This is a genomic window from Streptomyces triticisoli (assembly GCF_003270085.1).
GTDB classification, from domain to species: Bacteria; Actinomycetota; Actinomycetes; order Streptomycetales; family Streptomycetaceae; genus Streptomyces; species Streptomyces triticisoli.
This window is the reverse complement of the sequence record NZ_QFDQ01000163.1, coordinates 1-40,869: the sequence shown is the minus strand read 5'-3', so window position 1 is coordinate 40,869 and position 40,869 is coordinate 1. Positions and strand designations below refer to the sequence as shown.

Below are 40,869 nucleotides of genomic sequence, written 5' to 3'. Positions count from 1 at the left end.
GGCTGCGGCTGGGGAGGCTGCTGCCGCGGCTGCGCCGCCGGCCGTGGCTGCTGCTGCGGCCGGGCCACCTGCCGCTGGGGGCGCCGGCGCAGCGGGTCCTCGCTCGGGTCCAGGTACTGGACCTGCGTCTGCTCGTTGCGGTCGCGGGCGGCGCGCAGCTGGGACTGCCAGGGATGCGGCTGGTCGGGCTGCGGGCCCTGTCCCTGCGGACCGGCGCCCGGCGGGCCCTCCGGCACCGGCGGCATCACGCGCGTGGGGTCGGCGGCGGCGTGCTGCGGCAGGACGCTGGTCGCGGCGTTCGGGTCGTACGACGCCGCGCCCTGCGGCAGCACCTGGGTGGGGTCGGCGGCACCGGGCACGTCCGGCGCGGGCACGGCCGCGGGTGCCGGATCGGGCGCCAGCAGCGCCGCGACTCCCTCCGCGGCGGCGATCTGCGCGGTGCTCGCGTGCACCCCGACGCCCTCGGCGACGACACGCAGCCCGCGCGCGAGGGTCTCGGCGCTGGGCCTTGCGTCCGGGTTCTTGCTCAGACAGCGCTCGATGACCGTCCACAGCGGGTCGGGCACCGTGGACGGGCGGCGCGGCTCGGCGCTCAGGTGCTGGTGCAGCACCTCCAGTGCCGAGCCGCCCGAGAACGGCGGGCGGCCGGTGACCAGCTCGTACAGCAGGATGCCGGCGCCGTAGATGTCGACGGCGGAGGTCTGCGGGCGGCCCTCGGCGGACTCGGGCGCGACGTACGCGGGCGTGCCGACGAACTCGTGGGTGCGGGTCAGACCGGGTGAGTCGGCGAGGCGCGCGATGCCGAAGTCGGTGAGCAGCGGGTGCATCCTGTCGCCGTCCTGCTTGAGCAGGACGTTGGCCGGCTTCAGGTCGCGGTGGACCACCCCGTCGGCGTGGCTCGCGGCGAGCGCGTCGGCGATCTGGGCGGTGAGCAGCGCGGCGGCCACGGGTGTGAAGGGGCCGCTCTCGCGCAGGTAACGGTGCAGGTCGGGGCCGTCGACGAGGTCCATGACCAGCGCCAGCAGATCGCCCTCGACCACCAGGTCGCGCACCCGCACGATGTTCGGGTGGGTCAGCCGGAGCAGCACGGACCGCTCCCGCAGGAACCGCATCACGACGTCGGGGTCGTTCGCCAGCTCCTCCTTGAGGACCTTGATGGCGACGGTCTCGCCGGGCTGGCCGGGCACGGCCGCCTCGGCACCCGCCGTCTCACGCTGGCGGGCTCGCCAGACGGTCCCGGTGGCACCGCGTCCGAGCGGCTCCTCCAGGAGGTACTTGCTGCCTACCGGCCGCACGTCGCTACCCCAATCATCGCGTTGACCTGCTGTTTCAGCCCTACAGACTTCCGCAGAACCATTGCACATCGCTTATAGGGAAGATAAGTTCCCGGAGGCATGACAGCCGAACGCAGCCTCTTCACCAGGCTCATCCGGTCCTGGGAGCTGTCGCTCCGCTCCAACAACAAGAGCGCTGAGACCATCCGCTCCTACCTCCGATCCGCAAACCTCTTCGCCGACTATCTCACCGATCCCCCGCCGCCCACGAAGGACAGCGAAACACCTCACGTGGCCGCCGTGGACGACGTCCTCGACATCACGCCCGACCACGTCCGCGCCTTCACCGTCCACGAGATCGCCCGGACCTCCGCCAGCTCCGCCCGCTCCCGCTTCCTCGGCGTCCAGCAGTGGCTCAAGTGGCTGGTCGCCGAGGACGAGCTGGACCGCTCCCCCGCCGCCGGCATGTCCGCCCCCCAAGTCGCCGAGCCCGAGGTGCCAGTCCTCACCACCGAGCAGCTCCAGGCCCTCCTCAAGGCCGTCACCGGCCGCGGCTTCCCCGAGCTCCGCGACCGCGCCCTCATCCTGCTGTGGCTCGACTCCGGGCTGCGGCTGTCCGAAGCGGTGAACCGCACCGTGGAAGACGTCGACCTGGACATGCAGGTTCTTCACGTCATGGGCAAGTTCTCCCGCGGCCGCGCAGTCCCGTTCGGGGCGAAGACCGCGCAAGCCCTGGACCGCTACCTGCGCGCGCGAGCGCGGCACCCTGGAGCGAAGGGCCTGGACGCACTGTGGATCGGGCAGAAGACGAAGCAGCCACTGACCACGTCGGGGGCAGGGACGATGCTCACGCGGCGCACGGTGGAGGCCGGGCTGCCGCACATCCATCCGCACCAGTTCCGGCACACGTTCGCGCACATGTGGCTCGCGTCCGGGGGCAACGAGACGGACTTGATGCGGATCACCGGCTGGAAGTCCCGGCAGATGCTGTCCCGGTACGCGGCGTCGGCCGGCGCCGAGCGGGCACGGCAGGCCCACAGATCCCTGTCGCCGGGCGACCGGCTGTAGAGCACATGCGAAGAGGGCCCGGTCGGTGTCGGCCGGGCCCTCTTCGCATTGCTGCGACGCGTCAGACGGTCGCGTACAGCACCTGGAAACCGTCGCGCACCAGCCTGGGCACACGAGTGCACAGCCAGGCCAGCGCGGCAGCCTCCGATATCTGGCGGGGGTCGAAGGCCGCTTTGACCTGGCCCCCCTGGACGATGTGCATGACGGGCACGCCGGCGGTGAGGGTGGCGCTTTCCAGATGCACGGTCACATGACCCCCTGTTCCCGCGTGACCGAATCTGCGCACACCAGACCCGCACACGCGTTCCATCCATGCGAGGCGCGATCACTCTACGTCCGGTAGCCGCGTTTATGCAGTACGTAGGCGGAATGGGCGCAGCCGTGAAGAGAATGTAACGGATCAGTGAACGTTACTGACCAGTTTCCTTGCGCCACTTCTCAGCCACCGCCCGCTCAGGCTCACCCGGCTCCACATCCAGGCGCCGCATCAGCGTGGCCGGCGCACCCCTCTTCAGCTCCGCCGCCTCGTAACCGATGATCTGAAGGTGCGCGGCAGCGGCAGCGATCTCACGGGGAATACCGAGGCCAGCCGCGATTGCGCCGACCAGTTCCGGGGTGACGTTGTAGCTATCCCCGCGCACGATCTTCCCGATCAGCCCGTTGCTGGGGCGGTAGCCGCTGTCAGGGTCGACCGCCCTCTGCACGAAAGCAGCGACGCTCATCTTGTCGGGACCCGTGTGCGTGCCGACATGCTGCTGCACCAGCTCGGTCAGTGCGCTCCTATGCTGAACCGCCGCCACGGGTGCCCCTTCTCTCGCGAGCGTCCCAGGACGCTCACTGTCATGGTCAAGAAAATCGCAGGTCAGTGCGTACAACCATTCGGCCGCCACGCATCATTGTCCATGTATACGGACGTGGATGGTACGCGGCTCACAGCACTTGGCCGAATCTTGGACACCCCCGCTGATGGACAACGCTCAAGCGATGTGCTTTCGTATCCACATCCACGGACGTGGATGGACGAAGGAGACCCGATCGACGTGCGCCTACGCCTGACCGACAGCGACCTACTCCGCAAGCTCATGCAGCGAGCACCCGGAGGACCCCTCTCGGTCCGGCGCCTGGCCCACATCGCCGGCATCTCCAAAACCCGCGTGGACGACCTCCTGCACAACCGGTACCCGACGGTCACCCAGGAGACCGCGACCCTCATCGCGAGGGCCGTCGGCGTCCACCGCGCGGCCCTTTTTCTGCCCGACGCATCCACGTCCGTGGACGTGGATAACGAAGGAGGAGGACCTGTTGGACACGAACGAGCGCTCCATGCGGATGCGCATCGCGTCGTACCAGAGCTGGGCCAAGACGACGGACCGGTCCGCGCGCACCGCGGCCGCCCGGAAGAGGTCGCACCACACCCGGTTCGTCGAGAAGGCCCGCGAGCTGCACCCGGACGGGACCGAGAAGCAGATCGCCGACGCGGCTGAGGCGCTGAAGAAGGCGCATTACCGGGAGCTGGCGCTGAAGTCGGCGCAGTCCCGGCGGATCCGCCGGGAGATCGCCGAGGCGGACAAGAAGCGCCGCGTCAGCCAGCTGCTGAACAAGGCCAGCTGACACCCCCTGAACGCGCCGACGGGCCGCCTGACTTCCCGGCCCGGCGACCCGACGACTCGGCGCCCCTACACAGCAGAGAAAGCAGAGGTCACCGTGACCACGATCATCCCAGACCAGCCGCTGCCGCGCCGCAGCGAGTCCGGCATGGCCACGCGGAAGGTGAACGCCGCTGCCGGTGTCGTCCTCGCCGCGATGAAGGCCGGCCGTCAGACCCCGACCAGCATCGCGATCGCCCTCGACTCCGCCTGCCTGCTCAACTCGCCCGAGCAAGCCGCCGAGTTCGAGCAGCTGCGCGACCGTCTCCCCGCGCTGAAGGCCGAGCTGTTCGCCGAGCAGACGCAGCACCGGACGACGCTGGAGCAGCGCAACGCGCACGCGAACGAGCTGCTGCATCTGCGCGCCCGCGTCGCCGAGCTGGAGGCCCGGCTCGCCGAGGACGAGCGGCCGACGGACGAGGACCCCATCGCCTACACCCTCACCGACAAGGCCGAGACCCTCGAGGACGACGTGACCCCGCAGGTGCGGAAGCTGCGCGCCCTCCTCGCCGAACAGCGCGACGCCGCCGAGGCCGACGGCATCACCCAGCGGATCGCCCCCGTGCAGGCCCTGCGCCTGGAGCAGGGGGCCGACGGATGACCACCACGCTCCTCATCGCCGCCGCGCTCGCGCTGTACCTCCTCGGCGGCTGGGCCGTCGTCAAGGGATGTGAGCGCTGATGTTCGGACTCACCACCACCCGCCGCCTCCGCCGCGAACTGCTCGTCGCCGCCGCCCTCACCGCCCGGCTGCGCGACGAGCGCGACCAGGCGCGCGACGAGCGGGACGCGTTCAAGACGGCCGCCCGCACAGCCGCCCGCATGGTCGCCGACGCCACCCAGCCGCGGCAGTCCGTGGCCGGGCGGCGTCTGAAGGTGTCGCTGCTGAAGACGCCCGCCCGGCTCATCGAGGGCGGCCACAGCAACACCACGCTGTCGCCGCTGACCGTGGCCGCGCAGGCCAACGCGCGGGCCCGCGCCCTCGAGGAACGCCTCGCCACCCTGCAGACCGCGAACATGCGCTGCACCTGCAGCCGTGACATCACCCCGCACACGCCGCGCATCTGCGAGTGCGGCCACGGCCACCACGCCCACACGGTCCCGACCCCGCACAGCTGCTTCGCCTTCGGACAGACCTGCCCCTGCAAGGCGTACCGGCAGCTCCCGCACGACAAGGCCGTGGCCCAGCTCGAGCGCAACCGCCAGGCCGCCGCCGAGCGGGAGTGGGAGAACGGAGGCGCGGCGTGAACGAGCGCATCACCATCGGCGCCGCCGCCCTCCAGGCCTCCCTCATCCTCGCCACGTTCCTCGCCCGCCACTACGCCCGGCCGCCCCGCCCCCGCGGCCGGCACCGCAGGAGGGCGTCGTGAACCTCGCCCGTGGCAGCGACCACTACATCACCACCGGCCGCGAGAACACCCGCGAGGAACGCGTCGCCGCCTCCCGCGTGGTGCTCCGCGCGGCCCGCAACCGCGAGGACCTCCGGCTCCTCCTCGACGCCCTTGGCCTCAACAACAAGCCCCGTGAAGGAACCACATGAGCATCCACACCCTGCCCCACGACCCGTACATCGACGCCATCGCCACCGCGCTCGAGGAAGCCGGGCTGGAGCCCGAGCAGGCCGACGCACGCGACAGCGAAACCTGCGGCACCCACCTCATGCTCGACGCCGTCATCACGCTGACGCCCGAGGAGTCCGGCATCCCGGACCGCTTCAAGCACGGCCTGATCCTCGTCTGGGAGTACCACGACGGCCACGAGGACGGATGCCTCAACGAAGGCGCCGCGTGGCAGTGGGCCCGCCTCAACGAAGACGGCTCCAACCGGGAGCTGGAGCCGCTGCCGGTGCCCGGCTTCGTCGCCCCGGCCATGCTCGCCGCCACCATCACCACGCTCGCCCACACCGGCAAGCCCACCCCGATGACCAGCGGCTGGCACGACCACCTGCGCGCGCCCGTCCAGGCCGCCATCGAAGCCTGGACCGACGGCAAGCCCTGACCCCCCGACCGGCCGGGCCCGCCAACTCCCCCGGCGGGCCCGGCCCCCAGCCCCACCACACCACCTTCAGGAAGGCCCACGCCGTGGCACGCACCAGCGGCTCCGACCAAGTCGGCGAGATGCTCGCCGAGCGCATCGCCGCGCTCATCGTCGACACCGCCAACAACGCCCCGCGCTCCCTGCAGAAGCGGATCGGGCCGTCCGAGGTCGGCGACCCCTGCGAGCGGCGCCTCTCCTACAAGGAACTCGACTGGCCGCGCGCGGCCGCCGAGAGCGACCCGGCCGCGTCGATCATCGGCACCGGCTTCCACACCTGGATGGAAGAAGCCTTCGAGCGGCGCCAGTCGACGCTCCCGGACGGCCGGGCCCGCTACAAGATCGAAGAGCGGGTCACCGTCTACGACAGCCCCATCGAGGCCACAGCCGTCGTCGGCTCCTCCGACCTATACGACCGTCTCACCGGCACCGTGTGGGACTGGAAGCTCGTCGGACACACCAGCCTCGACAACTACCGGCGCAAGGGCCCCGGCCCCCAGTACCGCACCCAGGCACACCTGTACGGCCTCGGGCAAGAGAACGCGGGCGAGACGCCGAAGCGGGTCGCGATCTGCTTCGTCGGCCGCTACCACGAACTCCGCGTCCACGTCTGGACCGAGCCCTACAACCGGCAGGTCGCCGAGGAAGGCCTGGCCCGCCTCGGCCGCATCCGCGCCCGCCTCATCGGGCCCGAGGCCACGGCCTCCAACTACGACCACACCTGGTGGTCCCAGATCCCCACCAACGAACTGGCGAAGTGCCGGTTCTGCGAGTGGTTCCGCCCCGGCAGCCAGGACCTGACGGCCGGCTGCCCGGGCAACGCACAGCCTGCCGACCGGCACGGCTTCGAATCCCTCATCGCATAGGAGCACACAATCATGAGCACCCCGCAGCAGCCGGTGCCGTCCGCCGACGACTTCCTCATGGGCGGCAGCATCCCGTCCGCGAAGTTCCCCACCATCGGCACCACCATCGGTGGCCAGATCACCACCCAGCCGACCGTCGAGCAGCAGCGCGACTACACCACTGGCGAGCCCAAGTTCTGGGACGACGGCAAGCCGCAGATGCAGATGGTCGTCACCCTCGCCACCAGCGACCGCGACCCCGCCGTCCAGGACGACGACGGCACCCGCCGCCTGTACGTCAAGGGCCAGCTGAAGAACGCCATCGCCCAGGCCGTCCGCGCGGCCGGCGCCCGCGGCCTCGAGGTCGGCGGCCGCCTGGCGGTCACCTACGTCCGAGACGGAGAGCGGAAGAACCCCCGCTTCAACGCGCCGAAGGAGTTCACGGCGCAGTACGTCCCGGCCGCGAACGTCGCGCTGCACACCCCCGACCCGGCCCCCGCCGCCCAGGCCGCGCCGCAGTACCAGGCCCCGCCGCCCGCCCCGGCGGCCGCGGCCCCGGCCGGCGTCAACCCCGTCACCGGCGAGATCAGCCCCGGCTACGCCCCGCAGCAGGGCACCGAACCCCCCTTCTAGTCCCCGCCCCGCCAGCACCGCCCCCCGCCGCCGCTGACCCTCGCGGCGGCGGGGCGGCCCAACCAGCCCCGTGAGGAACCACATGCCCACCGCACCCGGCATCAGCAGCGAAACCGCCCGCCACGTCCTCTGGCACTACGGCCGGCCCGGCGGCTTCCGGCCCGGCCGCTTCACCGAACTGCTCATGCAGACCATCGACGCCGCCGACGTCGTGCACACCGCGCGCCTCCGCGCCGCCTACCCCGACCTGGTCGACGCCATGACGGCCGCCGCCAACGACGCCGACGGCATCGCCCACCTCACCACCATCGCCAACGGCCAGCAGAACGGACAGACCCCGTGACCACGACCCCGTACACCGACGAGGACTTGCGCGTCGAAGCCGCCTGCCAGCACGCCACGCTCACCGAGGACCCCGACTTCATGGGCGTCGGCGAGCAGATGGACGACGACATCGTCGCCTCCACCGAGAACGAGGACGGCGGCAAGACCTGGAGCGAGCTGCTCCCGTTCGAGACCGACAGCGGCAAGGCGTACAACGCCGTCCAGCGGAAGATCCACGCCCTCATCAACGGCGCGGCCGACCTCTCGAAGTGGGCCGTCGACCTCGGCGCCGACGGCCTCGAGCCCGAGAACCACACGCTCACCGTCGACGGCGACGGCAAGCCCCTCGTCCGCCTGCACTGCGCCTTCAGCCCGGACCTCGACGACCGGGCCCGCATCGCCTTCATGTCCGGCCTGGCCAGAGTCATGTCCAACGGCCTCTGAGCACTGCCCCGAACCGGCCCGCCCGCCGTCCTTCCCCCGCCCGCGGCGGGCGGGCCCCGCACCACCACCCCGAGGAGCACACCCTTGAGCACCGCCACGGTCCGCGACACGCCACTCGACGGCGCCCTGTGGCTCACCCGCCACGGCTTCGCCGTCTTCCCCGTGGACCACCCGGGGCTTGACCAGTGCGTCGGCATCGGCCAGGGCCACGACCCCGCCACCTGCACCCACCGCGGCAAACACCCCACCGTCGCATTCACCCGCACCCACGCCAGCGACGAGCACCAGGTGCACGCCCTGTTCCGCGGCCAGCTGCGCAACGTCGGCGTCGCCGTCGGCGCCTGCACCGGACCCGACGGCGCGCAACTGCTCGTCGTCGACTCCGACCGGCCCGGCGCCCTCGAAGACGCCGCCGCCAACCTGGGCCACCAGCACACCCCGACCATGCGGGTGCACACCGCGCAGGGCCACCACGACTACTACTGGGCCCCGGCTGATCTGAAGCTCGGCAACAGCCTCGGCACGCTGAAGGACCGCTTCGACGGCGACGTCCGCGCCGGGAACGCCTACGTCATCGGCCCCGGCAGCGTCCACGCCACCGGCGTCATCTACGAACTCGAGGACCCCGAGCAGCCCCCGGTCGCCGCACCCGACTGGCTGCTCACCGCACTCACCACCAAGCCCGCCCCCGCCCCGGCGCCCGCCGGGCCGGCCGCCCCGATACAGCTGGACACCAGGCAGCTGGACGCCTACACCCGCAAGGCCGTGCAGGCCGAATGCGACGCCATCGCCAACGCCGCCGACAAGACACAGAACAACACCATCAACACGGCCGCCTTCAACCTCGGCACCCTCGTCGGCGCCGGAGCCCTCACCGAAACCGAAGCCCGGCAAGCCCTCCTCGCCGCCGCCCGCGCAGGCAACCACCCCGACGGCCGCGCCATACCCACCATCAACTCAGGGCTCACCGCCGGCATCGCCCACCCTCGCACCCCCTGGCCGCCCGTCACCCGGGGCCGCAACGACTTCGCCGTGCTCCTCCCCCCGCAGTCCGCCCCCGCCCCGGCCGCGAGCAGCTGGACCGCGCCCACCGAGCCGCCCGTCGCCCTGCCCTCGCCGATACCCGCCCGCGAATGGGACGACCTCGGCAACGCCGAACGCGTCATCGACCGGCACGGCCACGAGATCCGGTGGCTCGCCGACATCGAACGCTGGGCCTACTACGACCGCGGCCGCTGGAACCTCAAGGCCGCCAACACCGGCGTCTGGACCCGCGTCGTCAACACCATCAACCAGCTCGAGGACGAAGCCCCCAACTACAGCAGCGAGCCCGTCACCGACGCCCAGGGCAAGGAAACCGCCAGCCAGCGCGACCAGTTCCTCGCCTGGGCCCGCAAGCAGCGCATGCGGCCCAAGCTCGCCGCCGCCCGCGAAGTCCTCCAGGCCTACCCCGCCGTACACACCACCATGGACGCCTTCGACCAGCCGGAGAAGCTCCTCAACGTCGCCAACGGCATCGTCGACCTCACCACCGGCCAGCTGCGCGCCCACGACCGCGGCCTGTACCTGATGCAGCAGTCCCCGATCTGCTACGACCCGAACGCCACCTGCCCCACGTGGGACAAGTTCCTCACCGGCGTCATGCCCGACCTTGAGCGCCGCGCCTACCTCGCCCGGGTCGTCGGCTACAGCCTCACCGCCTGCACCGGCGAGCAGGTCATGTTCATCCACCACGGCGAGGGCCAGAACGGCAAGGGCGTGTTCATGCGCGTCGTCATGGGCCTCCTCGGCGAGTACGCACAAGCCGTGCCCGCCTCCACCCTCATGGCCAAGCACGGCGACGGCGGCATCCCCAACGACATCGCCCGCATGGTCGGCAAGCGGCTGCTGTCGACGTCCGAGACCGGCCGCAACGCCGAAGGCCGCGGCAAGCCCCTCGACGAGGAACTCGTCAAGCGCCTCACCGGCGAAGACCCCGTCAGCGCGCGGTTCCTGAACGCCGAGTTCTTCGAGTTCAAGCCCGTCGGCAAAATCCACCTGGCGACCAACCACCTGCCCGACGTGTCCGGCAGCCACAGCATGGCCCGCCGCCTCCAGTCCATCGGCTGGGACGTCATCGTCCCCCCCGCCAAGCGGATCCAGGGACTGGCCGAACAGATCCTCGCCCGCGAAGCGGCCGGTGTCCTCAACTGGGCCATCCGCGGCTGCCTCGACTGGCAGGCCCGCGGCCTGGCCGTGCCCGACTCCGTCACCGCGAAGACCCGCGAACACATCGCCCAGTCCAACCCGCTCGCCACCTGGCTGGAAGAGGAGACCGACGAGGTCCCGGACGCGGTCACCGAGAACGGCCAGCTGTACGGCAGCTACAAGACGTGGGCCGAACGCGCGGGCGTGCGACGCCCCATGTCGATGAAGGCCTTCACCATCCGCCTGCAGGAGCAGGGGTTCATCCAGGACAAGGACTCCCGCACCCGCCGGGCCGTCACCCGAGGCCTCGCACTCGCCCTCCTCGGCGGTGCCCAATGACCGGCCGTGCGAAGGCATCTGCGAAGGGATGCGAAGGGGTTGCGAAGGGGTTTGCGAAGGGGTCTGCGAAGGCTTTGACCTGCAAGTCGAAGGGGTCGAAGGGGTTTTTCTACGCCCGCACATACAAGGAGAAGGAAAACCAGGAAGCCCCTTATGCAACAGCAGGTGCGCGGAACCCCTTCGATCCCTTCGAACCGCAGGTCAACCCCTTCGACAACCCCTTCGCGCATCCCTTCGCAACCCCTTCGCACCCCTTCGGGGGCAACCCATGAGGGGGCTGCCCGCGCATCTCGTCGCCGCCCGCGCCGAGGCCTCCGCCCAACGCCCCCGCCACCAGCCGTGCCCCCGCTGCCGGGCCGACACCCTCGTCGCCCGCACCGCCGACCGGGTCGCCGCCGTAGACGTCCGCGCCGACCCCGCCCCCGTCGACCCGAACCATCCGCCGGCCGGACGCCTCCTGTGGTGCCTCGTCCAGCACGAGCACACCGGCGCCCGCATCCGCTGGCGCGACCAATGGCACGCCAAGGCGTGCACCCACACCGTCCTCGCCGACCACCACTGCCCGCCCCAACCCGTCCAGGAGACCCTGCTGTGAGCCGATCGAAAGCCAAGGGCACCGCCGCCGAAACCGCCGTCGTCCGCTTCCTCCAGGCCGCCGGCTTCGCCCAGGCCGAACGCCGCACCCTCAACGGCACCCAGGACCGCGGCGACATCGCCGGTATCCCCGGCGTCGTCATCGAGGTGAAGAACTGCGCCCGGCAGGAACTCCCCGCCTGGGTCGCCGAGGCCGAGCTCGCGCGCGACAACGACCGCGCGACCCTCGGCGTGGTCTGGCACAAGCGCCGCGGCAAGTCCAGCCCGGGCGACTGGTTCGTCACCATGTCCGGCGCCCAGTTCGCCGCGCTGCTGCGCGAGCAGCAGGGCCTGCCCGACCCGGCCGCCGAGGAGCGGCAGGACGGGGCACAGCGATGACCGCCTACCCGATCGGTGTCGAGGTCTCCTGCGACGGCCCCGACGAGCACACCGACTGCCCGCAGAGCGCCGCGATCAGCGCCCGCTTCTCCTCGAGGACTGCCCGACAGGTGCGCGCTGACGGCCGGGCCGACGGCTGGACCACCCGGCGGATCCCCGGCCGCCTTCGTGACGTGTGCCCCGACTGCACCGGGGCGCGGAAGGGCGGTGCCGCGTGACGCTCACCTTGCCCCCGCGGGTCCCGAACGGGTTCACGATCCTCGACGTCTGCTGCAAGGCCGGCGGCGCCAGCTACGGCTACTACCTCGCCGGGTTCAACGTGGTCGGCGTCGACCGAGAACCGCAGCCCCGCTACCCGTTCCCGTTCATCCGCGCCGACCTCCGCGACCTCGACGCCGAATGGATCGCCGAGAACTTCGACGCCTCGGCGTGGAGCCCGCCCTGCTGGGAGCACTCCGACCTGAAGCACCGCACGGGCAAGACCTACGAGGACTTCATCCCCGAGGCCCGCGCCCTCGCCGAAGCATCCGGCCTGCCCTACGTCATGGAGAACGTGGAAGGTGCCCCGCTCCGGGACCCGCTGGTGCTGTGCGGCACCCAGTTCGACGGGCTTCGCGTCACCCGGCACCGCCTGTTCGAGTCGAACCTGCTGCTGTACCCGCCCCGCCCCCACCCGAAGGGCCGCGAACCGCTGCACTTCACGCACGACAAGCGGAAGAACCATTACGGCCGGCTCGACGAGTGGACCGCGTTCGTCACGGTCACCGGTGGCGGGAACTCCTCAAAGGCGGCGGCCGAGGACGCGATGGGCATCCCGGCCGGGTGGATGACGAAGGACGAGCTGAACCAGGCGATCCCCCCGGCGTACACGCAGTGGATCGGCTGGCAGGTCGCCGACCACCTCGCCCGGCTGGAGGTCGCGTGAGCGAGCAGCCCGCCGTCGTCTCCGGCATCCCCGCCGGCCTCACCCTGCGCGGCCTGGACCGCGACCAGACCCCGGTCGCCGACTGGCTGTGCGGCTGCGGCCACCACCAGCGCGCCACCGGCCACCGCGACGTCCAGCAGCTGGCCGCCCGGGTCACCGTCGGCCACTGCCCACACCAGGGGGTGAGCGCCGCGTGAGCACCCGCTACCGCATCGACTGCACCAACTGTGGCTGGCACGGATACCGGCGGCCCCACCCGCTCAACGAATGCGCCTGCTACGACGAGTACGCCTGGTACTGCAGGCCCAACTCGCCCGGCCCCGGCTGCCCGAACGGCGCCAACCTCTTCGCCGTCTGCCCCCGCTGCCGGAACCTGCGCATCGAGATCTGGAACAACGCTCCGATCGCGCACCACGACAAGGGCAAGATCCTCGTCCGCCAGGCCTGGAGCCGCCAGCACGTGGCCGAGATCCTCCGCGGCCGCGCCAAGCTGCGCAGGCAGGAGGTCGCCGCGTGATCCCCGACGCCGTGCGCGCCGTCATCGCCTCCGTCATGACCGAACACCCCAACGCCACACCCGACCTCCTGTCCCGCCTCGTCGTCGCCGAACTCCGGCACCTCGGCTGGCACATCACCGCAGCACGCCCCCGCACCACCCGTCAGGAGACGACGTGACCTACCTCCTCACCGCCCTCCTCGCCCTCGCCGCCGGCTGGTGCTGGGGCCACGCCACCGCCCGCATCCGCCACGTCCCCATCGGCGCGGCCGAGGCCGACGACCAGGCCGCGCTCGACGCCCAGGAGCTGAAGCAGGCCCCAGCCTCCGACGAGGACGCGCAGCGCACCGCTCGCCGCCGCTCCACCGCCGTCCTGCTGGCCCGCATGCAGCACGGCGTCCTCACCGACGACGAAGCCACGCTCCTGCGCCAGCACGCCGAGGCCGAGATGCGCGAGGCCGACACCGCGCGCGCCGTCGCCCGCGGGAACCTGCTGCACGTCCAGCTACTCATCCCCGACCTGGAGCGAGCCGAGGCCGCCATCGAGCGCGTGTGCGCGCTGCTGCCCGACCACCCGGTCGACGACTTCCTCGCGGCAGGCATCCGCCCCGCAGCCCTCCGCAGCGCCGTCGACGGCACCGAGCAGCCCAAGGAGCAGAGCACCCCGTGAACGACTGTGGACTGTGCGAGCGGCAGCTGGAGCACGGCTACCTGTGCGGCGGCTGCACCCGCGCCACCACCCAGCGCCTGGACCGCATGCCGAAGCTGTGGACTGCCCTGGCCGCCTTCCTCGCCCCCGGCGCTGGCGGCAGCCCCCAGTACGGGCGCACCCGCCCCGCTGAGGCGCCGCTGCCCGCCCGCGAAGACGTGCTCAGCCTCCGCGCGGCCGGCGGCATCGCCGGGGTCCTCGAGGACTGGCGCGCGGCAATGCAGGCAGATCGCGGCTGGGGCGTCCCGGTCGTGCCCGCCGACGTCGGCCGCCGCGTGGCCGTCGCCGCCCGCGCCCTCGCCATCAACATGGACTGGATCGCCGCCGAGTGGCCGGAGGCTGGCCGGTTCGCCCTGGAGGTGCGCGCCCTCGAGGGCGACGTCCTGTCCATCGTCGACCCCGAAGACCCCGACGACCGCCGGCACCGGCGCGGCACCCGCATCGGCCACTGCGTCGCCGAGCTCCCCGAAGGCGACGTGTGCGGCGCCGTCCTCCGCTCCTACCCGGGCGAGGCAACGCTGACCTGCCGGTGGTGCGCCACCGAGTACCAGCCGAAGGACTACCTGCTGCTGAAGCAGCTCCAGCCCGCGGCGCCCGCGTAGCCGTGGACATCGCTCACACGATGTGCTTTGCTATCCACATCCATGTACGTGGATGCACAACCGCATAACGAAGGGCCGGGCAGCAGCTCGGGGGTTGCAGCCCCCGGCGCGCGCACCGCCCGGCCCTCCAACCGAACACCTGATCAGAGCAGGAGTCGGCATGACCGATCATTCCCCGCGCCCCGGCGGGGCCGCAAGTTCCAAGACCCGCATCCTCACCCGCGGTCAGTCCGTCGTCCTTGGCGCGGCCGCCGCCGTCATGGTCGCCGTCGGTATCGCTGGCGCGGTCGGCACCTTCTCCAACGTCCTCGCCGAGTTCGGCCGCAAAGCCGCCGCCGTCGGCGTCGTCGCCGCTGGCGAAGGCCTCACCCTCATCCTGGCGTTGACGCTGCTGGGCCTGACCCTGCTCGGGCAGTCGTCCCCGGCCTGGGTCCGTGTCGGCCTGTGGCTCGCCCCGCTGGCCGCCTGCGGCATCGGCTTGTCCCTCGCAGACAACCTGACCGAGGCCGCCGTCTACGGGGCCACCCCGCTGGGCATGAGCGGCGCCGCCGAAGGCCTCGGCCTGATCGCCCGCCGCATCGTCGTCTACACCACCGGTGTGGACGCCGAGGCGCAGCGCCGCAACGCGGACGCCGCCCGGCAGCTCGCCTTTCAGCGCGCCGTCGCCGACGGCCACCCCGGCAAGTGGAAGCGCCAGATCGCCGTCCGCCGCTACTGGCGGCTCGCGAAGTACGTCGGCGTCGGCGACACCGAGCTCGGTGCCGGCCTGGTCGACGTCCAGCGCACCCGCGTGAAGGCCGGAGCTGATGCGGCCCTCGCATCCATGTACGGCGCGCCCGCCGCGACCGCCACCGAGGAGCCGCCCGCGCGACCCCGTCCGGCGTCCGCCACCGAGGTACTCCGCGAACGCTTCGCCGAGATGGACCCGGTCGATGCGATCCGCCTCGCCCACGATGCGCGACCTGATGCGCCCCCCGCCGAGCTCGCTTCCATGCTCACCCACTACGGAGTGCCCGTTGACCCCGTCGCGGTTGCCCTGGTCCTCGACCAGCGACCCCCGGAGTACGACGTGCAACGCGGTGATGCGCCCGCGCATCAGCAGGTCAGCGCCCCTGTCAGCGCCCTGGAGCCGGTCACCATGGAGGCCGCGGTCGTCGAGGCCGCATCCACTCTCGGACCGGATGCGAAGGCCAAGGAGATCGCCGACCAGGTGGCCCGGCACCGGCGCCTGGTCGTCACCGAGAACTACGTGCGCACCGTCCGGTCCCGGGCCGCGAAGAGGGCCCAGGAGCAGGCTGATGCGCCCGTGATGCGCGACCCCGGGAACGGGGGATACGCGTGATGCGCTGGCCCCTGCTCGCCATGTTCTTCGCGCTCGCCGCCGTCGCCGCCCTCGCCGGCCTGGCCCTCATCGACTGGCGCACCGTCCCGCCCGTGACCGGCACGTGCGCGCTCATCCTCACCATCGCCGCGCTCGCCGTGGCCGTCCTCCACTGAAGGACTCTTCATGCCGTACATGGCCATCAACTTGGGCGGCGTCGCCCTCGGCGTCGCCATCGTCCTCGTCCGCCTCATCCGCTGGGTCCTCGCCGAGAAGCGGCGGCCCGCTGCCCTCGTCCCGTTCGTCCTCGCCCACCTGTACGGCATGCTCGCCGCCCTCGCCGCGCTCGGCTCCGTCTCCGCCCTCGGCATCGCCACCTGGGCCACCGTCTGGGCCGCCAACGTCGCCGGATACACCGGCCTCGTCTGGGGCGTCGGCGGCACCGCACCCGACGTCACCCGCGCGCAGCAGCTCGCCCTCACCCCCGGCGGCTACGTGATCGTGTTCCTGCTGACCGCCGTCTTGTTCGCCCTGTGGAAGTGGGCGCCGCGCGTCCCCAACGGCGAGCTGATGCAAGGCTCGTTCTCCGGGGTCTCCGTCGCCCTCTCCGGGACCGTGGCCGGTATCGCCGCCGTCCCGCTGGGGTCGTCGGCGAACCTGCTCGGCTCATGGTTCACCGGAGCGTTCGCATGAGCAGCGCCGAGCCGGAGGAGACCGAGCTGGACGAGCCGGGCGGGATGAGCGAGCGCACCGCCCACCTGATCCTCGCCGCCGTGCTGCTGCTCGCCATGTGGGGCATCGTCGCCGCCGTCCCCGAGACCGCGTACGTAGTCGTCGGCGTGCTGCTGTGCCTCGCCTGGCAGCGCGTCGCCGGATGGCTGGCCGCCCGCCGCCAGGACGACGAGGACGAGCCCGCGGCCGAGGAGACACCGGACGTCGCCGAGGCGCTGCGGACGCTGTCCAACGGCGGCCAGCACGTGCTCCTCACCCAGCTGCAGAAGACGCTCGCCGTGCCCGACACGAAGACCGTGCGCGCGCTGCTGAAGACCGCCGGCATCCGCGTCCGCGCGGGCGTCCGCACACCGGCGGGGAACGGGCCCGGGGTTCACCGGGACGACATACCGGCCCCTTCCCTGACCGAGAGCGGCCCCCACTCGGAGGGTTGTTGTTGCAGGTCAGGCAACAACGCCAACGCCAACAACGCCCCGACCGGCCCCACTGAAGAGGGGTTGCGTGTAGAGCCCATCGGCCTCGCGGGGGCGGTCGTACGCGACCCCGCCGACGCCGTCCGCCACCACCAGGTCGGCGGCAAGTAGACCCCGGGGCGGCCCTGTGCCTGCCAGCTACCGGCCGCCCCGGTCCCATCCCAACGAAGAGACGGAGAGCCCATCATGGCACTCGGATTCAAGAAGCCCATCAAGCCCGACGACCCCCGGCTGAAGGGGCACGAGACGGACTACCAGGCGTCGCGCGGCGGCTGGGTGAAGACGAAGCAGAAGCCTGTCCCGGGCACGCCGAAGAAGCCCCAGACGAGCTGACCGCCTGCCACACTGGTGGCTGCGCGCCGGGTAGCGCCCGGCAACCCGAGGCCCCGCCGCACCCCCCGTTGCGGCGGGGCCTCGATGCATCATGAACCCCATGGACAGCCTGTACGCTCCGCCCGGCCGCCTCACCACTTCCCAGGTCGCCCAAGTCCTCGGCACCACTCCCGGCGGTGTCCGCAACCTCGTCTACCGCGGCCGCCTCAAGCGCGCCGGCGGAACCCCACGCCGCCCCTGGTTCTGCGCCGACCACGTCGCCGCCCTCGACGCCGAACGCCGCGCACGCAGATCAGCTTGACCGCAGGTCAGATGCTGTGTGACGATCGCGGTGCACAACTGTGCCCACAGACACACGATGAAGCCCCGGCCAGGATCCCCCGGCCGGGGCTTCGTCGTGTCCGTCCGCCGCCCGGCGCCTGGGGCTGGAGGCGGCCCCGAGCGGGGATCACGGGCACCCGCGGGATGCGGGGCGCCAGGGCGGCGGACACCAACGTCACAACACGGCCACACAACCCCCCACACAGCCCCCACGCGGCGCATGATGCCCCCAGCATCCGAACACCCTGGGGGAACCGTGAGCGACTACAGAGACATCCAGACCGCCGTACGCGTGGAGAAGCTCCGCATCTGGTTCGCCTGGATCTGCGGCAACATCATCCTGCTGATCATCGCCAACGGCACCAAGGACATCGCGATCGTCAGCGTCATCACGCAGGTGCTGCTCGTCGCTGGCTTCCTCGCACTGACCGTCGCCCTGTTCCGCATGACTGGCGCCCTCAACCGCAAGGCCGCCGCGGCCCGCCGCGAGGTCCTCGGCGACGACATGTGACCTGAAGGAGGCGCCCGTGGCCAAGCGATGGGACGGGCGCCCCTACCGTCGACTCACCGCCGAGATCCGCCGGCGCGGTGACCCGTGCTGGCTGTGCGGCCACGACATCGACCTCACCCTCGACCCACGCTCGCCCTGGTCGTTCACCGTTGACCACCTCATCCCGCTCTCCCGCGGCGGTGACCTCCTCGACCCCGCCAACGCCCGGCCCGCGCACCGCCGATGCAACTCGAGCAAGGGCAACCGCGTCGCACCCCGCACCGTCGGCCCGGCCTCACGCAGGTGGTGACATGCTGTACGTCATCTGCGGGCCGCCGGCTGCGGGCAAGTCCAGCTGGATTGCTGCCCGTGCCAGGCCGACCGACATCGTCATCGACCTGGACCGCATTGCGCTCGCTCTCGCCGGACCCGACGCCCCACCCTGGCAGCACGACGAGACCCTGCTGAAGGTCGCCCACCGGGCCCGCTTCGCTGCCCTTGACGAAGCCGTCAAGCACCGCGACCAGGTCGACGTCTACCTCATCCACACCATGCCCAGCGCCAAGGCCTTGGCCCGCTACCACAGGCTCGACGCGAAGATCGTCACCGTTGATCCCGGCGAGCAGATCGTTCGGCAGCGCGTCAGGGACATGCGAGCACCAGGCATGGACCAGGTGGTCACCCGCTGGTACCGGCAACGCAAGCGGCTCGGACCACAGACAGTGAGCAGGCAGGCATCACGGGAGTGGTGACCACACCCAGTCACCCCACCAAGGGCAACACGGCGCACGACCACCGGCCCACCCGGCCTACCCAGCCACCGCTCACCGAACGTCAACGACCAGCGCGCTGAACTGCGCTGACCTGCCGCCCGAACCCGAGGGGAGGGGGGCACCAACCCCACGGGAAACCCGCAGGTGAGCGACCCACAAGCCCTTCGTGGTCGGTTTTGCGCGCGGCTCGATCGAGCCGCTAATCACCCTGAACTCAACTCGACTCCATTAGGGGCCGTCACCCTGCGTGACCGCCTTAATGGTCACGCTATGTAGCCAATTCTTGATAACTGTCAGTAGCCCTCACCGCTGATCACGGTGGGTAGGAAGGCCCGCGTCTCCCAGCGCGGGCCTTCCGCGTGTCTGGGAGACCTTCATGACCAAGACCTGCGAAGGATGCGGGAACCCCTACCAGCAGCGACGTCGTGATCAGCGGTGGTGCTCCAGGTCCTGTAAGGACAGGGCCTATGGGGCTGCCCGTCGTTCTGCGGGGCTCCCGCAGAACCTCTCTCCCGAGGCGCGGGAGCGGCAGCGTCTGTACTGGCAGGCGAAGTGTCGACGGCGGCGCGCGGCAAAGCGGGGCGGCGCCTCTGAGCCGTACACGACGCCGGAGATAGCCGAGCGTGATCGGTTCCGCTGCCAGCTCTGCGGCAAGCGTGTGGCGATGAAGCAGGTGGTGCCGCATCCGAAGGCTCCGACGGTCGACCACGTCGTGCCGGTGTCGGAGGGCGGGGACGACACGAGGGCGAACGTGCAGTTGGCGCACTTCCTCTGCAACTCCGTCAAGGGCCCTCGTGGCTCGCAGCAGTTGGCGCTGCTCGGCTGAGGGGAGGGCCCGATGGGCTTCGTCGCTGAGGCGATCGCCGCCGAGATCCAGCAGCTCGCCGTCGGCGACCGCGCGCCCGGCCTGTCCGAGCTGGCTGAGTCGCTGGCCCGGTCCGTCGACGATGCGGTCGACAACCCGTCGGCGAAGGCCGCGGCGGCGCGGGAGCTGCGGGCGGTGATGAAGGAGCTGCGGGCGCTGGCCCCGGTGAAGAGCGAGGGGGGTGCGCTTGATGACCTTGCTGCCAAGCGTGCGCAGCGGCGGAGAGCTTGAGCCCGCTGTCCCTGATGCCCGGGGCGCTCAACGTCCACGCGTCGTCACTGTCCCGCCGTTCGTGTCCTCGGCTGGGCAGGAGGCGGTGGAACTCGCGGCCGTCGCGGGGCTGGTGCTGGACGACTGGCAGCAGTTCGTACTGCACGTCGGCCTGGGAGAGCGGGAGGACGGCTCCTGGTCGGCGTTCGAGACGTGCGTGAACGTGCCGAGGCAGAACGGTAAGGGCGGCATCATCGAGGCCCGGGAGCTGTGGGGGCTGTTCCTCGGCGGTGAGCGGCTGATCCTCCACAGCGCGCACGAGTTCAAGACGAGCATTGAGGCGTTCCGGCGTATCGAGGCGCTCGTCATGAACTGCGATGAGCTGCGGAAACGCGTCGCGCGGGTGCGGCGGACGACCGGCGAGGAAGCGATTGAGCTGCTGAGCGGGCAGCGGCTGCGCTTCCTCGCCCGGTCGGGCGGCTCTGGCCGTGGCTTCACCGGCGACTGCAACATTTTGGATGAGGCGATGATCCTCGGTGACGACGCCATGGGTGCGCTGATGCCGACGATGGCGGCCGTGAAGGATCCGCAGCTGTGGTACCTGGGCAGTGCGGGCATCGGCGCACCGTCGATGCAGCTGGGGCGGCTGCGGCGGCGGGCGCTGGCGGCGATCGAGTCGGGGGTGCCGGACCCGTCGCTGGCGTACCTGGAGTGGAGCATCAGCCCGCATGCGCGGGAGTGCCCGACCGGATGCACGGACCACGACGACCTGGAGTCGCCGGTGTCGGCGGCGCGGGCGAATCCTGCGCTCGGCTACCGGCTGACGCTGGAGCACACGGAGCGGGAGCGCCTGAGCATGGGGCCGGAGGTGTTCGCGCGGGAGCGGCTCGGTGTGGGCGAGTATCCGTCGGACGGGGCGGACGCGTGGCAGGTCATCGGTGAGGACGCGTGGCGGGCTCTGGCTGACGCTGCGAGCCGCCCGGCGGACCCGGTGGCGTTCGCCATCGACGTCACCCCCGAACGCAGCCACGCGAGCATCGGCGTGGCCGGCCTGTCCGGCGAGGTGGTGCATGTGGAGGTCGTCGACAACCGGCCCGGCGTGGGCTGGCTTGTCGAACGGGCGAAGGAACTGCATGAGCGGTGGGGGCCGCGCTGCTGGGTCGTGGACGGCGGCTCGGCTGCGGCCTCCCTCATTCCCGACTTGGAGGCCGCGCTCGGCTGTGAGGTCGTCAAGCCGAAGGCGCGGGATGTGGCGGCGGCGGTCGGCCAGTTCTACGACGCGGTCATCGAGGGCCGTCTCGTGCACCTGGACCAGGCGCCGCTTGCCGTCGCGTTGGCGGGCGCCCGGAAGCGGGACCTGGGGGATGCGTGGGCGTGGGCGCGGCGTGGTGTCGACGTGGACATCAGTCCGCTGGTGGCGGTGACGCTGGCCCGCTGGGGTCTGACCAGTGATGTGGCGGAGCCGGAGCCGGAGGTGGAGCCGTGGGTCGCCTACGGGTGACGAGGTGGACGCGGGCCGCCCGGGCCCGGCTGGGCTACTGGTCGGGCTGCGGGGTCCTCGCCGTCGGTGCCGGGCTCGAGTTCGGGGCGGGTGCCGGCCTCATGTCGGCGGGGGTCCTGCTGGCTGGGTCGTGCCTGCTGCTGGTGGAGACCGACGAGGACGACGACGGGAGGATGCGGTGACGAGCCTGTGGCAGCGCGCACGGCGCTCTGTGGTGTCTTCCCGGCTGGATGAATCGTGGCAGGTCGGCGGGAACCTGTACTACGGGTCGGCGCGGGTGTCGGACGGCCGGGAACGACCCGGCCCTTACGACTTCGAGGCCGCGGTCCAGCGGATCTACAAAGCGAACGGGCCCGTATTCGCGCTGATGATGGTCCGGCAAATGGTGTTCTCCGAGGCGCGGTTCCAGTTCCGGCAGCTCCGGAACGGCCGGCCGGGGGATCTGTTTGGCACAGCCGCGCTGGCGCCGCTGGAAAGGCCCTGGCCGGGTGGCAGTACGGGAGATCTACTGTCACGGATGATCCAGGACGCGGACCTGAACGGGAACGCGTTCGTGACGCGTCTGGACGATGGCAGGCTGCGGCGGCTGCGGCCGGACTGGGTGACGATCGTGACCGGGTCCCTCGAGGAGCCGTCCGCGCCCGGTGACGCGCTCGACTCCGAGCTGGTCGGCTACGTGTACACGCCGCCGACGGCGGATGCGCAATGGCTGCTGCCGGAGCAGGTGGCGCACTTCGCGCCGATCCCCGACCCGGAGTTCTCGTTTCGCGGCATGTCGTGGCTGACGCCGGTGATGCGGGAGATCAGCGCGGACCTGGCGACGACCCGGCACAAGCTGAAGTTCTTCGAGAACGGGGCCACCCCGCAGCTCGTCGTCAGCCTGGACGCGTCGGTGACGGCCGAGAACTTCGCGAAATTCAAGGCCGCCATGGACGCGAGCCACCAGGGCGTCGACAACGCCTACAAGACGCTGTATCTGGGTGGTGGCGCAGACGTCACCGTTGCGGGTAAGGATCTGCACCAACTGGACTTCAAAGCCACGCAGGGCGCCGGTGAGACGCGGCTGGCGGCCGCGGCCGGTGTGCCCTCGGTCATCGTCGGCTTCTCCGAGGGCCTGGCCGGGTCGTCGCTGAACGCGGGCAACTACGCCTCCTCGAGGCGCCGGTTCGCCGACGGGACGATGCGGCCGCTGTGGCGGAACGCGGCCGGGTCCCTGGCCGAAATCATCGACGTGCCTGACCGGTCGGAGCTCTGGTACGACGACCGGGACATCGCGTTCCTGCGGGAGGACCGGCGGGATGCTGCCGAGATCCAGGGCATTCAGTCCCGCACGATCCGCGCGCTCGTCGACGCCGGCTACGAGCCGGAGACCGTGGTCGCCGCGGTCCAGGCCGAGGACTACAGCCTGCTGCAGCATTCCGGTCTGTACAGCGTGCAGCTGCAGAGGCCGAGCAGTGGCCAGCCCGCCAGTCCCAACGACTCGATGACGGAAGTGTTCTGATGGACGCGTTCATGCGGTCCTTCCCGCTGGAGGACATCCGTGTCCGTGCCGGTGGGGACGGGCGGACCGTGGAGGCCTACGCGGCGGTGTTCGATACGCCGACGGAGATTACCGACCAGGACGGGCACTACCTGGAGGTCATCGACCGTCGGGCGTTCGATCGGACGCTGCAGCAGCTCGCCCCGGCCGGCTCCCGTAGTACGTGGCGGGTCGGGGTGTTCTACAACCACGGCCGCACTCTGTGGGGCACTCCCAGCGAGCGGGGCAGCATGCCGATCGGGACGCCGGTGGAGGTCCGGGCCGACTCCCGGGGCTTGCTCACGGTGACCCGCTACAACAAGACGGAGCTGGCCGACGAGGTCCTGGAGAACATCCGCGAGGGTGCGATCACCGGCCAGAGCTTCACGGGCCGGTTCACGCGCTCCGACCCGGGCCGCACACCGCGTGCGGGCTGGCGCGCGGACAGCTCCGGGAAGCTGAAGACCGTCAAGCGGCAGGAGATCGCCCTGAAGGAGTACGGGCCGACTCCGTTCCCCGCCTACCCGGACGCCGCTGTGATCGGTGTCCGTGCCGAGCAACTCGTACAGCTCCTGGGTCAGATGCCCGACGAGGAGCGCGAGCGGCTCGCCCTGATGCTTCGGACCGGCACTCCGCTGGACTCGCCCGCCGAGGGCGGTCCGGAGGGCCCGCCGGCCGCTGGCGACCCCGCAGATGCGGGCCCCGCCGCCGAGGACCCGCCCGCAGGGCACTCCGTTCGGCAGAAGATCGCGTGGGCGAAGGTCCGCGCTGAGATCAAGGCCAGGAGGGCCCTGTGACCACGAAGCGGAAGAAGAAGAGCGACAAGCTCAAGGAGCAGCTGGAGGCGATCCGCTCCGAGCTCCTGGAGCTGGACGAGGTGGAGGAGCCCACCGAGGAGCAGGCCAGCCGCGCGCAGGAACTGCTCGGGGAGTTCGACACCACGCAGGAGGCATACACCGAGCAGGTGGAGCACGAGAAGCGTGTGGAGGCCGTCCGCGCAGCTTCCCTGGTGGAGGGCGGTCAGGAGCGGTCATCCGGCCCGGACGTGCTGTTCAAGTCGCGCACCAACCCCTACGAGGGGCTGGAGGGCGTGCGGGGCGCGAACCTGCACGACCGCAGCGTGGTCGGGGACCTGCGCTCGCGTGCGCTGACCGCGATCGACGACGCGGGCGAGGAGATCAGCGCCGAGCAGCAGGAGCGGGCTGAGCGCCTGGTCCGCGGCGACCGGCGCGGCCGCATCGCCCAGCACATCCTGCTGACCGGCTCCCCCGAGTACGCGCGCGCGTTCGAGAGCCTCCTCGCGAACTCGGGTAACCCGGCGCTCCTCGACGGGGATGAGCTGGACGCGTACAAGCTGGCCGAGGCGCACCGGCGGGCGATGACCCTCACCGACGCGGCTGGCGGGTTCCTGGTGCCGTTCACGCTGGACCCGACGATCATCCTGACGAACGCGGGCAGTGCGAACCCGTTCCGTCAGATCGCCAGCGTGCGGACCATCACCACGGACACGTGGAACGGTGTCTCCTCGGCTGGTGTCACTGCCGGGTGGCTCGCCGAGGCTGGCGAGGTCACCGACAACTCGCCGTCGTTCGGGCAGCCCACGATCACCCCGCACAAGGCCGCGGCCTGGGTGCAGGGGTCGTTCGAGGTTCTCGCCGACTCCGGGTTCGCCGCCGAGGTCGGGCCGCTCCTGTCGGACGCCAAGGACAACCTCGAGGCGACCGCGTTCGCGACCGGCTCGGGTACCGGCCAGCCGAAGGGTGTCGTCACCGCCGTGGGCGCCGTGCCCGGCTCGGTGGTGGCGTCTGCGGCTGCACTGTCGTACACGGTCGACGACGTGTACGCGCTGGACGCGGCGCTGCCGCCCCGGCACCGGAACACGGCGAACCCGTCGTGGGTGGCGTCGAAGGCGACCATCAACGCGACCCGCCAGTTCGACGAGTCCGGTGGCTCCAGCTTCTGGGCGAACCTCGGTATGGGGCAGCCGGAGCAGCTGCTGGGTGCGCCGATCTACGAGTCGTCGTCCATGTCGTCCGCGCTGACCACGGCGGCGGCGAAGCCGCTGCTGGTCGGCGACTTCCGGCAGTTCTACATCGTCGACCGTGTCGGCATGACGATGGTGTACGAGCCGCTGGTGAAGGGCTCCAACGGTCGGCCGACCGGCGAGGCCGGCTGGTTCTGCTACTGGCGGGTCGGCTCGGACGTCGTCAACCCGGACGCGTTCCGTCTGCTGAACATCAAGGCGTCCTGACCCTGACAGCTGAGAGGCCCGGACCGTGGGGTCCGGGCCTCCTGTCTGCCTGGAAGGAGGCAGTCATGCAGCGTGCGAAGAAGATCTTCTTCGCGCCGGGGCGTCGGGTCGCGAAGGGTGAGCTGTTCGCCGACGACGACCCGATCCTCAAGGGCCGCGAGATGCTGTTCGAGCAGGTCGACGTGCCGACGGCGCCGGAGCCCGCGAAGCCCGTGGCGAAGAAGGCCGCGCAGAAGTCTGCGGCGAAGAAGCCTGCGGGGTGACCCGTGGCGTTGCTGACGCTGGATGAAGCGAAGGCCCAGCTCAACATCACCAGCGACGTCAACGATGTCGAGCTGGGCGCGTACATCGAGGCGGTCGGCCCGGTCATCGAACGGTTCGTCGGCCCGGTGGAACCACAGCAGATTGTGGAGACCCATGACGTGCCGCGTGATGGTGGTCGCGTCATGGTCCTGCGCCGTCTGCCCGTCATGTCGCTCACCTCGGTGGTGCCGCTCCTGACAGGCGGCACCACCTACGACGTCAGCACGCTGGTCCTGGACAGTGACACGGGCGTCGTGCAGCGCGCCGATGGCGGTTGGCTGCGGGGTCCGCTGCGGGTCACCTACCAGGCCGGGCGGCCGGAGGTTCCGGCGACGATCAATCTGGCGGCGCGGATGCTGGTACAGCACTTGTGGCGGACGCAGAACGCGGGCCGTGGCGGTGTCCTCGCGGGCGGCGACGACTTCTCTGTCTCCGAGCCGGTCCCCGGGTTCGGGTATGCGGTGCCCAATCGGGTGCTGCAACTGCTGGAGCCATACCGACTTCCCCCGGGAGTGGCGTAGATGGGATCACGAGTACCTGAGGTCATCGACGCCCTGGTGGCGCTCGGCGCCGCCGACCCCGAGCTGGACGAGGTGCAGGTGTCGGACGGGCCCGAGGTCACCGACACCAGCGCACTGGACTGGCTGATCGTTGGCTTCGACGGCGACCCCAACGGCGACTTCCAGGCGGCGCAGACCGTCGGCGGCTGGACGGACTTCGGTACCGGCCGTGAGGAGCAGTTCCAGGTGATGGTCGCGGCGGTCGCGCAGCGCGGCGACACCGACGTGCGCGCGGCCCGGATGCGGGCGTATGAGATCGGCGCCCGCGTCGAGGCGTGGCTGCGCGCCGACCCGAGCATCGGTCTCGGGCCCGGCCAGGTCGAGGCTGCGATCGAGGCGTCGCAGCTGACGCAGGACCAGACCCAACAGGGTGCGCAGGCTGTGCTGCTGCTGACGGTGGCCGGCCGCGCTCTCACGTAGAGAGGAGCCGCGCGGTGGGTGTGCGGATGAGGCACGAGGGTGTCGAGCAGGAGATCGAGGTCTCGGAGATCTCGGTGAAGCAGTACGAGCGATCGGGTTGGAAGGTCGTTGACGGCCAGCCCGGCAGCAACGTTGCCGCGGCGAAGGGCCGCCGGCGGACTGAAGGAGAGAACTGATGGCGACTCCGATCCAGGCGTCGACGCGGTACTACCGCCGCGGCGTCACGAGGGTGCTGTGGGTACCGACGATCGCGAACAAGAACAGCCCCGCGCGTGCGGAGCTGGACGCGGGTACGGCGCTGGAGGCCGAGACCGGCGCGATGTCCGGGTGGCAGACCACCTCGGGCACCGTTCCCACCCCCGCCCTCGGCTCGCGGTTCACGCCGGTGGTGGGCGGCGAGATCACGGCCGCGGAATCGTCGCTGACGTTCTGGGCGAGCAAGGACGGCGACGACGTGCGCACGCTCCTGGTGCGCGAGGCGACCGGGTTCATCGTGTGGATGGACGAGGGCGACACAGAGTCGGGGACGATGGATGTCTACCCCGTGACGGTCACCTCGCAGGCCAAGGTCCGCGAGCTCGACCAGGCGGCGCAGATCATGTGCCAGTTCGCCATCACCGGCGAGCCGAGCGAGAACGTCGCAATCCCGGCGGCTGCGGGCGGCTGACCGATGGCGGGCTCGGTACGGATTCTGGGCACCGGCCAACTGGTGGATCTGTCGAGGCGTATGCGTACGGCGGGCGGGCCGCGGCTGCGGCGGAACATGGCCCGCCGGATCCGCCGGGCAGCTGAGCCGCTGCAGAAGGACTTGCAGCGGGAGATCCGCACGGTGCAGCTGCCCGGCTCGGGCCGCCGGGGGCGCGGCGGCCCGTCGCCCACCACCCGGCCGCTGCGCGCCACGCTGGCGGGCGCCGTGCGGATCAGCGTCCGCCAGGGCGCCAACCCCGGTGCTCGCGTGTGGGTGGACCGCTCCCGCCTGCCGGCGGACATCAAGAACATGCCGTGGGTCATCGAGGAAGGCCGCGTCCGTCACCCCGTGTTCGGCAACCGCCGCCGGTGGGCGACCCAGTGGGCCCGGCCCACCGGCTGGTGGTCGCGCACCGTCCAGGCCGGAACCCCGCGGATGCGGGCCGAAGTCGAACGCGTCCTCGGCGACGTCCGCCGGGACCTTCAGTAAGGACAACCATGATCATCACGCATGTGCAGGACGACGGCACCGAGCGGCGCGTGGACACCGACGACCTGTCCGCGCTCGAGGCCGCCGCCATCGAGGAGGCCACGGGCGAGCCGTGGCGGCAGATCGAGGCACAGCTGCAGGCGCAGGACCCCACCGCCATGCGGGCCGTGCTGTGGGCTTTCCTCCGGCGGACCGAACCCGACCTCGACTTCGAAAAGTTCGACGTCCCCGGGTGGCGGCGGCGCCTGCGGGCGCGTGTCACGCGCGCCGAGATCGACGAGGCCCTCACCAACGTCATGCGGCAGGCCCTCGCCAAGAGCGAGGACTCCACGATCGACATGCTCGCCCCCCACCTGCGCAAGCTCGCCGACGACCCGGACGACGTCGACGCCGCGCTCGACGGGCTGGGAAAAGGCCACTTGGCGCGCCACCGGACGGACTCCGGGGACTGATCGCCGAGTACCGGTGGCTGCTCGCTCACTACCTGCACATCCGCCCATGGGAGATCCGCCACCTGTCCGCCGGCGACCTCGAGTCGGCGATCGCTTGGATCAACCAGCACATCAGCCGGTGAGGAGGTGACCGGTCGATGGCCGAGCGTCTGACCTTCACACTGACCGGCCGCGACGAACTGTCCCGCGTCCTGAATGGGACGGCGGACAGTGCGGACCGGCTGCGGCTGCGGCTGTCTGGGATCTCAGCCGACGCCGACGGTCAACTGCGCGACTTGCGCGGGCGTTTCCTGTCCGCCGACGAGGCGGCCCGCCGCCTGGGCGATTCCACCCACGGCACCCGGGACTCGCTTGCCAACCTGCGTGACGAGGCTGGCAAGCTCGGCGAGAGCCTGAAGGCGAACTTGATCTCGCTGGCGCCGGCGGCGATCCCGATCGCGGCCGGCCTGGCGGGAAGCGCGGCCGCGGTCGCCGCCCAGTTCGGCGCCGTGGCTGTGGCGGCGGGCGCGTACGGGCTCGCGCTGGCCCCGCAGATCGGCGCCATCGGCGAGGCCATCGAGGCTCATGACCGGTACGAGGACGCGGTGGAGTCCTCGGGCAAGGGTTCCCGGGAGGCGGCCAAGGCCGCGGCCGATTACCAGCAGAAGCTGGAGAGCCTGCCTCCCGCGACGCGGGAGGCCGCGGTCGCGGTGGGCCTGCTGCGGGACGCCTACCAGGACTGGTCCGACGACCTGTCCGACGACGTGATGGCACCGGTCATCAAGGGTGTGGCCGTCGCCAACTCGTTGCTGCCCAAGACGACTGGGCTGGTCCGGGCCGCTTCTGGCCAGTTCGACCGGCTGATTACCCTGGTCGGCGGCGCAATCAGCACGCCCGGGTTTGACGCGCTCAACGATCGGTTCACCGCCTTCACCGAGCGGACCCTGACCCGCGGTATCGACAAGCTGACGATCTTCCTGGCCCGGGCGCAGGCCGGGGAGCTCGACAACTCCCGCCTCAACCGGTGGATGGACTACGCCCGCGAGGTCGGACCCGAGGTCTGGGACACGCTGGAGAACATCGGCGACGCTCTGATCAACGTCCTCGAAGCAGGCTCCGACATCGGGGTCGGCGCGCTCGATGTGGTCAACTTCCTGACCGGTGTGGTCTCGGCGGTGCCGCCCGAGGCCATCGCCACGCTGCTGCAGCTGGCCATCGCCATCAAGGCCGTGCGCCTGGCCGCGGCCGGGGCCGGCGCTGCCAAGGCAGCCATGCTTGCGCTGGGCACCCAGATCATGGCGATGCGTACGGCAGCCGCCGGGGCGCCCGGCGCGCTCGCCGGGGTGGGCGCGGCGGTCTCCGGTCTGTCCCGGACAGCCAAGCTGGCCATGGCCGGCACCGGTATCGGCCTGCTGCTGATCGGCCTGGACGCCATCGCGTCGAAGAGCGAGAAGCCCAAGCCCGATGTCGACAAGCTGTCGACATCCCTCGTCGAACTCGCCCGGTCGGGCAAGGTGTCCGGGGAGGTGCTGCGCGCCTACGGCCAGGACCTCAGCGGCCTCGGCGAGGCCTTCCAGCTCGCGATCGACCCCAAGGGGATCGATCAGTTCCAGCAGTCCCTCGTCAGCGTCATCGGCATGGACTCCACTCCGGTGAAGAACGCCAAGGAGGACATCGGCGCGCTCGACGACGCGCTGGCCGGCCTGGTGTCGTCCGGGAAGGCGGACCTGGCGGCCGCCGTCCTCGACAGGGTCATCGCCAACCTGGAGAAGCAGGGCTTCACCTCGGACCAGGTGCGCGGACAGCTCGACGACTACAAGGCCGCACTGGCAGGGCAGGCCCTCGAAGCGGAGCTGGCCGCCGAGTCGATGGGTCTGTTCGGCGACCAGGCGATCGCGGTGCAGGAGAAACTCAATGCGCAGAAGGCCAGCGCGGACGGGCTGCGCCAGAGCATCATTGCCCTCAATGAGGTCAACCGCAGCGCTCTGGACGCTCAGGCGGCGTTCGAGGGGTCCCTCGACAACGCGGCCAAATCCGCCCGTGAGTACGGCAACGTGTGGAAGGCCAACGGCGGCAAGCTCGACCTGACCACGGAGAAGGGCAGGAACGCCTACCGGGCACTGTCCGATCTGGCGGGCAAGACGAACGAGGCGACTGCCGCTGCCCGAGAGGCGAAGGCGCCCTGGTCTGAGGTGTCCAGCACCTTCGATCGCGGCCGCCGAGAGCTGATCAAAAACGCCGAGCAGATGGGCCTCACCACCACCGAGGCCAAGCGGCTCGCGGACCAGATCCTCGACATCCCCGACGACAAGACCACCCAGCTCAAGGGCAACATCGAGGATCTTCAGGAGAAACTCGGCAAGGCCAAGGGCGAGCTGAAGCGGGTACCGGACTCACGGAAGGCGAAGGTCCGGGCGGAGATCGACGACCTGAAGCGGAAGATCAAGCAAGCTGAGTACGAGCTGTCCCGGCTGCAGGACAAGACGGTCACGGTCACCACTCGGTTTGTGGTGGTGGGTGACGGCAGCGCCGCGCGGCGGGCCGGGTCTCACGGCTCCCAGCTGCGGAACGCGCAGGGCGGGCCAATCGGCCGCTTCGCCGGCGGCGGCGACGTGCAGCTCATCCCGTTCGGCGGTCCGGTCTGGGGCCCGGGCACGTCGATGTCGGACTCTGTTCCGGCGTGGCTGTCCAACGGTGAGTACGTCATCCGCGCGTCCGCGGTCGAGCGGTATGGGATCAGCCTGTTCGACGCGCTCAACTCGGAGAGGTTCGCGGGCGGTGGGTTCGCGGGCGGTGGGTTCACGTACACGCCGTCGCAGTCGGCGGCGGCGCGGATCTCCACCTCGACCGTGTCCTCCTGGTACGACCAGGACATGCAGCGTCTGAGAGACGCGTGGGCCAAGCTCAACGAAGCGCTGCGCGCCCAGGCCAAGCACTCCACCTCGGCGACCCGGAAGGCGGTGGCCGACGCGCGGAAGGCGGTGAACGAGGCGGACCGGGCGCTGGGCCTCAAGCCCGGCACGAAACCGTCCGGGTTCAGCCTGACCGGCTACGGCCAGAACCTGAAGGAGGCCGTCCGAGCGTCAGATGCGTGGGAGAAGAACCTGAGCCGGATCGGCAAGCGGGCCGGCGCCGACATCGAGGAAACGCTGAGGGGCATGGGCGAGTCGGGGCGTGCCCTGGTCGCCTCGCTGGCGAAGGCGAGCAACAAACAGTTCGCTGAGATCGTCAAGAACCTGCGGAAGCTCGCGCCGACGGCGGCCGCGACGTTGGCCGACTACACCAAGCAGCTGACCGCCACGACGGCTGGCAGCAAGAAGTTCCAGGACAACCTCCTGAAGCTGGCGGCCTCCGGGTATGGGGACCTGGCGATGCAGCTGGCGGGGCAGGGCGACGCGGACGCGATGGCGATCGCCGCCGCGGCGGTCAAGTCCCCGGCGGCGGCGAAGAAGGCCAACACGGCGCTCCAGGCCCACGAGAAGCTGCTGTCGGCGGACGAGCTGGCGGCGGCCGCGCAGATGATGGGGGCGCTGTCCAAGAAGGGCGCGACCGTCGAGGACGTGGTGAAGGCCGGCGTGAGCTGGCCGATGCTCGCTCACCTCGCCCCCCGCTACGCCAAGGAGATCAAGGCGCTCGCCGGGGGCCCCTCCTTCGTGAAGGGGATGAAGGAGCGCGGGATCGCGCTGGCGCAGGGCGGGCTGCTGCTCGGGCCGGGCACGGCGACATCGGACAGCATCCCGCTGTGGGGCTCCAACGGCGAATACATGGTCAAGGCCGCCGCGGTCGCCAAGTACGGCATCAAGTTCATGGACGCCCTCAACGACGGCAAGCTGCCGGTGGGCCGGGCGGCGCGGCCTGGGCTGCCGGCGGCGCCGGTGGCGGCCGCGCCAGCGGCAGGCAGTGACCGGCCGCCGGTGAACTACTACGTGTACCCGCGCAAGTCGGTCATCGATGTGGAGGACCTGCGGCTGCTGCAGCGGCAGGAGGAAGCGCGGCAGCGCGTGGGGAGGCCCGGATAAATGCCCCTGGTCACAGCGCCAGTTGTCACGCCCCCAAAGCCGCCGGTCGTCGTCCCGCCGCCGATCCAGATCCCGGAGATCGGGTACGCGTCGATCACCTACATCGACCCGACGGGGACCAGGTGGCCGATGACCGACCTGTCCGCGGACTGGTACGCGCTCGCTGAGGGCGTGTCCGGTCTGGGGGCAGCGTCGTACGCGATCACGTCGGACCCGCTCCCCCGGGGTGGTGCGCGGCTGCGGCACGCTCAGCCGCAGCCGCGCACGATCATCTGGCCGCTCCTCGTCAAGGGCGCCGATCACCTCGTCTTCACGGCGAACTGGCGGGATCTGGGTAGGGCCTTCACCCGCACTCTGCGCCGGGGGCCGGGCGGGCGGCGGCCGCCGGGCACGCTGGAGGTGGCCCGCCCGGACGGCACCGTGCGGCGGATCGCGGTCCACTACTGGGACGGCTGGGACGGGCGGGGGCAGACCGCGACCGGCATCACCTGGGACAGCGCGGTCCTCACCCTGTGGTGCGAAGACCCGTACTGGCAGGACGCCGTGCCGGTCACCGTGCACCGCGAGACCGGCACCCTGGACGACTACCTGGTGCCGTACCCGACGGTGTCCAGCTCCCAGGTGCTGGGCGCCACCACCCTGAACAACCCTGGCGACATCGAGGTGTGGCCGGTGTGGAAGGTGACTGGTCCCGCGTCGAAGATCACGTTCACGCGGGAGGACCCCGTCGACGACGGTGACGACACCGCCGCCGCGTTCTCCCTCGACCTGGCCAAGGCCGGGCGCGGCCCGCTCCTCACAGGCCAGACCGTGACCATCTCCACCGACCCGCCCCGCGTCCGCTCCGGCACCGGCGAGAACTTGATCGGCGGGCTCAACTGGCCCGAGGCCGAGCTGTGGAGCATCCCGCCCGGGCAGACGCCGGTCACCTTCCAGGTCGACGGCGCCGGGCCCGGCAGCGCCGTCGACCTCGTCTTCTACCCGAGGTACGAGACCGCGTAAGGAGGTGAGCGGTGGCAGTCCAGCTGCTGGTCACCGACCGCAACCTCAACGTGGTCGGCGACCCACTGAGCGGGTGGACCAGGCTGGCCGTCGACCTGAACTACAACGCTCCCGCGTCCGGCAGCGTCACCCTGCCGGCGTGGCCGGAGGTCATGGAACTGCTACAGCCCGGCCACCGCCTGGTCGTCGTCCGTGACAAGGCCGTGTGGTGTGCGGGGCCGATGGAGGAACCGCAGGACTACCGATGGGACCTGGAACAGAACCCCGACCCGGGCACGGTCACCGTCCGCTTCAGCGACGACCTGGCGCGCATCGCCGGCTACCTCACCTACCCAGAGCCCACCAAGGCCTTCACCGCCCAGGACACGATCACCGACCGGCTGCGGACCTTCACCGCCACGAACGCAGAGACGATCATCCGCACCCTGGTGAACGAGAACTGCGGGCCCGGCGCCCTGCCCGTCCGGCGGATCGAGCGCCTGGTCCTCGACGACATCGCCGGCGTCGGCGGCAACCGATCCCTCAGCACCCGGTTCGAGCCGCTGCTCGACGCCTGCCGGACAGCGGCCGCCACCGACAGACTCGGCTTCCGCACCAGGCAGGTCGGCAACGAGATCAGGTTCGGGGTCTACAAGCCTGTCGACCGCACCAGCACGGCCCGGTTCTCCCAGGGGCTGGGCAACCTGCGCTCACTGTCCTTCACGATGGGCGCCCCCCTGGCCACGTCCGAACTGGTGCAGGGAGGCGGCGACCCCGACGACCAGGCCACCCCGCCCAACATCCGCGTCTACGCCGAAGTGACCTCCGGCGCGGCAGCGGACTGGTACCGAGTCGAGAAGCTCGTCGACAAGACCGGCACCCTCGACGACTCCGGCGGGGAGCTCACCCAGGCCGGGACGCTCGCCCTCGGCGACGACAACCCCCAGGCCTCCCTCGCCACCGTCACGGTGGATACCGAAGACCTGCGCGCGGGGCGCGACTTCTTCCTCGGCGACAAGGTCACCGTCGCCCTGCCCACCGGGCTTGAGGTCGCCGACATCGTGCAGACCATCCGGCTCGAGGACACCCCCGACGAAGGCGAAGTCGTCACCTCCGTCGTCGGCAACTCCGACAAGACCACCACCACGGCCACGGTGCGCGCCGTGCGAGACCTAGCCCGCCGGCTGGGGCGACTGGAAGCGAGGTAGCAGTGGCGCAGCAATCCTGGCCGTCCCCGGGCCACAACAACCGAGCCGTCACCGACCTGGAGTACGAGCGCATGGCCGCCCGGTTCTCCGACGACGGCGTGTACGGCAGCCCGCTCGATGCGGCGGTGGTGTCCGCCGGGGCTGGCCTGCAGGTGGCCATCCGCGCGAACGTGGAAGCGTCGGTGCGGGGGCACGCCTGGACGTCCGGCATCAGCGGCGACACCCACCCCATCGCGGCCAACGCATCCGGACAGACCCGCATCGACCGGGTGGTGCTCCGGCTGACCCGCTCCACCTGGCAGGTCCGCACCGCGGTGAAGCAAGGCAGTCCCGGCGGTGGTGCCCCGGCGCTGACACAGCAGACCGGCGACACCGGCGTCTTCGAAATCCCCCTCGCCCGGGCGACCGTCCTCAACGGGGCGAACGCGGTCTCCGTCGCCCGCGAGGAGCTGTACGTCGGCGCGCGCGTGAGGACGTGCACCTCGTCGACCCGCAACCCTGCCCCGGTGCGCGGTGAGATGTGTTTCGAGACCGACACCGGCGATGTGCGGATCTGGACCGGCTCCACATGGCGGGTTGTGTCAGGGGACAGCGGTCAAGTGGTCGTCACCGCCAGCGTGTCGGGCTGGTCGGTGATCTCGGACAGCGTCCTAGAGATGCGCAGCGGCGTCGTGCACCTGCGGGCCGGCACTTTCAAGCGGGCGGGCGGCACCCTTGCCGCGGGTGTCGACACGCGCCTGCCGATCCTGATCCCGGCCGCGTACCGGCACCGCACCCGGGACCAGTACGTCCTGGCTTACACCTCGGGTGGGGGGATCGGCCGATTCCTGATCTACGCCAGCAATACGGACAGGGCGGGGCAGGCGTGGATGCTGGAGCACCCGCAGATCAACACGGGGGACAACGTCATCCCGCAGAGCGGCATGAGCTGGGTGGTGGACTAAGTGGCACGGCAGACATTCGGCGCGGGCATTGCCGACTTCGTGGTGCGTCCCTCGGACGGCCTGTGGGGCGTCGGGGCCAACGCTGAGATCACATTCTGGGACGCGGCCACCGACGGCACCCAGTACACCGACCTCCTCGACTCCAGCGGCCACACGATCACGTCGGTGGTCACCGACGAATACGGCGCGCTGCCCCGCATCCAGGGCCCGGATGGTGTGACCGGGATGTGGGCGGACGCCGGCGGCGGATCCCGCGCGTACATGGAGGCGCACAGCATTGACTGGGTGAGCCTGGGCAGTGCGTGGCGACGCCGCGACCTGCCCGACCTGGTGCTGGCCGAGACGCTGGCCTCGGACACGCCGACGATCAAGGTGAACGGGCCGCAGGCCACCTCGAGCATCCCGTCCGCGCAGGCGAGACTGGCCCCGGATACGGGCCCGTTCCTGTACCTCGGCGCCGGCGCATTCCAGTACGGCACCGCGTTCCCGGACACCGAGCTGTACCTGCCGACCTCCCGCTACCCCAACACGTACTCCAGCGGCCAGGCGCACTGGGCTCTGGAGTTCATGACGGACGCGGCCACGTTCGGCATCCAGTTCAAGTACATCTCGTCGGCGTCCAGGTACCGGCTGACCGTCGACGATCGCATCGTGACCGACCTGCCGCAGCTCACCGGTGCCTCGTCTGCGGGCAGCCGATACGAGCTGCAGCTGACGTTCCCCACGGCCAAGCCGAGGCGTATCAGGTGCGACTTCACCACGATGCCGTTCGGCGGGCTCTTCCTTCCGCCCGGAGCCACCGCGTGGCGGCCGACCGCCCGCGGCGGACGGCTCGGTGTCCTTGGCGACAGCATCAGCGACGGCTCCGGCCAGAACACCGGCGCCGGCATTGGCACCTGGACCTACCGGGCCGCCCGCCTGCTGGGCTGCACTGACGTGTGGGACCAGGCCCGCGGCGGCACCGGCTACATCACCCCCGGCAGCTTCGCCACCCTCGGCAACCGCGTCGCCAACGACATCGCCCCCTACTCGTTCGACAGATTGCTGGTGTGGGCCGGGTACAACGACAACCTGGGGGACCAAAACACCATCGGATCGGCCGCTGACAGCCTGTACGCGAACCTGAAAACAGCGTGCGCGCCGGGCGCGGACATCTACGTCATCGGCTGCTGGGACCCCACCGGCAGCCCCGCGGGCAGCGTCCAGGCCACCACCAACACGCTGAAGGCCGCGGCGCAGCGCGCCCGGCTGCCGTTCATCGACAACCTGACCGGCGAGGTCTTTGACGGGATGGGCAACCTGGTCGCCTCGCAAGGGCCTTGGATGACACCGCAGATCAAGGCCAGCTACGTCGGCGCCGACAACGTGCACCCGACCGATGCCGGCCACGCATACCTCGCCCGTCGCGTCGTCGAGGCGATCAAGGCCCTGATGCCCGCCTGACCCTGCCGCCCACCACCAGCCCCGCGCCGACCGGCCGGGGCTCTTCTTGTGCCCTGGAGGCACCGATGAAGCTTGTCACCCGCGCGCAGTGGGGGGCCCGGGACTACCGGCGGCCCAACGGCGCCACCCTCTACAGCGGCAAGCGCCGCGGGGTGAAGCTGCACTACCTCGGCACCGCCTACAGCGACCGGCCGCACACACAGTGCGCCGCCTACGTCCGCCAGCTCCAGGCGCAGCACATGGACGGCAACGGCTGGTCAGACATCGGCTACTCCTTCGTCGTCTGCACGCACGGCTACGTGTACGAGGGCCGCGGCCTCAAGCGCCGCAACAGCGCGAACGGCAACACCACGCTGAACGACCAGGCCTACGCGGTTCTGCTGATGGTCGGCTCGTCCGGTCTGGTCAAGCCGACCGACGACCAGCTGCACGGCGCCCGCGACGCCATCGACCACTGCCGCGAGGAAGGCCCGGCCGGGACGTGGCTCGGCGGGCACCGCGACGGCTACGCCACCGCCTGCCCCGGCGACCCCATCTACAAGTGGGCCAAGGACGGGGCTCCCCGGCCCAAGACACAGGAGGACGACATGCCCGCACCTGCCGACGTTTGGAAAGCCGACGTCATCCCGGCCGCAGCCCCGCCCTACAACAACACCGACTGGGCCAAGGGCAACAAGACGTGGACTGCCAGCTACGCGCTCGGCTCCGCAGTGCTCACCGGCCGGAAGATCGAGAAGAAGGTCGACGCGCTCACCGTCCAGGTCGCCGCCCAGTCCGCGGCGATCAGCAAGCTCGCCCAGCTCGTCGGCTCCGGCGTCTCCACCGAGCAGGTCGTGGCCGCCGTCGAGCGGGCCATCGCGGACGCCGTCGTCAAGGTCAGCGTCGACGTCACCGGCACTGCCGTGAAGGAGTCCTGACCATGCGAATCTCCAGCATCGCCAAGGCGATCGTCGCCGGTATCGCCGCAGGCGCCACCGCGGCGGTCACCGCCGTGCAGGACGGCGTACTCGACACCGGCGATGGCGTCACCATCGTGCTCGCCATCCTCGGCGCCTGGGGCATCACGTGGGCTGTGCCGAACCGTCAGCCGGACGAGATCAGATGACGGGGCCCGACCCGGCAGGCGTGTTCATCAGCAGCGCCCAGATGTACCAGGAGGTGAGGGACCTGGCTCAGACGGTCGGCCGCATCGAGTCCAAGGTGGACAGCTTCCTTGATGAGGCGAAGGACATCCGCTCGGACGTCCAGGACCACGAGCTCAGGATCCGCACCCTCGAACGCGCGCGTTGGCCACTGCCCACCATCGGTGTCCTCGCCGGAGTCGCCGGCGCCGCCACCGGTGCCGTCGCGCTCTTCGTCCGCTGAACACAACTGCGGCCCCGTCCTCCCCCTGGTGGGAGGGCGGGGCCGCTTCGTCATGCCCGGGGCCTGGCTACTGTTTGCCGAGCCACTTCCGGACGGTCATGCGGTCGACACCGGCCTGCCGGGCGAACCCGGCCTCGGTGGCGTCGCCCCGACCGATGAGGGTGGTGGCGGCCTGGCGGAGGCCGGCCAGCGCGTTGGCCTCGGCGACGCTGGCCGCGACGCGCCGCTCGGCGAGCTCGGCGACAACAGTGTCGGGCTCCTCGATCATGAGGCGGTAGGCGGTGACGAGCTCCTCGCGCATCTCGTCCTGGTCGCCGTCGCAGCGCTCTTCGATCTCGTCCGCCTGGGCGAGGAGCTCGCTGATCTGGTCGTCGTTCAGGCCGTGGTCGTCGCCGAGCCAGGCTTCGAGTTCGTACTGCTGCATGGTGGCCCCCTCCTGGAACGCCCTCCGCTCCATCTGTAGATCACACTACAGGCAAGCTGTAGAGTTGTCTACAGGGGGCGCTCAGTCATCGGTGGGCGGCCGGTCGGCGACAAAAGTTCCGATCCCGGTTTCACCGCGCAGCCAGCCCTCCCGGCGCAAATGCGCGAGCGCCTTGCCGCTGGTGGACGATGCGATGCCCAGCTCGGTGGCCAGCTCCAGCGTGGACGGGACGCGGGTCCCGGGCGGGTAGGTGCCGTCCTTGATGCGGCCGATGACGATCTGTGCGGCCTGCCGCCATACCGCCCGCGTCCGGTCAAGATCAGCGCTCATGCTCGTGACCGTAGGTTCCCGCACTATGCCGCGCGACCGCGGGAACCCTCGGCAACCCTCGGTAAGGCGCGGTATGGTCTGGGTCACAAAGACCCCCGCGGCCTGGCAGGGCCCGGGGGCGTGGCCACCGCTACAGAGGAGCGACGACCCATGGATCGTAGAACACCGGCCCCCGCCCCGGCAGTGCCCGGGTGTGCCGAATGCCGCCGCCTCCAGGGCGAACAGGACCAGGCGGAGCGCGACCGTGACCACTCGCGGGCGAGCGACTGCCGGGTATTGCTCCGCCGGCATCACGCCGCCGCGCACCGGGGTGAGCAGTGAGCGCCGGGCAGGCCGCCACCGGCGGCGAGGACACGCCTGTACACCTGATGACGATGCGAGTCACCCGCTTCCGTGACGGCCGCGTGATCGAGCAGCGCAAAGAGGTGCGCATCACGGCCGACACCCCGCTCAGCCCGTACGAGCTGACCTCGGCGTGGCCGCCGTGCCAGTGCCCAAGGCACCGCGGCAAGTAGGCCAGCGGTCGACCGCGACGCCGGCCGTGGTCGAACGCGAAGCAGGGCCTCCGCCCCCGCCCCCCGTCGGGGACGGGGGCCCGTTCATCGGCGCACCAGGTCCTCGAGTTCGACGCCCATGGCGTCAGCGATACGGATCAGCGTGTCCACCTTGGGCGAGGAGTGCCCTTGCTCGATGCGGCTGTAGGTGGCGATGTCGATGCCGCTCCGGCCGCACACGTCCGTCTGGGTCAAGTTCAGGCGCTCGCGCACACGTCGGATCCGTTCCCCCACCTGGCGGCGGCGGGCGAGGACCCGGTCGTCGGGCGAGGTGGGACGGGACACCCGTCCACGCTCCCGAGGGCATGATCAAATGTGATTAGGGCCGACCCTAATTTGTGTGATCTTGGAGCGGGACGGGAAGGCCAACCGGACCACCCCCCTCCGCAAGCGGGGGCGAGATAGGCAGCACCTGCGAGGCCTGCCGCTCCGTCCGGATGACGGAGCCTCGTCCTCTGAGCCGCCCCTCAGCCGCCAGGCTGGGGAGGCGGCGCCATACGCACTGTGGAAACCCCACAAACTCAGCCCGGTGCAGGCCGGTCGCCGGGCATGAAAAAAGCCCCTGAGATGGGGCAGATAACTTCACTGAACACGCTCAACGCCCAGCAGGTCAAAGGCACCTATGCACATCGCTCGCAGTGTGATACTTGCTGCCTACCGGCCGCACGTCATGCGCTCCCTGTTGCTTGCTTGCCTGGTTCCCGCGCCCCTGGGGGCGCCTCGCGGGTGTTTCGACCCAACTCTAGGGCCTCCCCGCGCGATGCCGGGCGGTCGTGCCGCCGCGGCCGGCGATGCCTCCCCGGGCCGTGCCCTCTCCTTCCGGCTCCTTCCGACTCCTTCCGAGGCGACTTACGCACGGGGTGCCGTCCATGTTCGACGGAGTCTGACGCAGTCCGACACAGTTCGACGGAGTTCGACGGAGTTCGATGGAAAGACGCTCGGCTCGGTCGGTTGGTTGCCGTATGCGGACGTGACCGATCTCAAGCGGGCGCCAAGCGGACATTCGCAGGGCACTGGTCAGGCACTTTTGGGGGCAGAGCCGACCAATCAAGATCACTTGCCGGTGGGCGGCGGGCGCGCTGTCAGTGGCAGGTGCGAGGATGCCCTCCAGAACTGGCCGACGTGCTCGTGCGGTGGGGGGATTCCGCGGTGGGGGACCGCGGGGCGACTTCGTCCCCCGCCGGTCGCGGGCGTCCGTGCAGAAGGGACCGCTGACGGCGATGCAGATCCGGCTGACCGTCGTAGATCCGCTGGGCCCGCCAACGGCCCGGGGCCGCGCCGCGAGTCACGACGTGCTGGTCACGGCTCCCGCGGGTACGGCGCTGGCCGCGGTGGCGTCGGCGCTGGCCGCGGCGGCCGCCGGTGAGGGGGGCCCGGGAACCGAGCGGGGCGGCCGGGAGCGGGGCGCGTCGGGCGGCCGGGAC

Annotated in this window: 60 protein-coding genes; 54 read left to right on the top strand and 6 right to left on the bottom strand. The window is 70.9% G+C overall.

Annotation, left to right across the window (positions count from 1 at the left end; genetic code table 11):
* The coding region (locus DEP02_RS22180) for a serine/threonine-protein kinase (protein ID WP_112469446.1) at positions 1 to 1,295 on the bottom strand (1,295 nt) is incomplete at its 3' end.
* 99 nt (positions 1,296 to 1,394) lie between these two features.
* On the opposite strand from DEP02_RS22180, the gene DEP02_RS22175 reads away from it, so the two are divergent.
* A complete protein-coding gene (locus DEP02_RS22175; protein WP_112469445.1) occupies positions 1,395 to 2,342 on the top strand; it encodes a tyrosine-type recombinase/integrase in 948 nt (315 codons plus the stop codon).
* Between the two features lie 61 nt (positions 2,343 to 2,403).
* Here the strand turns inward: DEP02_RS22175 and DEP02_RS22170 are convergent, their stop codons facing one another.
* Positions 2,404 to 2,592 carry a hypothetical protein gene (locus tag DEP02_RS22170; protein ID WP_112469444.1) on the bottom strand — a complete coding sequence of 63 codons (189 nt, stop codon included), beginning with the start codon at positions 2,590 to 2,592 and terminating at the stop codon, positions 2,404 to 2,406.
* 160 nt (positions 2,593 to 2,752) lie between these two features.
* Positions 2,753 to 3,232 (bottom strand): hypothetical protein, encoded by a 480-nt coding sequence (locus DEP02_RS22165; RefSeq protein ID WP_232839229.1) that lies wholly within the window; start codon positions 3,230 to 3,232, stop codon positions 2,753 to 2,755.
* Positions 3,233 to 3,644: 412 nt separating this feature from the next.
* Between DEP02_RS22165 and DEP02_RS22160 the strand changes: the two genes are divergently transcribed.
* The 51 genes from DEP02_RS22160 (at position 3,645) to DEP02_RS21945 (ending at position 38,137) form a co-directional block, all read left to right on the top strand.
* Entirely contained in the window at positions 3,645 to 3,953 is a 309-nt protein-coding gene (locus DEP02_RS22160; RefSeq protein ID WP_198668533.1) for a hypothetical protein, read from the top strand.
* A 93-nt stretch (positions 3,954 to 4,046) separates the two neighbouring features.
* Entirely contained in the window at positions 4,047 to 4,589 is a 543-nt protein-coding gene (locus DEP02_RS22155; protein WP_112469443.1) for a hypothetical protein, read from the top strand.
* Positions 4,590 to 4,668: 79 nt separating this feature from the next.
* Entirely contained in the window at positions 4,669 to 5,235 is a 567-nt protein-coding gene (locus tag DEP02_RS22150; RefSeq protein WP_112469442.1) for a hypothetical protein, read from the top strand.
* Positions 5,232 to 5,357, top strand: coding sequence for a hypothetical protein (locus DEP02_RS35360; RefSeq protein ID WP_269809372.1), 126 nt, complete (start codon positions 5,232 to 5,234; stop codon positions 5,355 to 5,357). Before DEP02_RS22150 ends, DEP02_RS35360 begins: the two co-directional genes overlap by 4 nt.
* The gene (locus DEP02_RS33615; protein ID WP_157977509.1) at positions 5,354 to 5,527 is read left to right on the top strand and encodes a hypothetical protein; all 174 of its coding nucleotides are present in this window, start codon (positions 5,354 to 5,356) and stop codon (positions 5,525 to 5,527) included. Before DEP02_RS35360 ends, DEP02_RS33615 begins: the two co-directional genes overlap by 4 nt.
* Complete coding sequence (locus DEP02_RS22145; RefSeq protein WP_112469441.1) at positions 5,524 to 5,985, top strand: hypothetical protein; 462 nt, start codon at positions 5,524 to 5,526, stop codon at positions 5,983 to 5,985. Before DEP02_RS33615 ends, DEP02_RS22145 begins: the two co-directional genes overlap by 4 nt.
* An 83-nt stretch (positions 5,986 to 6,068) precedes the next feature.
* Positions 6,069 to 6,887 carry a hypothetical protein gene (locus DEP02_RS22140; protein WP_232839228.1) on the top strand — a complete coding sequence of 273 codons (819 nt, stop codon included), beginning with the start codon at positions 6,069 to 6,071 and terminating at the stop codon, positions 6,885 to 6,887.
* Positions 6,888 to 6,899: 12 nt separating this feature from the next.
* Positions 6,900 to 7,499, top strand: coding sequence for a hypothetical protein (locus DEP02_RS22135; RefSeq protein WP_112469440.1), 600 nt, complete (start codon positions 6,900 to 6,902; stop codon positions 7,497 to 7,499).
* Positions 7,500 to 7,581: 82 nt separating this feature from the next.
* Positions 7,582 to 7,842: a hypothetical protein gene (locus tag DEP02_RS22130; RefSeq protein ID WP_112469439.1), complete on the top strand. Its 261-nt coding sequence runs from the start codon at positions 7,582 to 7,584 to the stop codon at positions 7,840 to 7,842.
* Complete coding sequence (locus DEP02_RS22125) at positions 7,839 to 8,267, top strand: hypothetical protein (protein ID WP_112469438.1); 429 nt, start codon at positions 7,839 to 7,841, stop codon at positions 8,265 to 8,267. Before DEP02_RS22130 ends, DEP02_RS22125 begins: the two co-directional genes overlap by 4 nt.
* 84 nt (positions 8,268 to 8,351) lie before the next feature.
* A complete protein-coding gene (locus DEP02_RS22120; protein ID WP_112469437.1) occupies positions 8,352 to 10,793 on the top strand; it encodes a phage/plasmid primase, P4 family in 2,442 nt (813 codons plus the stop codon).
* A gap of 268 nt (positions 10,794 to 11,061) precedes the next feature.
* On the top strand, positions 11,062 to 11,388 hold the full coding sequence (locus DEP02_RS22115) for a hypothetical protein (protein ID WP_112469436.1): 327 nt from the start codon (positions 11,062 to 11,064) through the stop codon (positions 11,386 to 11,388).
* A complete protein-coding gene (locus DEP02_RS22110; RefSeq protein ID WP_112469435.1) occupies positions 11,385 to 11,765 on the top strand; it encodes a hypothetical protein in 381 nt (126 codons plus the stop codon). Before DEP02_RS22115 ends, DEP02_RS22110 begins: the two co-directional genes overlap by 4 nt.
* Entirely contained in the window at positions 11,762 to 11,983 is a 222-nt protein-coding gene (locus tag DEP02_RS22105; protein WP_112469434.1) for a hypothetical protein, read from the top strand. The genes DEP02_RS22110 and DEP02_RS22105 overlap by 4 nt, the downstream gene beginning before the upstream one ends.
* Complete coding sequence (locus DEP02_RS22100; RefSeq protein WP_198668532.1) at positions 11,980 to 12,690, top strand: DNA cytosine methyltransferase; 711 nt, start codon at positions 11,980 to 11,982, stop codon at positions 12,688 to 12,690. The genes DEP02_RS22105 and DEP02_RS22100 overlap by 4 nt, the downstream gene beginning before the upstream one ends.
* On the top strand, positions 12,687 to 12,887 hold the full coding sequence (locus tag DEP02_RS22095; protein WP_232839227.1) for a hypothetical protein: 201 nt from the start codon (positions 12,687 to 12,689) through the stop codon (positions 12,885 to 12,887). The genes DEP02_RS22100 and DEP02_RS22095 overlap by 4 nt, the downstream gene beginning before the upstream one ends.
* Positions 12,884 to 13,207 carry a hypothetical protein gene (locus DEP02_RS22090; RefSeq protein WP_112469433.1) on the top strand — a complete coding sequence of 108 codons (324 nt, stop codon included), beginning with the start codon at positions 12,884 to 12,886 and terminating at the stop codon, positions 13,205 to 13,207. Before DEP02_RS22095 ends, DEP02_RS22090 begins: the two co-directional genes overlap by 4 nt.
* The gene (locus DEP02_RS33610) at positions 13,204 to 13,365 is read left to right on the top strand and encodes a hypothetical protein (RefSeq protein WP_157977508.1); all 162 of its coding nucleotides are present in this window, start codon (positions 13,204 to 13,206) and stop codon (positions 13,363 to 13,365) included. Before DEP02_RS22090 ends, DEP02_RS33610 begins: the two co-directional genes overlap by 4 nt.
* Positions 13,362 to 13,856 (top strand): hypothetical protein, encoded by a 495-nt coding sequence (locus DEP02_RS22085; RefSeq protein ID WP_112469432.1) that lies wholly within the window; start codon positions 13,362 to 13,364, stop codon positions 13,854 to 13,856. The genes DEP02_RS33610 and DEP02_RS22085 overlap by 4 nt, the downstream gene beginning before the upstream one ends.
* Entirely contained in the window at positions 13,853 to 14,497 is a 645-nt protein-coding gene (locus tag DEP02_RS22080) for a hypothetical protein (RefSeq protein WP_112469431.1), read from the top strand. The genes DEP02_RS22085 and DEP02_RS22080 overlap by 4 nt, the downstream gene beginning before the upstream one ends.
* A 160-nt stretch (positions 14,498 to 14,657) precedes the next feature.
* Complete coding sequence (locus DEP02_RS22075; RefSeq protein ID WP_112469430.1) at positions 14,658 to 15,839, top strand: hypothetical protein; 1,182 nt, start codon at positions 14,658 to 14,660, stop codon at positions 15,837 to 15,839.
* Positions 15,839 to 15,994 (top strand): hypothetical protein, encoded by a 156-nt coding sequence (locus tag DEP02_RS33605; protein WP_157977507.1) that lies wholly within the window; start codon positions 15,839 to 15,841, stop codon positions 15,992 to 15,994. Before DEP02_RS22075 ends, DEP02_RS33605 begins: the two co-directional genes overlap by 1 nt.
* 19 nt (positions 15,995 to 16,013) lie before the next feature.
* Entirely contained in the window at positions 16,014 to 16,511 is a 498-nt protein-coding gene (locus DEP02_RS22070; RefSeq protein WP_157977506.1) for a hypothetical protein, read from the top strand.
* Positions 16,508 to 17,134, top strand: a complete 627-nt coding sequence (locus tag DEP02_RS22065) for a hypothetical protein (RefSeq protein ID WP_112469428.1) — start codon at positions 16,508 to 16,510, stop codon at positions 17,132 to 17,134. Before DEP02_RS22070 ends, DEP02_RS22065 begins: the two co-directional genes overlap by 4 nt.
* 75 nt (positions 17,135 to 17,209) lie before the next feature.
* Positions 17,210 to 17,356, top strand: a complete 147-nt coding sequence (locus DEP02_RS33600; RefSeq protein WP_157977505.1) for a hypothetical protein — start codon at positions 17,210 to 17,212, stop codon at positions 17,354 to 17,356.
* A 100-nt stretch (positions 17,357 to 17,456) separates the two neighbouring features.
* Positions 17,457 to 17,657 carry a helix-turn-helix domain-containing protein gene (locus tag DEP02_RS22060; RefSeq protein WP_112469427.1) on the top strand — a complete coding sequence of 67 codons (201 nt, stop codon included), beginning with the start codon at positions 17,457 to 17,459 and terminating at the stop codon, positions 17,655 to 17,657.
* Between the two features lie 276 nt (positions 17,658 to 17,933).
* Positions 17,934 to 18,188: a hypothetical protein gene (locus DEP02_RS22055; protein WP_112469426.1), complete on the top strand. Its 255-nt coding sequence runs from the start codon at positions 17,934 to 17,936 to the stop codon at positions 18,186 to 18,188.
* A 16-nt stretch (positions 18,189 to 18,204) separates the two neighbouring features.
* Positions 18,205 to 18,477 carry an HNH endonuclease gene (locus DEP02_RS22050; protein ID WP_198668531.1) on the top strand — a complete coding sequence of 91 codons (273 nt, stop codon included), beginning with the start codon at positions 18,205 to 18,207 and terminating at the stop codon, positions 18,475 to 18,477.
* Position 18,478: 1 nt separating this feature from the next.
* Positions 18,479 to 18,919 (top strand): AAA family ATPase, encoded by a 441-nt coding sequence (locus DEP02_RS22045; protein WP_112469425.1) that lies wholly within the window; start codon positions 18,479 to 18,481, stop codon positions 18,917 to 18,919.
* A 397-nt stretch (positions 18,920 to 19,316) separates the two neighbouring features.
* Positions 19,317 to 19,766, top strand: a complete 450-nt coding sequence (locus tag DEP02_RS35355; protein WP_112469424.1) for an HNH endonuclease — start codon at positions 19,317 to 19,319, stop codon at positions 19,764 to 19,766.
* A gap of 12 nt (positions 19,767 to 19,778) precedes the next feature.
* Positions 19,779 to 20,036, top strand: a complete 258-nt coding sequence (locus DEP02_RS22035) for a hypothetical protein (protein ID WP_112469423.1) — start codon at positions 19,779 to 19,781, stop codon at positions 20,034 to 20,036.
* 61 nt (positions 20,037 to 20,097) lie between these two features.
* Positions 20,098 to 21,516, top strand: a complete 1,419-nt coding sequence (locus DEP02_RS22030) for a terminase large subunit domain-containing protein (RefSeq protein ID WP_112469422.1) — start codon at positions 20,098 to 20,100, stop codon at positions 21,514 to 21,516.
* Positions 21,513 to 21,698 carry a hypothetical protein gene (locus DEP02_RS34115; protein WP_198668530.1) on the top strand — a complete coding sequence of 62 codons (186 nt, stop codon included), beginning with the start codon at positions 21,513 to 21,515 and terminating at the stop codon, positions 21,696 to 21,698. Before DEP02_RS22030 ends, DEP02_RS34115 begins: the two co-directional genes overlap by 4 nt.
* Positions 21,695 to 23,017, top strand: a complete 1,323-nt coding sequence (locus DEP02_RS22025; RefSeq protein WP_198668529.1) for a phage portal protein — start codon at positions 21,695 to 21,697, stop codon at positions 23,015 to 23,017. The genes DEP02_RS34115 and DEP02_RS22025 overlap by 4 nt, the downstream gene beginning before the upstream one ends.
* Positions 23,017 to 23,832 carry an HK97 family phage prohead protease gene (locus DEP02_RS22020; RefSeq protein WP_112469421.1) on the top strand — a complete coding sequence of 272 codons (816 nt, stop codon included), beginning with the start codon at positions 23,017 to 23,019 and terminating at the stop codon, positions 23,830 to 23,832. The genes DEP02_RS22025 and DEP02_RS22020 overlap by 1 nt, the downstream gene beginning before the upstream one ends.
* Positions 23,829 to 25,286 (top strand): phage major capsid protein, encoded by a 1,458-nt coding sequence (locus tag DEP02_RS22015; protein WP_112469420.1) that lies wholly within the window; start codon positions 23,829 to 23,831, stop codon positions 25,284 to 25,286. Before DEP02_RS22020 ends, DEP02_RS22015 begins: the two co-directional genes overlap by 4 nt.
* A 65-nt stretch (positions 25,287 to 25,351) precedes the next feature.
* Complete coding sequence (locus DEP02_RS22010; RefSeq protein ID WP_112469419.1) at positions 25,352 to 25,549, top strand: hypothetical protein; 198 nt, start codon at positions 25,352 to 25,354, stop codon at positions 25,547 to 25,549.
* A gap of 3 nt (positions 25,550 to 25,552) precedes the next feature.
* Entirely contained in the window at positions 25,553 to 26,110 is a 558-nt protein-coding gene (locus DEP02_RS22005) for a head-tail connector protein (protein WP_112469418.1), read from the top strand.
* Positions 26,111 to 26,569, top strand: a complete 459-nt coding sequence (locus tag DEP02_RS22000; protein ID WP_112469417.1) for a hypothetical protein — start codon at positions 26,111 to 26,113, stop codon at positions 26,567 to 26,569.
* Positions 26,570 to 26,583: 14 nt separating this feature from the next.
* Complete coding sequence (locus tag DEP02_RS33590) at positions 26,584 to 26,745, top strand: hypothetical protein (protein WP_157977503.1); 162 nt, start codon at positions 26,584 to 26,586, stop codon at positions 26,743 to 26,745.
* Positions 26,745 to 27,236 carry a phage tail tube protein gene (locus tag DEP02_RS21995; protein WP_112469416.1) on the top strand — a complete coding sequence of 164 codons (492 nt, stop codon included), beginning with the start codon at positions 26,745 to 26,747 and terminating at the stop codon, positions 27,234 to 27,236. The genes DEP02_RS33590 and DEP02_RS21995 overlap by 1 nt, the downstream gene beginning before the upstream one ends.
* A 3-nt stretch (positions 27,237 to 27,239) precedes the next feature.
* A complete protein-coding gene (locus DEP02_RS21990; protein WP_112469415.1) occupies positions 27,240 to 27,746 on the top strand; it encodes a hypothetical protein in 507 nt (168 codons plus the stop codon).
* 8 nt (positions 27,747 to 27,754) lie between these two features.
* Positions 27,755 to 28,198: a hypothetical protein gene (locus DEP02_RS21985; RefSeq protein WP_112469414.1), complete on the top strand. Its 444-nt coding sequence runs from the start codon at positions 27,755 to 27,757 to the stop codon at positions 28,196 to 28,198.
* A 137-nt stretch (positions 28,199 to 28,335) separates the two neighbouring features.
* Positions 28,336 to 32,196: a hypothetical protein gene (locus DEP02_RS21980; protein WP_112469413.1), complete on the top strand. Its 3,861-nt coding sequence runs from the start codon at positions 28,336 to 28,338 to the stop codon at positions 32,194 to 32,196.
* Positions 32,197 to 33,198 (top strand): phage tail family protein, encoded by a 1,002-nt coding sequence (locus DEP02_RS21975; RefSeq protein ID WP_112469412.1) that lies wholly within the window; start codon positions 32,197 to 32,199, stop codon positions 33,196 to 33,198.
* A gap of 11 nt (positions 33,199 to 33,209) precedes the next feature.
* Positions 33,210 to 34,385, top strand: coding sequence for a siphovirus ReqiPepy6 Gp37-like family protein (locus DEP02_RS21970; protein WP_112469411.1), 1,176 nt, complete (start codon positions 33,210 to 33,212; stop codon positions 34,383 to 34,385).
* Between the two features lie 2 nt (positions 34,386 to 34,387).
* On the top strand, positions 34,388 to 35,329 hold the full coding sequence (locus DEP02_RS21965; RefSeq protein WP_112469410.1) for a hypothetical protein: 942 nt from the start codon (positions 34,388 to 34,390) through the stop codon (positions 35,327 to 35,329).
* Complete coding sequence (locus DEP02_RS21960; protein WP_112469409.1) at positions 35,330 to 36,772, top strand: SGNH/GDSL hydrolase family protein; 1,443 nt, start codon at positions 35,330 to 35,332, stop codon at positions 36,770 to 36,772.
* A 65-nt stretch (positions 36,773 to 36,837) separates the two neighbouring features.
* Positions 36,838 to 37,689: a peptidoglycan recognition protein family protein gene (locus tag DEP02_RS21955; RefSeq protein ID WP_112469408.1), complete on the top strand. Its 852-nt coding sequence runs from the start codon at positions 36,838 to 36,840 to the stop codon at positions 37,687 to 37,689.
* 2 nt (positions 37,690 to 37,691) lie between these two features.
* Positions 37,692 to 37,877, top strand: coding sequence for a hypothetical protein (locus tag DEP02_RS21950; RefSeq protein ID WP_112469407.1), 186 nt, complete (start codon positions 37,692 to 37,694; stop codon positions 37,875 to 37,877).
* Entirely contained in the window at positions 37,874 to 38,137 is a 264-nt protein-coding gene (locus tag DEP02_RS21945; protein ID WP_112469406.1) for a hypothetical protein, read from the top strand. The genes DEP02_RS21950 and DEP02_RS21945 overlap by 4 nt, the downstream gene beginning before the upstream one ends.
* 67 nt (positions 38,138 to 38,204) lie before the next feature.
* Here the strand turns inward: DEP02_RS21945 and DEP02_RS21940 are convergent, their stop codons facing one another.
* Positions 38,205 to 38,561, bottom strand: coding sequence for a hypothetical protein (locus tag DEP02_RS21940; protein WP_112469405.1), 357 nt, complete (start codon positions 38,559 to 38,561; stop codon positions 38,205 to 38,207).
* Positions 38,562 to 38,642: 81 nt separating this feature from the next.
* Positions 38,643 to 38,891: a GntR family transcriptional regulator gene (locus DEP02_RS21935; RefSeq protein WP_112469404.1), complete on the bottom strand. Its 249-nt coding sequence runs from the start codon at positions 38,889 to 38,891 to the stop codon at positions 38,643 to 38,645.
* Between the two features lie 317 nt (positions 38,892 to 39,208).
* Between DEP02_RS21935 and DEP02_RS21930 the strand changes: the two genes are divergently transcribed.
* Entirely contained in the window at positions 39,209 to 39,406 is a 198-nt protein-coding gene (locus DEP02_RS21930) for a hypothetical protein (protein WP_112469403.1), read from the top strand.
* An 84-nt stretch (positions 39,407 to 39,490) separates the two neighbouring features.
* Here the strand turns inward: DEP02_RS21930 and DEP02_RS21925 are convergent, their stop codons facing one another.
* Positions 39,491 to 39,730: a helix-turn-helix domain-containing protein gene (locus tag DEP02_RS21925; RefSeq protein WP_112469402.1), complete on the bottom strand. Its 240-nt coding sequence runs from the start codon at positions 39,728 to 39,730 to the stop codon at positions 39,491 to 39,493.
* Between the two features lie 935 nt (positions 39,731 to 40,665).
* Between DEP02_RS21925 and DEP02_RS34945 the strand changes: the two genes are divergently transcribed.
* The coding region (locus tag DEP02_RS34945; RefSeq protein ID WP_232839230.1) for a hypothetical protein at positions 40,666 to 40,869 on the top strand (204 nt) is incomplete at its 3' end.

What these genes read in the sequence shown, in the direction of transcription:
- DEP02_RS22175 (WP_112469445.1), top strand. Translation starts at nt 1,395, where the DNA reads ATGACAGCCGAACGCAGCCTCTTCACCAGGCTCATCCGGTCCTGGGAG.
- DEP02_RS22150 (WP_112469442.1), top strand. Translation starts at nt 4,669, where the DNA reads ATGTTCGGACTCACCACCACCCGCCGCCTCCGCCGCGAACTGCTCGTC.
- DEP02_RS22145 (WP_112469441.1), top strand. Translation starts at nt 5,524, where the DNA reads ATGAGCATCCACACCCTGCCCCACGACCCGTACATCGACGCCATCGCC.
- DEP02_RS22135 (WP_112469440.1), top strand. Translation starts at nt 6,900, where the DNA reads ATGAGCACCCCGCAGCAGCCGGTGCCGTCCGCCGACGACTTCCTCATG.
- DEP02_RS22130 (WP_112469439.1), top strand. Translation starts at nt 7,582, where the DNA reads ATGCCCACCGCACCCGGCATCAGCAGCGAAACCGCCCGCCACGTCCTC.
- DEP02_RS22115 (WP_112469436.1), top strand. Translation starts at nt 11,062, where the DNA reads ATGAGGGGGCTGCCCGCGCATCTCGTCGCCGCCCGCGCCGAGGCCTCC.
- DEP02_RS22105 (WP_112469434.1), top strand. Translation starts at nt 11,762, where the DNA reads ATGACCGCCTACCCGATCGGTGTCGAGGTCTCCTGCGACGGCCCCGAC.
- DEP02_RS22075 (WP_112469430.1), top strand. Translation starts at nt 14,658, where the DNA reads ATGACCGATCATTCCCCGCGCCCCGGCGGGGCCGCAAGTTCCAAGACC.
- DEP02_RS33605 (WP_157977507.1), top strand. Translation starts at nt 15,839, where the DNA reads ATGCGCTGGCCCCTGCTCGCCATGTTCTTCGCGCTCGCCGCCGTCGCC.
- DEP02_RS22070 (WP_157977506.1), top strand. Translation starts at nt 16,014, where the DNA reads ATGGCCATCAACTTGGGCGGCGTCGCCCTCGGCGTCGCCATCGTCCTC.
- DEP02_RS22065 (WP_112469428.1), top strand. Translation starts at nt 16,508, where the DNA reads ATGAGCAGCGCCGAGCCGGAGGAGACCGAGCTGGACGAGCCGGGCGGG.
- DEP02_RS33600 (WP_157977505.1), top strand. Translation starts at nt 17,210, where the DNA reads ATGGCACTCGGATTCAAGAAGCCCATCAAGCCCGACGACCCCCGGCTG.
- DEP02_RS22060 (WP_112469427.1), top strand. Translation starts at nt 17,457, where the DNA reads ATGGACAGCCTGTACGCTCCGCCCGGCCGCCTCACCACTTCCCAGGTC.
- DEP02_RS22045 (WP_112469425.1), top strand. Translation starts at nt 18,479, where the DNA reads ATGCTGTACGTCATCTGCGGGCCGCCGGCTGCGGGCAAGTCCAGCTGG.
- DEP02_RS35355 (WP_112469424.1), top strand. Translation starts at nt 19,317, where the DNA reads ATGACCAAGACCTGCGAAGGATGCGGGAACCCCTACCAGCAGCGACGT.
- DEP02_RS22035 (WP_112469423.1), top strand. Translation starts at nt 19,779, where the DNA reads ATGGGCTTCGTCGCTGAGGCGATCGCCGCCGAGATCCAGCAGCTCGCC.
- DEP02_RS22020 (WP_112469421.1), top strand. Translation starts at nt 23,017, where the DNA reads ATGGACGCGTTCATGCGGTCCTTCCCGCTGGAGGACATCCGTGTCCGT.
- DEP02_RS22010 (WP_112469419.1), top strand. Translation starts at nt 25,352, where the DNA reads ATGCAGCGTGCGAAGAAGATCTTCTTCGCGCCGGGGCGTCGGGTCGCG.
- DEP02_RS22000 (WP_112469417.1), top strand. Translation starts at nt 26,111, where the DNA reads ATGGGATCACGAGTACCTGAGGTCATCGACGCCCTGGTGGCGCTCGGC.
- DEP02_RS21995 (WP_112469416.1), top strand. Translation starts at nt 26,745, where the DNA reads ATGGCGACTCCGATCCAGGCGTCGACGCGGTACTACCGCCGCGGCGTC.
- DEP02_RS21990 (WP_112469415.1), top strand. Translation starts at nt 27,240, where the DNA reads ATGGCGGGCTCGGTACGGATTCTGGGCACCGGCCAACTGGTGGATCTG.
- DEP02_RS21985 (WP_112469414.1), top strand. Translation starts at nt 27,755, where the DNA reads ATGATCATCACGCATGTGCAGGACGACGGCACCGAGCGGCGCGTGGAC.
- DEP02_RS21980 (WP_112469413.1), top strand. Translation starts at nt 28,336, where the DNA reads ATGGCCGAGCGTCTGACCTTCACACTGACCGGCCGCGACGAACTGTCC.
- DEP02_RS21975 (WP_112469412.1), top strand. Translation starts at nt 32,197, where the DNA reads ATGCCCCTGGTCACAGCGCCAGTTGTCACGCCCCCAAAGCCGCCGGTC.
- DEP02_RS21955 (WP_112469408.1), top strand. Translation starts at nt 36,838, where the DNA reads ATGAAGCTTGTCACCCGCGCGCAGTGGGGGGCCCGGGACTACCGGCGG.
- DEP02_RS21950 (WP_112469407.1), top strand. Translation starts at nt 37,692, where the DNA reads ATGCGAATCTCCAGCATCGCCAAGGCGATCGTCGCCGGTATCGCCGCA.
- DEP02_RS21945 (WP_112469406.1), top strand. Translation starts at nt 37,874, where the DNA reads ATGACGGGGCCCGACCCGGCAGGCGTGTTCATCAGCAGCGCCCAGATG.
- DEP02_RS21940 (WP_112469405.1), bottom strand. Translation starts at nt 38,561, where the DNA reads ATGCAGCAGTACGAACTCGAAGCCTGGCTCGGCGACGACCACGGCCTG.
- DEP02_RS21935 (WP_112469404.1), bottom strand. Translation starts at nt 38,891, where the DNA reads ATGAGCGCTGATCTTGACCGGACGCGGGCGGTATGGCGGCAGGCCGCA.